At 62.2% G+C, this 54,225-nt stretch carries 60 protein-coding genes, 1 CRISPR repeat array and 1 riboswitch (1 of these 62 running past the window's edge); of the genes, 28 read left to right on the forward strand and 32 right to left on the reverse strand.

The genetic code is table 11. From position 1 onward, the window contains the following. A CRISPR array of direct repeats spans positions 1–225; the repeat unit is 32 nt; unit sequence TCTATCAGGGGTAATGAGAACTGAACCCCAGC. Between the two features lie 128 nt (positions 226–353). From HMPREF2932_RS09745 to menE, 5 genes are all read left to right on the forward strand, one after another. Beyond that, entirely contained in the window at positions 354–815 is a 462-nt protein-coding gene (locus tag HMPREF2932_RS09745) for a DIP1984 family protein (RefSeq protein ID WP_046647777.1), read from the forward strand. 364 nt (positions 816–1,179) lie between these two features. Beyond that, the gene (locus tag HMPREF2932_RS09750; protein ID WP_071410076.1) at positions 1,180–2,160 is read left to right on the forward strand and encodes a 1,4-dihydroxy-2-naphthoyl-CoA synthase; all 981 of its coding nucleotides are present in this window, start codon (positions 1,180–1,182) and stop codon (positions 2,158–2,160) included. Between the two features lie 103 nt (positions 2,161–2,263). Beyond that, positions 2,264–2,482, forward strand: coding sequence for a hypothetical protein (locus HMPREF2932_RS09755; RefSeq protein ID WP_046647779.1), 219 nt, complete (start codon positions 2,264–2,266; stop codon positions 2,480–2,482). A gap of 84 nt (positions 2,483–2,566) precedes the next feature. Beyond that, the gene (locus HMPREF2932_RS13605; RefSeq protein WP_010189743.1) at positions 2,567–2,728 is read left to right on the forward strand and encodes a hypothetical protein; all 162 of its coding nucleotides are present in this window, start codon (positions 2,567–2,569) and stop codon (positions 2,726–2,728) included. A gap of 11 nt (positions 2,729–2,739) precedes the next feature. Further along, positions 2,740–3,882: an o-succinylbenzoate--CoA ligase gene (gene menE, locus HMPREF2932_RS09760; protein WP_071410077.1), complete on the forward strand. Its 1,143-nt coding sequence runs from the start codon at positions 2,740–2,742 to the stop codon at positions 3,880–3,882. Here the strand turns inward: menE and HMPREF2932_RS09765 are convergent. Further along, positions 3,879–4,568, reverse strand: a complete 690-nt coding sequence (locus HMPREF2932_RS09765) for a metal-dependent transcriptional regulator (RefSeq protein ID WP_071410078.1) — start codon at positions 4,566–4,568, stop codon at positions 3,879–3,881. The two genes, menE and HMPREF2932_RS09765, sit on opposite strands and share 4 nt — an antisense overlap. Before the next feature lie 107 nt (positions 4,569–4,675). Here HMPREF2932_RS09765 and HMPREF2932_RS09770 point away from each other — a divergent pair, with 107 nt between their 5' ends. The 5 genes from HMPREF2932_RS09770 to HMPREF2932_RS09790 are packed head-to-tail and all read left to right on the forward strand — an operon-like array spanning position 4,676 to position 8,904. Then, positions 4,676–5,602, forward strand: a complete 927-nt coding sequence (locus tag HMPREF2932_RS09770) for a metal ABC transporter substrate-binding protein (RefSeq protein WP_071410079.1) — start codon at positions 4,676–4,678, stop codon at positions 5,600–5,602. Continuing rightward, positions 5,602–6,312, forward strand: coding sequence for a metal ABC transporter ATP-binding protein (locus tag HMPREF2932_RS09775; RefSeq protein WP_046647782.1), 711 nt, complete (start codon positions 5,602–5,604; stop codon positions 6,310–6,312). The genes HMPREF2932_RS09770 and HMPREF2932_RS09775 overlap by 1 nt, the downstream gene beginning before the upstream one ends. Beyond that, a complete protein-coding gene (locus HMPREF2932_RS09780) occupies positions 6,309–7,163 on the forward strand; it encodes a metal ABC transporter permease (RefSeq protein WP_010189752.1) in 855 nt (284 codons plus the stop codon). Before HMPREF2932_RS09775 ends, HMPREF2932_RS09780 begins: the two co-directional genes overlap by 4 nt. Continuing rightward, positions 7,160–8,014, forward strand: coding sequence for a metal ABC transporter permease (locus HMPREF2932_RS09785; protein ID WP_010189755.1), 855 nt, complete (start codon positions 7,160–7,162; stop codon positions 8,012–8,014). Before HMPREF2932_RS09780 ends, HMPREF2932_RS09785 begins: the two co-directional genes overlap by 4 nt. A 5-nt stretch (positions 8,015–8,019) precedes the next feature. Continuing rightward, positions 8,020–8,904: a 1,4-dihydroxy-2-naphthoate polyprenyltransferase gene (locus HMPREF2932_RS09790; RefSeq protein WP_046647783.1), complete on the forward strand. Its 885-nt coding sequence runs from the start codon at positions 8,020–8,022 to the stop codon at positions 8,902–8,904. A gap of 8 nt (positions 8,905–8,912) precedes the next feature. On the opposite strand, the gene HMPREF2932_RS09795 is transcribed toward HMPREF2932_RS09790, so the two are convergent. Next, positions 8,913–9,254, reverse strand: a complete 342-nt coding sequence (locus HMPREF2932_RS09795) for a DUF4229 domain-containing protein (RefSeq protein WP_046647785.1) — start codon at positions 9,252–9,254, stop codon at positions 8,913–8,915. Between the two features lie 43 nt (positions 9,255–9,297). Between HMPREF2932_RS09795 and HMPREF2932_RS09800 the strand changes: the two genes are divergently transcribed. Next, positions 9,298–9,606 carry a hypothetical protein gene (locus HMPREF2932_RS09800; protein ID WP_049154847.1) on the forward strand — a complete coding sequence of 103 codons (309 nt, stop codon included), beginning with the start codon at positions 9,298–9,300 and terminating at the stop codon, positions 9,604–9,606. On the opposite strand, the gene HMPREF2932_RS09805 is transcribed toward HMPREF2932_RS09800, so the two are convergent. The 7 genes from HMPREF2932_RS09805 to hemL all read right to left on the reverse strand — a co-directional run bounded on the left by HMPREF2932_RS09805 (position 9,603) and on the right by hemL (position 16,061). Further along, entirely contained in the window at positions 9,603–9,860 is a 258-nt protein-coding gene (locus HMPREF2932_RS09805) for a helix-turn-helix domain-containing protein (protein ID WP_046647787.1), read from the reverse strand. The two genes, HMPREF2932_RS09800 and HMPREF2932_RS09805, sit on opposite strands and share 4 nt — an antisense overlap. Continuing rightward, positions 9,861–10,892 (reverse strand): c-type cytochrome biogenesis protein CcsB, encoded by a 1,032-nt coding sequence (gene ccsB / locus HMPREF2932_RS09810; RefSeq protein WP_049154848.1) that lies wholly within the window; start codon positions 10,890–10,892, stop codon positions 9,861–9,863. A gap of 141 nt (positions 10,893–11,033) precedes the next feature. Next, complete coding sequence (locus tag HMPREF2932_RS09815) at positions 11,034–12,665, reverse strand: cytochrome c biogenesis protein ResB (RefSeq protein ID WP_046647788.1); 1,632 nt, start codon at positions 12,663–12,665, stop codon at positions 11,034–11,036. Positions 12,666–12,677: 12 nt separating this feature from the next. Continuing rightward, positions 12,678–13,463, reverse strand: coding sequence for a cytochrome c biogenesis CcdA family protein (locus tag HMPREF2932_RS09820; protein ID WP_046647905.1), 786 nt, complete (start codon positions 13,461–13,463; stop codon positions 12,678–12,680). A gap of 17 nt (positions 13,464–13,480) precedes the next feature. Beyond that, entirely contained in the window at positions 13,481–14,086 is a 606-nt protein-coding gene (locus HMPREF2932_RS09825) for a TlpA disulfide reductase family protein (RefSeq protein WP_046647790.1), read from the reverse strand. Beyond that, positions 14,086–14,694, reverse strand: a complete 609-nt coding sequence (locus tag HMPREF2932_RS09830; protein WP_070547311.1) for a histidine phosphatase family protein — start codon at positions 14,692–14,694, stop codon at positions 14,086–14,088. The genes HMPREF2932_RS09825 and HMPREF2932_RS09830 overlap by 1 nt, the downstream gene beginning before the upstream one ends. A 32-nt stretch (positions 14,695–14,726) precedes the next feature. Further along, positions 14,727–16,061, reverse strand: coding sequence for a glutamate-1-semialdehyde 2,1-aminomutase (gene hemL, locus HMPREF2932_RS09835; protein ID WP_071410080.1), 1,335 nt, complete (start codon positions 16,059–16,061; stop codon positions 14,727–14,729). 202 nt (positions 16,062–16,263) lie between these two features. Between hemL and HMPREF2932_RS09840 the strand changes: the two genes are divergently transcribed. From HMPREF2932_RS09840 to HMPREF2932_RS09860, 5 genes are all read left to right on the forward strand, one after another. Continuing rightward, the gene (locus tag HMPREF2932_RS09840; RefSeq protein ID WP_010189769.1) at positions 16,264–16,737 is read left to right on the forward strand and encodes a hypothetical protein; all 474 of its coding nucleotides are present in this window, start codon (positions 16,264–16,266) and stop codon (positions 16,735–16,737) included. 222 nt (positions 16,738–16,959) lie between these two features. Then, positions 16,960–18,570: a permuted SH3 domain-containing protein gene (locus HMPREF2932_RS09845; RefSeq protein WP_071410081.1), complete on the forward strand. Its 1,611-nt coding sequence runs from the start codon at positions 16,960–16,962 to the stop codon at positions 18,568–18,570. After that, positions 18,567–19,241, forward strand: a complete 675-nt coding sequence (locus HMPREF2932_RS09850) for an ABC transporter ATP-binding protein (protein WP_070513416.1) — start codon at positions 18,567–18,569, stop codon at positions 19,239–19,241. The genes HMPREF2932_RS09845 and HMPREF2932_RS09850 overlap by 4 nt, the downstream gene beginning before the upstream one ends. Further along, positions 19,238–20,533 carry an ABC transporter permease gene (locus tag HMPREF2932_RS09855; protein ID WP_071410082.1) on the forward strand — a complete coding sequence of 432 codons (1,296 nt, stop codon included), beginning with the start codon at positions 19,238–19,240 and terminating at the stop codon, positions 20,531–20,533. The genes HMPREF2932_RS09850 and HMPREF2932_RS09855 overlap by 4 nt, the downstream gene beginning before the upstream one ends. A 138-nt stretch (positions 20,534–20,671) precedes the next feature. Continuing rightward, positions 20,672–21,397, forward strand: a complete 726-nt coding sequence (locus HMPREF2932_RS09860) for a hypothetical protein (protein WP_239663595.1) — start codon at positions 20,672–20,674, stop codon at positions 21,395–21,397. Positions 21,398–21,536: 139 nt separating this feature from the next. On the opposite strand, the gene HMPREF2932_RS09865 is transcribed toward HMPREF2932_RS09860, so the two are convergent. Continuing rightward, positions 21,537–21,851, reverse strand: coding sequence for a DMT family transporter (locus HMPREF2932_RS09865; RefSeq protein ID WP_049154854.1), 315 nt, complete (start codon positions 21,849–21,851; stop codon positions 21,537–21,539). Between the two features lie 11 nt (positions 21,852–21,862). Beyond that, a riboswitch (guanidine-III (ykkC-III) riboswitch) is annotated at positions 21,863–21,933 on the reverse strand. 25 nt (positions 21,934–21,958) lie between these two features. Here HMPREF2932_RS09865 and HMPREF2932_RS09870 point away from each other — a divergent pair. Then, positions 21,959–22,798, forward strand: coding sequence for an NAD(P)-dependent oxidoreductase (locus HMPREF2932_RS09870; protein WP_049154878.1), 840 nt, complete (start codon positions 21,959–21,961; stop codon positions 22,796–22,798). Between the two features lie 40 nt (positions 22,799–22,838). Here the strand turns inward: HMPREF2932_RS09870 and HMPREF2932_RS13470 are convergent, their stop codons facing one another. Then, positions 22,839–23,030, reverse strand: a complete 192-nt coding sequence (locus HMPREF2932_RS13470; protein WP_012714808.1) for a hypothetical protein — start codon at positions 23,028–23,030, stop codon at positions 22,839–22,841. A gap of 56 nt (positions 23,031–23,086) precedes the next feature. Further along, on the reverse strand, positions 23,087–23,224 hold the full coding sequence (locus HMPREF2932_RS13610; RefSeq protein WP_010189784.1) for a hypothetical protein: 138 nt from the start codon (positions 23,222–23,224) through the stop codon (positions 23,087–23,089). A gap of 218 nt (positions 23,225–23,442) precedes the next feature. Between HMPREF2932_RS13610 and HMPREF2932_RS09875 the strand changes: the two genes are divergently transcribed. From HMPREF2932_RS09875 to HMPREF2932_RS09895, 5 genes are all read left to right on the forward strand, one after another. After that, entirely contained in the window at positions 23,443–24,021 is a 579-nt protein-coding gene (locus HMPREF2932_RS09875) for an ABC transporter ATP-binding protein (protein ID WP_049154855.1), read from the forward strand. Next, a complete protein-coding gene (locus HMPREF2932_RS09880; protein WP_049154856.1) occupies positions 24,021–25,037 on the forward strand; it encodes a hypothetical protein in 1,017 nt (338 codons plus the stop codon). The genes HMPREF2932_RS09875 and HMPREF2932_RS09880 overlap by 1 nt, the downstream gene beginning before the upstream one ends. Positions 25,038–25,121: 84 nt before the next feature. Next, the gene (locus HMPREF2932_RS09885; protein WP_049154857.1) at positions 25,122–26,633 is read left to right on the forward strand and encodes an ABC-F family ATP-binding cassette domain-containing protein; all 1,512 of its coding nucleotides are present in this window, start codon (positions 25,122–25,124) and stop codon (positions 26,631–26,633) included. A 68-nt stretch (positions 26,634–26,701) separates the two neighbouring features. Continuing rightward, positions 26,702–26,959 carry a type II toxin-antitoxin system Phd/YefM family antitoxin gene (locus HMPREF2932_RS09890; protein WP_046647800.1) on the forward strand — a complete coding sequence of 86 codons (258 nt, stop codon included), beginning with the start codon at positions 26,702–26,704 and terminating at the stop codon, positions 26,957–26,959. A gap of 5 nt (positions 26,960–26,964) precedes the next feature. Continuing rightward, the gene (locus HMPREF2932_RS09895; protein WP_046647801.1) at positions 26,965–27,219 is read left to right on the forward strand and encodes a Txe/YoeB family addiction module toxin; all 255 of its coding nucleotides are present in this window, start codon (positions 26,965–26,967) and stop codon (positions 27,217–27,219) included. On the opposite strand, the gene HMPREF2932_RS09900 is transcribed toward HMPREF2932_RS09895, so the two are convergent. The 9 genes from HMPREF2932_RS09900 to HMPREF2932_RS09940 all read right to left on the reverse strand — a co-directional run bounded on the left by HMPREF2932_RS09900 (position 27,220) and on the right by HMPREF2932_RS09940 (position 36,437). Further along, positions 27,220–28,602 carry a protoporphyrinogen oxidase gene (locus tag HMPREF2932_RS09900; RefSeq protein WP_070547306.1) on the reverse strand — a complete coding sequence of 461 codons (1,383 nt, stop codon included), beginning with the start codon at positions 28,600–28,602 and terminating at the stop codon, positions 27,220–27,222. Further along, complete coding sequence (hemE, locus tag HMPREF2932_RS09905) at positions 28,603–29,643, reverse strand: uroporphyrinogen decarboxylase (protein WP_049154861.1); 1,041 nt, start codon at positions 29,641–29,643, stop codon at positions 28,603–28,605. It abuts the gene before it with no gap. 38 nt (positions 29,644–29,681) lie between these two features. After that, the gene (locus tag HMPREF2932_RS09910; protein ID WP_046647804.1) at positions 29,682–30,179 is read right to left on the reverse strand and encodes a hypothetical protein; all 498 of its coding nucleotides are present in this window, start codon (positions 30,177–30,179) and stop codon (positions 29,682–29,684) included. Continuing rightward, on the reverse strand, positions 30,176–30,889 hold the full coding sequence (locus HMPREF2932_RS09915) for a hypothetical protein (RefSeq protein ID WP_046647805.1): 714 nt from the start codon (positions 30,887–30,889) through the stop codon (positions 30,176–30,178). The genes HMPREF2932_RS09910 and HMPREF2932_RS09915 overlap by 4 nt, the downstream gene beginning before the upstream one ends. 10 nt (positions 30,890–30,899) lie before the next feature. After that, on the reverse strand, positions 30,900–31,877 hold the full coding sequence (gene hemB, locus HMPREF2932_RS09920) for a porphobilinogen synthase (RefSeq protein WP_049154862.1): 978 nt from the start codon (positions 31,875–31,877) through the stop codon (positions 30,900–30,902). A gap of 85 nt (positions 31,878–31,962) precedes the next feature. Next, complete coding sequence (locus HMPREF2932_RS09925; protein WP_070754840.1) at positions 31,963–33,645, reverse strand: bifunctional uroporphyrinogen-III C-methyltransferase/uroporphyrinogen-III synthase; 1,683 nt, start codon at positions 33,643–33,645, stop codon at positions 31,963–31,965. 179 nt (positions 33,646–33,824) lie between these two features. Next, positions 33,825–34,715 carry a hydroxymethylbilane synthase gene (gene hemC, locus HMPREF2932_RS09930; protein WP_070754838.1) on the reverse strand — a complete coding sequence of 297 codons (891 nt, stop codon included), beginning with the start codon at positions 34,713–34,715 and terminating at the stop codon, positions 33,825–33,827. Then, on the reverse strand, positions 34,716–36,092 hold the full coding sequence (locus HMPREF2932_RS09935) for a glutamyl-tRNA reductase (RefSeq protein WP_071410083.1): 1,377 nt from the start codon (positions 36,090–36,092) through the stop codon (positions 34,716–34,718). A gap of 105 nt (positions 36,093–36,197) precedes the next feature. Continuing rightward, a complete protein-coding gene (locus tag HMPREF2932_RS09940; protein WP_070513456.1) occupies positions 36,198–36,437 on the reverse strand; it encodes a glutaredoxin family protein in 240 nt (79 codons plus the stop codon). A gap of 106 nt (positions 36,438–36,543) precedes the next feature. Between HMPREF2932_RS09940 and HMPREF2932_RS09945 the strand changes: the two genes are divergently transcribed. Continuing rightward, complete coding sequence (locus HMPREF2932_RS09945; RefSeq protein WP_070513459.1) at positions 36,544–37,560, forward strand: HAD-IB family hydrolase; 1,017 nt, start codon at positions 36,544–36,546, stop codon at positions 37,558–37,560. Here the strand turns inward: HMPREF2932_RS09945 and HMPREF2932_RS09950 are convergent. Next, the gene (locus HMPREF2932_RS09950) at positions 37,557–38,135 is read right to left on the reverse strand and encodes an LURP-one-related/scramblase family protein (RefSeq protein ID WP_070681434.1); all 579 of its coding nucleotides are present in this window, start codon (positions 38,133–38,135) and stop codon (positions 37,557–37,559) included. The genes HMPREF2932_RS09945 and HMPREF2932_RS09950 overlap by 4 nt on opposite strands. A gap of 152 nt (positions 38,136–38,287) precedes the next feature. Here HMPREF2932_RS09950 and HMPREF2932_RS09955 point away from each other — a divergent pair, with 152 nt between their 5' ends. Further along, positions 38,288–39,562, forward strand: coding sequence for an HNH endonuclease signature motif containing protein (locus tag HMPREF2932_RS09955; RefSeq protein WP_246818658.1), 1,275 nt, complete (start codon positions 38,288–38,290; stop codon positions 39,560–39,562). A 119-nt stretch (positions 39,563–39,681) separates the two neighbouring features. On the opposite strand, the gene HMPREF2932_RS13250 is transcribed toward HMPREF2932_RS09955, so the two are convergent. The 5 genes from HMPREF2932_RS13250 to HMPREF2932_RS09975 all read right to left on the reverse strand — a co-directional run bounded on the left by HMPREF2932_RS13250 (position 39,682) and on the right by HMPREF2932_RS09975 (position 43,232). Next, complete coding sequence (locus HMPREF2932_RS13250; protein ID WP_003855542.1) at positions 39,682–39,783, reverse strand: 30S ribosomal protein bS22; 102 nt, start codon at positions 39,781–39,783, stop codon at positions 39,682–39,684. Between the two features lie 243 nt (positions 39,784–40,026). Continuing rightward, positions 40,027–40,215 carry a helix-turn-helix domain-containing protein gene (locus HMPREF2932_RS09960; protein WP_010189818.1) on the reverse strand — a complete coding sequence of 63 codons (189 nt, stop codon included), beginning with the start codon at positions 40,213–40,215 and terminating at the stop codon, positions 40,027–40,029. 200 nt (positions 40,216–40,415) lie between these two features. Continuing rightward, entirely contained in the window at positions 40,416–41,207 is a 792-nt protein-coding gene (proC, locus tag HMPREF2932_RS09965) for a pyrroline-5-carboxylate reductase (protein ID WP_070701452.1), read from the reverse strand. Between the two features lie 216 nt (positions 41,208–41,423). Next, positions 41,424–42,293 (reverse strand): hypothetical protein, encoded by an 870-nt coding sequence (locus HMPREF2932_RS09970; RefSeq protein ID WP_070754834.1) that lies wholly within the window; start codon positions 42,291–42,293, stop codon positions 41,424–41,426. A gap of 9 nt (positions 42,294–42,302) precedes the next feature. Beyond that, complete coding sequence (locus tag HMPREF2932_RS09975) at positions 42,303–43,232, reverse strand: Ppx/GppA family phosphatase (RefSeq protein WP_012714802.1); 930 nt, start codon at positions 43,230–43,232, stop codon at positions 42,303–42,305. Positions 43,233–43,265: 33 nt separating this feature from the next. On the opposite strand from HMPREF2932_RS09975, the gene HMPREF2932_RS09980 reads away from it, so the two are divergent. Continuing rightward, positions 43,266–44,147: a DUF3109 family protein gene (locus HMPREF2932_RS09980; protein ID WP_049154643.1), complete on the forward strand. Its 882-nt coding sequence runs from the start codon at positions 43,266–43,268 to the stop codon at positions 44,145–44,147. On the opposite strand, the gene HMPREF2932_RS09985 is transcribed toward HMPREF2932_RS09980, so the two are convergent. The 4 genes from HMPREF2932_RS09985 to mshA all read right to left on the reverse strand — a co-directional run bounded on the left by HMPREF2932_RS09985 (position 44,144) and on the right by mshA (position 48,238). Then, entirely contained in the window at positions 44,144–44,842 is a 699-nt protein-coding gene (locus tag HMPREF2932_RS09985) for a response regulator transcription factor (protein WP_070701446.1), read from the reverse strand. The genes HMPREF2932_RS09980 and HMPREF2932_RS09985 overlap by 4 nt on opposite strands. Then, complete coding sequence (locus HMPREF2932_RS09990) at positions 44,839–46,098, reverse strand: sensor histidine kinase (protein WP_210397780.1); 1,260 nt, start codon at positions 46,096–46,098, stop codon at positions 44,839–44,841. The genes HMPREF2932_RS09985 and HMPREF2932_RS09990 overlap by 4 nt, the downstream gene beginning before the upstream one ends. Before the next feature lie 81 nt (positions 46,099–46,179). Then, complete coding sequence (locus tag HMPREF2932_RS09995; protein ID WP_049154647.1) at positions 46,180–46,929, reverse strand: phosphoglyceromutase; 750 nt, start codon at positions 46,927–46,929, stop codon at positions 46,180–46,182. A gap of 43 nt (positions 46,930–46,972) precedes the next feature. Continuing rightward, on the reverse strand, positions 46,973–48,238 hold the full coding sequence (gene mshA / locus HMPREF2932_RS10000) for a D-inositol-3-phosphate glycosyltransferase (protein WP_070513482.1): 1,266 nt from the start codon (positions 48,236–48,238) through the stop codon (positions 46,973–46,975). Between the two features lie 76 nt (positions 48,239–48,314). Between mshA and HMPREF2932_RS10005 the strand changes: the two genes are divergently transcribed. Continuing rightward, on the forward strand, positions 48,315–50,027 hold the full coding sequence (locus HMPREF2932_RS10005) for a long-chain-fatty-acid--CoA ligase (protein ID WP_071410085.1): 1,713 nt from the start codon (positions 48,315–48,317) through the stop codon (positions 50,025–50,027). 165 nt (positions 50,028–50,192) lie between these two features. Next, positions 50,193–51,932, forward strand: a complete 1,740-nt coding sequence (locus HMPREF2932_RS10010; protein ID WP_071410086.1) for a long-chain-fatty-acid--CoA ligase — start codon at positions 50,193–50,195, stop codon at positions 51,930–51,932. Here the strand turns inward: HMPREF2932_RS10010 and HMPREF2932_RS10015 are convergent. Further along, on the reverse strand, positions 51,929–52,855 hold the full coding sequence (locus tag HMPREF2932_RS10015) for a hypothetical protein (RefSeq protein ID WP_070681410.1): 927 nt from the start codon (positions 52,853–52,855) through the stop codon (positions 51,929–51,931). The two genes, HMPREF2932_RS10010 and HMPREF2932_RS10015, sit on opposite strands and share 4 nt — an antisense overlap. A 373-nt stretch (positions 52,856–53,228) precedes the next feature. On the opposite strand from HMPREF2932_RS10015, the gene HMPREF2932_RS10020 reads away from it, so the two are divergent. Beyond that, a protein-coding gene (locus HMPREF2932_RS10020) for a type I polyketide synthase (RefSeq protein ID WP_071410087.1) crosses the window boundary here: on the forward strand, positions 53,229–54,225 show its 5' end (the start). It continues 7,961 nt past the right edge of the window; only the first 997 of its 8,958 coding nucleotides appear in the window; its start codon is at positions 53,229–53,231; its stop codon lies off the right edge, out of view.

A 54,225-nucleotide genomic window follows, 5' to 3' on the forward strand; every position in this document is an offset into this window, starting at 1 on the left:
TCTATCAGGGGTAATGAGAACTGAACCCCAGCCTGTCCCAGGCTGCTTCGTACTCTTTTTGGAAGTCTATCAGGGGTAATGAGAACTGAACCCCAGCACAGCTGGCCACCATCATCGTCGCCATCGAAGTCTATCAGGGGTAATGAGAACTGAACCCCAGCAGTCGTCGGTATCCAAGGGCGCGGCTCCGAAGTCTATCAGGGGTAATGAGAACTGAACCCCAGCCGATGATGCTGATTCCCTTGACCATGGAGTCCAAGCTGTCACGACGATTTTGAAATTCTTTCCATCTCCTATTGACAGCGGAGCGTCGTAGCCTTAACTTGATTGCTCTAACTTCTTAAGGAGGAACCATGCTACTTGCTGAAGCCTTGGCCGAGCGCGCCCAGGCGCAGGAGCGCCTCAACTCGCTGAGTGACCGACTCGCGGCAACCGTCCGCATCCAGGAAGGCGATGAACCGGATGAGAACCCGACGGATCTCCTCCGTGAGCTGGAGGGCGTAACCAAGCGCATCGATGAGCTCGTCATCGCGATCAACGCCACAAACACGGCCACCCCGTTCGACGAAGAGATCACGCTGATGGAGGCGCTCGCACTTCGTGATGGACTGCTGCGCAAGCGCCGCATCTACCAGGGATTGGCAGAGCGCGCGGGTGCGCGCCACGACCGCTACTCCCGCTCCGAGATCAAGTTCGTGGCCACCGTGCCCGTGCCGAAGTTGCGCGAGCGCGCCGACGATCTGGCCCGCCAGTACCGCGAACTGGATACCCGCATCCAGCAGCTGAACTGGAATACGGAACTGATAACTAAATAGCGACTGCCGCTAGTTGTGCCGCATTCTTGCGGCACGTAGTCATGTCGTTCGACATGTAGTCACGTCGCGCGCCTCATGCGCGCGACGGTAGCCCACACCCTTCGCAGCGAGCGCAACCCTTACTGGGCAGGGAAGAGCCCAGTGCTTCTCAGGCGCCTTCGTAGCGCAAGAAGGCAGGGAGGTTCGATTCCGTCCCACTGTATGGTGTACCGCGCTGGTACGGAGTACACGTGCACATTGACGGGGATAATCCCGCAGTATTGTTTATTGTTTATCACCGCCGCGCTGGGCGGAGAGTGTGGGTGAGGGTTGGGAATGGGGACTATACTTCCGGCGCACTGCTTTCCAATTAAGCTGGTGTGCCATGAGCGAGCAGAAGAACTACAGCACCGATAATCCTTTCAAGCCGGAACTCTGGCGCCCCGTCGAGGGCTTTGAGGACCTCACGGACATCACCTACCACCGTCTCATCAGTGACGGTCCGAAGCCACAGCGTAAGGACGGCATCGTCCGCATCGCCTTCGACCGCCCAGAGGTGCGCAACGCGTTTCGCCCGCACACCGTGGATGAGCTCTACCGCGCGCTGGACCACGCGCGCCGCACGCCGGATGTCGGCACGGTGTTGCTAACCGGCAACGGGCCTTCCCAGAAAGACGGCGGCTGGGCGTTTTGCTCCGGCGGCGACCAGCGCATCCGCGGCCGCTCCGGGTACCGCTACGCCACCGAGCACGAGCACGATGACGCGACTGCCGACGAATCCACTGTCGACACCGCCCGCGAAAAAGTTGAGGGCGGCCGCCTGCACATCCTGGAGGTCCAGCGCCTCGTCCGCACCATGCCCAAAGTGGTCATCGCCGTGGTTAACGGCTGGGCCGCCGGCGGCGGGCACTCCCTGCACGTGGTGTGCGATATGACCATCGCCTCCCGCCAGGAAGCACGCTTCAAGCAAACCGACGCCGACGTCGGCTCCTTCGACGCCGGCTATGGCTCGGCCTACTTGGCCAAGATGGTGGGCCAAAAGTACGCCCGCGAGATCTTCTTCTTGGGCCGCACCTATGACGCGCAGCGCATGTACGAAATGGGTGCCGTCAACGAGGTAGTTGACCACGCCGACTTGGAGGATGCCGCCATCCAGATGGGGCGCGAAATCAACATGAAGTCCCCCACCGCCCAGCGCATGCTCAAGTTCGCTTTCAACCTCACCGATGATGGCCTCATGGGCCAGCAGGTCTTCGCTGGAGAAGCCACGCGCCTGGCCTACATGACCGACGAGGCCGTCGAAGGCAAGGAATCCTTCCTGGAAAAGCGCGAGCCCAACTGGGATGACTTCCCGTATTACTACTAGGCCTCCATCGAGGGCTAGTGCCTTCTCTTCCACCCGAAAGATAAAAAACGGGTAATATCCGGGACAGTTAACGCCAGTAACTATAGCTCCCACGGAGGCAACCTTGACCACGGAGAAAATCAATCAGATAACCCGCCCAATCGGACTTGTCCTCTGCCTAATCCTTTTGGTTTCCCTGCGGCACTTTACCGAATGGTCATGGCTGCTACGGGCGGGCGTCGCCGTTGGCGCAACCATCGCCGCCATGCTGGTGCTGGTTTTTATCCTAGGTTGCTTCTCCACAGAAGAAAACACCCCCGAGACACACGAGGCCACTTCTTAAGGCTCAAGCCAGTAGGGAGGGCAGGTAGGGACCTGCCAGCTATCCTAATTACCACCAATCACCTTCACCCAGGGAGAGCCTGAAGTGCTGTATTTCGCCATTGCCCTCGCTGCCATCGCGCTCATTGCCGTCATTGCGTCTCGAGTGTGGATGTTGCGCCGCATCCAGCAGGCTCAGAGGGACGGTGAGCGCCCCTTCGATCAGGAGGATGAGCTCATCAACCCTTACGAACACCGCGGGCGGTAACCTAGCTAACCGTGACCATCCTCTCTCCTCTGCCTGTCAATCCACATGACCCCGCCGCCATCCTCCCTGATCTGGAAGCGGCCATCGCAGGACAAGCCACCTTCCTGCCCGTCCCGGCGGAGGACTGCACCCGCGCGCAGCTGCTGCGCAACCACATGCGCGCAGGAGAACCCATTGATTCCCCCATCGCGCTGGTCGTGGCCACCTCTGGGTCCACGGGCACGCCGAAGGGCGCGCAACTCACGGCCGCCAACTTGGTCTCCAGCGCCGATGCCACGCACCGCGCTCTCGGCGGCACCGGCCAGTGGCTGCTGGCCATGCCCGCCTCCCACATCGCGGGCATCCAGGTGCTGGTCCGCTCGCTCGTCGCGGGCGTGGAGCCGCTCTGCCTTGACCTGTCAGAAGGGTTTTCCGTCCCCGATTTCGCCCGCGCCGCGCACGAGCTGGCCGCCACTGGGGATCGCTCCTACACGGGCCTGACCCCAATGCAGCTGGCCAAGGCCATGGATTCGCTCGAGGGCATCGAGGCCCTGCGCACCTTTGATGCCATCCTCGTCGGGGGCGCTGCCACCCACCCGCAACTGCTGGACTCGGCGAAGAAGCTGCGCATCAACATCGTCACCACGTACGGTTCCTCAGAGACTTCCGGCGGCTGCGTCTACAACGGCCAGACACTGGATAGCGCGCGCGTGCGCATCGGCGAGGAGAACCGCATCTACCTCGGCGGGCCCATGATTGCGCAGGGCTACCGCAACGTGGACTCAGAGGCCTTTATGGTCGATGAATCCGGCACCTCCTGGTTTGCTACCTCTGACGCCGGCGCGCTTCACGACGGCCACCTCACCATCACCGGGCGCCTCGACAACATCCTGAACACCGGCGGGCTCAAGCTCCACCCGGAGCAGCTCGAACAACACATCCTGCGCGTGCCGGGCGTGGACGGCGTGTGCGTCGTCGGCATCCCGGATCCGCGCTTGGGTCAGATGGTCGTTGCCGCCTATAGCGGTTGGGCCTCCCGCGCGGATATCCTCGAAGCCCTCGATGAGCTTCCGCGGTGGCAGGTACCGAAGGATCTGGTGCGCGTCGACAAGCTGCCCACCACCGGCCCCGGCAAGGTGGACCGCCTCGCCGTCGCCCGCCTGTGGAGCGCCTAATTCTCCACTTCGCTAATGCTGCGTACGGCGATACCGCGCGCAGCGGATTCCCCGAGGGGGAAGTGCGCACCGCCGTCGACGGCAACCTCGAGCACACCCGCGACCGAGGGGGCAACGACGGACAATTCCACTCCCGGCCGCACTCCATTTTTATCCAGGTAGCGCAGAAATTCGCCATCCGCGTCAGTGACCTGCTCCACGGTGACGGGGGTCTGCGCGGGGACGTCGATAAGCGTAATGCGCGAGACCGGCTCGGCAGTGCCATCCGGGGCAGGTATGGGATCACCATGCGGATCGCGGGCGGGGTTGCCCAGGAAAGAATCGAGGCGTTCAACGAGCCTGTCGGACGTCGCATGCTCTAGCATTTCCGCCTCATCGTGCACCTCATCCCAGGTATAGCCCAGAGTGCGCACGAGGAAGGTTTCCAGGAGTCGATGCCGGCGCACCATTGCCACAGCCAGCCGCCGGCCTTCCTCAACAAGCCGGACTCCAAAGTAGCGTTCATGTTCCACCAGCCCCTTCGCGGCCAGGCGCTTGACCGCCTCCGACGTGGTGGGCAGCTTCTGCCCCGCCGCTTTAGCTAGGTCCCCCAGCGGCATCGCGGTATTAGCGCCCTCTTTCTCCTCATAGGTCCAGAGGATCTTGAGGTAATCCTGGGTACGTTCGGGCAGCTCGCTGATGTGCATACCCCCATCGTAGTTCAGCCTATTGCTTCCAACGGTTTCAGCACTTATGCTCTTTCAAGTTCAATCTGTTGAACATCGACATTCACTTTTAATAAGAGAGGTTTCCCGTGAAGAAAATTATTGCCCTTCCCCTCGCTTCCCTCGTGGTCGCAAGCACGCTGAGCGCCTGCACCAGCAGCGACTCCACCGAAGCCCAGAACGATAACCTGACGATCTTCGCCACGACTGGTTACTTGGCTGATGCGGCCGCCAATATCGCCCCGGACGCCGACATCACCACCATGGTCGGTCCCGGCGGCGATCCGCACACCTACCAGCCCACCACGCGCGATATTGAAAAGATGCAGGACGCCGACCTCGTCCTCTGGAATGGCCTTCACCTCGAGGCGCAAATGGTGGACCAGCTCTCCTCCCTCGGTGAGAAGCAGCTAGCTGTCGGCGAACAGCTCGATACTGCTGACCTTCTGCCGTGGCCCGAGCAAGGTGACAAGGGCGAAAAACTCTACGACCCGCACATCTGGAATAGCCCCGAGCTGTGGAGCCAGGTCGTCGATCACATCGGCACCAAACTCGGCGAAATCGACTCTGACAATGCCGAAGACTATGCCGCGGCCGCCGATGAATATGAAGACAAGATTGCAGCCGCGCATGACAAAGCGGCTAAGGAACTCGAAAACGCCTCCCCGCGCGTCCTCATCACCGGCCATGACGCCTTCAACTACTTCGGCAAGACCTTCGACTTTGAAGTCCAAGCCACCGACTTCGTGACCACCGAAGCCACCAAGTCCGCCACTGAGATCTCCGAGCTCGCGGATACGATCGCGGAGAAGAAGGTCCCCGTTATCTTCCAAGATAACCAGGCGAACCCACAGGCCATCACTTCTCTCAAGGAAGCCGTAGAAACCCGCAACTGGACAGTCACCATCTCGGATGAAGAGCTCTTTGCCGATACCCTCGGCCCGGAAGCCCCCACCGATACCTACCTCGGAGCCTTCGAACATAACGCTAGCGCCGTGGCGAAAGCACTAAGCTAATGCTCAGCGTAGGAAACCTCACCGCCGGCTATCCCCGCACGCCGGTGCTTCACGACGCCTCCTTCACCCTCACCCCCGCGACTATCACCGGGCTGGTAGGCGCGAATGGGTCGGGAAAGTCCACTCTGGTCCGCACGCTGGTGGGGCTCCTTCCGCCTCTAGCCTGCGGGTCGATGACCTTCGATGGCGTCGATCTGGCACATTTTCGGCAGCGGCTCGGATATATGCCACAACATGCGGATATCGACTGGAATTACCCTGCCACCGCCTTCGACATCGCCCTGATGGGCCGCACCGCCGGGCTGCGCTGGTGGCAGTGGCCCAGCCGCGCTGACAAAGACGCCGCCCACGCAGCACTTGCGCGCACCGGAATGCAGGCACACGCGCAGCTGCCGATTTCCGCCCTGTCTGGTGGTCAGCGCCAGCGCGTGTTGTTGGCGCGCACGCTCGTTAGCGAGCCGGAATTCATCATCCTCGACGAGCCCTTCGCTGGTGTCGATGCCGCGAGTCAGCGCGCCATCATGGATGTACTCAAGGAACTGCGCGAGAACGGCGTGACCATCCTGCTGGTGCATCACAACCTGGCGGAGGTCGCCGACTTTTGCGATGAGGTCCTCATGGTCGGCCACGGCCGGCTCATTGCTGCTGGCCCCACCGAGCAGGTACTTACCGAGTCCGCCATTGCCGACATGTTTTCCCTGCCATCATGAACCCACTCGAGCTTCTTCAGAACTACACCTATACCCAGGCACTCCTGGGCACCGTGCTCATCGGTGGCTGCGCTGGCGCGCTAGGCCCACTGGTATATGTTCGCCGCACCAGCCTGCTGGCCGATGCCATCTCGCATTCTTCCCTGCCTGGACTGCTCACCGCCTTCCTCGTGGCCACCGCCATTGGCTGGGACGGGCGAAATGTCTGGCTTCTTTCTTGCGGCGCCCTGCTCACCGGAACCCTCGCGGTGGGGTGCATTCACCTCATCCCGCGGTTAACTCCCCTGGGGCAAACCACTGCGATGGCGGCCACGCTAACCACATTTTTCTCGGTGGGCATGCTGCTCATGCAGTATATTTCCCGCCGACCATTGCCTGGCAAGGCCGGAATCCAGGATTATTTGCTGGGAAATGCCTCCACGCTCACTCGCGCGGATGTACGGTCCACACTCATCATCGGTGGCTGCGTGCTGCTTTTTCTTTTCCTCATTCACACCCGGCAGGCCGCAGTCACTTTTGATTCAAGTTTTGCCCAGGTAGCCGGCATCCGCACCTCGTTCCTCAACGCGGCTAGTTTCTTCGCCCTCACCGCCATCACGGTGCTCGGCGTCAAAGTCGTCGGCGTAGTGCTCATGGTCGCCGTGGTCATCAGCCCTGCCGCCGCTGCCCGCCCCTGGACCACGCGCTTGCTACCTTTCATCGCGCTCTCCGGGTTCTTCGGCGCGGCCACCGCTGCTCTCGGCTGCTATGTCTCCATTGCGCACGGCCCGCTGCCCACCGGTCCGGTCATCGTCCTGGCTCAGGCGGCGCTCGTCACTATCAGCCTCACCAGTAGAAAGCTAGCCTCATGACCCTCGCCGCGACCGCTTGTCTCCTTGCCGTTCTGACGGCCTTGGCCTGTGCTATCCCCGGCACCTTTGTTGTCCTCAAAGGCCAGGCCATGCTGATCGACGGCATCGGCCATGCCGTCCTTCCCGGAATTGCCGTCGGCTACCTCTTTACCGCAGATCTAGATTCACCCATCTTGCTCGTTACCGCGGCCGCTGGCGCCTTGGTGGTGGCGTTGGGAACTGACGCACTACAGCGCAGCCCGCTGGTGACTGCTGATTCCGCCCTCGGATTGGTCTTTCCCGCCCTGTTTGCCGCCGGAGTCATCCTGATTTCTACGCACATGAGCCACGTGCACCTTGATGTCCACGCCGTTCTCGTCGGCGATCTCAACCTCGCGGCCTTCTCCAATCCCAACTATTGCTACATCATGGCCGCAGTGCTGGGTATCAATGCTCTCTTCCTCGCCCTTACACTGCCGCGTTTATCCGCCACGACTTTTGACGCCGATTTTTGTGCCGCACGCGGGGTGCCCACGCGCGTTCTTCACATCATATTTATGACCGTGGTTGCCTGCACCGCCACCGCCGCCTTTCACGCTGCCGGTGCCATGCTGGTCATCGCTCTCATGGTATTCCCGACGATGACCGCGCGGCTGCTTACTCAGCGCGTGCCCACGCTGGTGTTGACCGCCTGTGGCGTTGCCGCTATCAGCGCGGTCGTGGGATTTTGGGTTGCCTATGTCCTTGACGCGGCTACCTCTGCCGCAATGACAGTCACCAATGCCGTTATTTTCGTTGCAGTGCTCATCATCTACCGCTTTCGCCAACGCACCAGCTCATTGCCGCAGCACACCACACCAGTGGCACAATAGTGAGCATGTCTGCCTATTCCGCCACTCCTGCCGATTGGCTCCAGGGTGCTCGCCCGCACACCTGGGCCAATGCTTTTGCTCCTGTTATCGCTGGTACCGGTGCCGCCGCCGCGGCCCACGGTCTGCACTGGGGACGCGCATTGCTGGCACTCATCGTGGCCTGGGCTCTTATCATCGGCGTGAACTACGCCAACGACTACTCCGATGGCATCCGCGGCACCGATGATGACCGCACCGGCCCCCAGCGGCTTACCGGCGGCGGGCTGGCCAAACCGCAACACGTCAAGTTCGCCGCCTTCGCCTCCTTCGGCGTGGCGGCTATCGCGGGCATCTCACTCTCCCTAGCTGCCAACGCCGCCTCGTTCATCCTCGTCGGCGCCGTGTGTATCGCCGGTGCCTGGTTCTACACCGGTGGCAAGAACCCCTACGGCTACCGCGGGTTCGGGGAAATCGCCGTTTTCGTGTTCTTCGGACTCGTCGCGGTCCTAGGTACCGAGTACACACAGGCCGGCCGCATCACGTGGACAGGCCTTGCCTTAGCCGTGGGTATCGGCGGTATGAGTGCGGCGGTAAACCTGGCCAATAACATCCGGGACATCCCCTCCGATAAGGCCACCGGCAAGATCACTTTGGCGGTGCGCCTGGGTGATAAAAAGTCCCGCACGCTATTCATGACCCTCTTGCTGCTGCCGGTACTACTCACCATCGGCCTAGCCTTCGATTCCTGGGCCGCGCTCGCTTCGCTGCTCTACTTCCCTCTCGCGCTGGGTGCTATCCGCACCGTCAACCGCGGCGCACGCGGCCCGAAACTCATCCCAGTACTTGGCATGGCCGGCCGCGCGATGCTGGTGTGGGCGGTTATCAACGCTGTAGCGCTGGCTCTGGTTTAACCACCGATTTAGCGGCCAGCCAGCTCCTCTTGGACCCACTTCTTGTGGGCCTTGCGCTGCGCGGAGTACTCCGCCAGCGTCTGAGTGGCTTCCATGCGCCACGTGGAGAAGATCAGCATGGACAGCGGCAGCGCCACAAACAACGCCAACAGGGCGGAGACCAGCAGCGGAAAGGTCCCGAGAACCGCCATGGCCAGCAGCTGAATCACCGCGGTGAGCACAATGAACAGCACCACGCGGGCAGCCCCGTACTTCCACAAAGCGACGCGGGAGCGGCGCTTGAGCGCCGGGTCCGGCTGGGGCGGTTCGGAGTTCTGGGAGGCGTTGGTGGTGTTTTCTGTCTGACTCATAATTCTCACTTTTGCTTTGCGGGCATTCCGTAGAATACAACGCATGGGTCGATTGATACTACTACTCTTGTTTGTCCTCGCGGCGGTCCTCGTATGGAAGGCCTTTGGTCCGTCGAGTTGGAATAAGAAGGTGCAGCAGACACAGCAGCCGCAGCGCCCCGCAATCAAGGGCCCAGACGATGACGAAGAGTTCCTGTGGAACCTAGAGAAGCAGCGCTTCAAAGAGCGCCGCGCCAGGGAGCGGGAGGCAGAGCGCCAAGAAGAAGAGCGCCGCCGTCGCTCACAGGGTTCACAAGGTTCCCAGAAACCCAAGGCCCCCGAGGACAAAGACAATAAAGCCGACGAAGCCTAAGCCTTCGGCTCGAAGGTCATCTCAAGGCCGAGGGCCTCAGCCACCGCAATCACCTTTTCCCAGCGCACGCCAGAGCCGCCGTGCTCGATGGTGTGCAGCGTGGAGCGCGAAATCCCGGCCTTCTCAGCCAGCTCCTGCTGCAAGATACCGAGTTCTCGGCGGCGCTGCGCAAAGCCCTCACCGAGAGCGATGAGCTGCGGGTTATCGCCCGCCGGCTTGCCCTGTTTGTGCCGCGGCTTAGGGGTATCCGCCATTTAGTTCAGCCCCGCATAGGAGTGCAGGCCGGAGACAACCATGTTGATGAAGAACAGGTTGAAGATCATGAGCAGCATCGCCGCGATGTTGATATACGGCGCGGCCTTGCGGAAGGCCGGCGTCGCGCGGGCGTGCAGGTAGGCGGCGTAGAGGATCCAGGTGGCGAAGGATACGGTCTCCTTCGGGTCCCAGCCCCAGTAGCGTCCCCATGTGGACTCGGCCCAAATAGCGCCCAGTACAATACCCAGGCCCAGAGTCGGCAGCGTCACCACGCCCAAGCGGTAGGCCAAGCGGTCCAACTTCTTAGCAGAAGGAAGCGGGCGGGCAAGCGCACCAAAGAAACCGGACTCACTGCCCTTCGGCTGGAACTCACGCAGCACGCTGAGCAAAGAAGCGATACCGGAGACCACGCCGATGGACGCACCCAATGAGACCACAGTGACGTGGATGGGCAGCCAGTGAGACTGGAGTGCCGGAACCACCGGAGCGGATTCCGCATAGAGCTTGGTGGAGCCGTAGAACATCAGCGCCAGAATCGGCGTGAGCAGCCACGGCCACAGAGTGCGCCATTCCTTGCGCTGCATGGCGATGGTCGCCACCACCATGGCGCCGGCGGTCACCATGAGCACGTACTCGTAGAGGTTGCCAAACGGGAAACGCCCCGTGGCCAGGCCGCGCAGCACAATGGCCGCCAAGTGTAAGGCGATACCCAACCACAGGAGCATCTGCGTCATGCCGCCGAGCTTGTCGGCGTTCTCCCGCTTCTTCGACAGATCCGCGTCTAGGTCAGCATCGGGGCCAGTGCTGGCTGTCGGGGGGACGTCGCCAAGCGCGGCACTGTCTGCCGAGGCCCCCACGCTAGCGAGTTCGCGCTGCTGCGCCACAGCAGTCGTGCGGGAGCGCATCGCCTCGATGATGCTGTGCATCCGGCCGTAGTAGACCAGGGACAACACCAAGGCGAGAGCATAAACGACGAACGCGGTTTGCACCGCGATGTCGGAAAAGTTGGACAGATTTTGATCAACCTGCATGAGTGGGAAACCTTGCCTTCACAATCGTGCCTACACCGTGCTTCACGCACGAGGCTGCATGAGCGGAGAGATTTATGGTGCTCATCAGAGTACCCCCCTTCAGCGGGAGTATCCAACTTTTGACGGATAGCTTTCTCACCTTTAGTCGGCGGAGTAGAGTTCGTCCTCCTCCACCTCATCGGGATCCGGCAGTTCCAGGAGCTCGCGGTGAAGCTCATGGAATTCCTCAGACCAGCCCGCGCGGTCGGTGCGGGCAAGACCGCCCATCTCAATATCGGTGCCACCATTGGCCCCCGGCCGGATGCGCACCCACACGCGGCGGCGCTTGATCACCAGCGAGCCAACCAGGGATACCAGCATGACCAGCGCGGACACGAGAACCCAGCTCTGGAAGGGGTCATAGGAAACCTGGTAGTTCGCAAACTCGGAGGCACCGTCGAAGGTGATCTTCGTGCCGTCGTCCAGCGTGACCGATTCACCCTGGTTCAGGTTGACGCGGTCGATCTTCTGCAGCTGGCCCGTGTGGACCAGGTTGGAATCGAGGGAGAAGAGGGACTGCGGGGTACCCGTGTCCAGGCCGGCATCGCCGCGGTAGATATCGATAGCCACGGCCGGATCCAGCATCGCCGGGTAGGAAGACTGCAACAGCTTGCCGCTCTCGCCGGACCACTCGGCGGTCGGGGCAAACAGGCCCTGGATGGCGATCTGGTTCTGGCGGCGCTCAAACAGGTCCGGGTACATGCCCGCCGGCGGGTCGAAGCGCATCACTCCCGACGAGAGGAAGAACGTGGTGTCAGTGGGCTGAAATTGGATGGTCTGCGTGCGCTTCTCACCGTTAGGCCACTCCACCGTCATGGTCGGCGCAAAACCGTGGCCCTGCAGGTAAACGCGGTTTTTGTCAATGCGCAGCGGGTGATTGACCTGCAGCTGGTAGTCCTCCCAGGTCTCCGGGTCCGTGAAGATGTCGTCGCCGGCGGCATAGGACACGTTCGAGGTGAACATCTCCGCCTGGCCATTGGGCAGGTAGTCCGCGGTGAAGTCGTGGGCCAAGAAGCAGAAGGGGTGCAGGCCGGTGCCGTCGAATAGCGGGCCGGCGCGGAAGGAGTCATAGACGGAGGTGGAGGTGTTGCAGAACTCCGTGGATTGCGCCTGCTCTTGGGTCTGCCCCTGGGAGTTCTTCTCCGTGACCACGATGACCTGTCCCTCGTAGTGCACCAGGCGCCCGGCTGCCATGGTGAGCAAGATTGCCACCAACGCGATGTGGAAGATGAGGTTGCACAGCTCGCGGGCATAGCCGCGCTCCGCGGAGAAGGATTGCGCACCCGCGCGGTCCTTCTCGGGCGAGACCTCGGAGACCCGCCACTTCTTCAGCATGGTTGTGGTGGCCGCTGCGATCTCCTCCGGGGACTTTTCCGAATGCCCGGTGGCGTTGAGCGGCATCTTTTCCAGATACTTCGGCGCGCGCGTCGGCGGTGTGCGGTAGGCCTTGTAGTGATCCCAGGAGCGCGGGATGATGCAGCCCACCAGAGAAATCATGAGCAGGACGTAGATGGCCTGGAACCAGACGGAGGAGAAGACGTCGAAAAGCTGCAGCTTGTCGTAGATCTCCGCCACCTTGCCGTTGGTCTCAATGAAGTCGTTGACGTTAGATTCATTGAGCGAGCGCTGCGGCAGGAGCGATCCGGGAATGGCGGCGATGGCCAGCAAGAAGAGCAGCGCCAGCGCGGTGCGCATGCTGGTCAGCCAGTGCCAGGCCTTGCGGATATATCTCACGAAAAATCTCCTTTACAGCAGCGTCGCGCCATAGGACACGGTCCACTGGCGGATGGCGTTGATGAAATCTCCCCACAGCCCGGTCAGCAGCGCCAGGCCGACGAGGATCATGGCGATGCCCCCGAGAATCTGGATGGTCCGGGAGTGCTCCCGCATCCAGGTCACGGTGCGCATGGCCTTAGCGGAGCCCAGTGCCACGAGCAAGAAGGGCAGGCCCAGGCCCAGGCAGTAGCCAATAATGAGGATGGTGCCGCGCAGCGCGGTGGTTCCCTCGGTGCCGGCGGAGACAGACAGGATGGCAGCCAGCGTGGGGCCCAAGCACGGGGTCCAGCCCAGGGCGAAAACCCCGCCGAGCAGCGGCGCGCCCAGCCACGTGGTCCAGCGCCGCGGCGCCATGCGCGTGTCCTTCTGTAGTACCGGCACCACGCCCATGAACACCACACCCATGAGGATGGTGATGACACCGCCGGCGCGCATGAGGGTATCCGCGTTGAGCGTCAGCGCCGAAATGGCGCCGAAGACTGACACGGTGGCTAGGACGAAAACGACGGTAAAGCCCAGCACGAAGAGTGCTGCGGCACCGACGACGGCCCAACGCCGGCGCTTGCCGACGCCCACCCCCAACTCCTCGTCATAGCTCACCTCACCGCCGACCACGGAGGCGAGGTAAGAGATATAGCCAGGAACCAGTGGAACCACACAGGGTGAGGCGAAGGAGACCAATCCGGCCACGGCCGCGGCGAGCACTCCGATCAGGAGCGGGCCGGACACGGCGGCATCGGCGAAGCTTTGCCCCATACCGTCAGCGGCAAGGATCACTGTTCTTTCTCCAGTTCGTCGACGACCTCGAGGACATCCTTTTCCGTGATCTCGGTCAGGAAGACCGCGGCGGGGCGGTGCTGCTTATCCAGAACAATGGTGGTGGGCACCACGGAGGTGGGCACGCCGCCGAGGGCCGCAGCCGTCTTGAAGGGCGGGTCGTAGATGGAGGGGTACTCTAGGCCGTTATCGGCCATAAAGTCCCGGGAGATCTCCGGGTTGAAGTCCTTGACGTTAATACCCAGTACGGTGCCGACCTTGCGCTTTTGCAGCTCCGCGTGGATGGCCTGGAGGTCATCCGATTCGGAGCGGCACGGCGCGCACCACTGACCCCAGGAGTTGAGGACGACGATCTGGTCTTTGAAATCCGAAAGCTTGATCGTCGTGGACTCATCCCGCAGGTCCTCACCGGAGAAATCCTTGAGCGGCTTGCGGTCTTCCTCCGCATAGCGGATGGTGGTCTGCCCGCCGGGCGAGATGAACTCGAAGGTGCCGCCGGAAGCCACGGCGTTCTGCGCGTTTTCCTCGCTTTGCGCACAGCCTGCCAAGGCAAACACAGCAAGGACACCGGCCGCGGCGGCGCGGATAGTTCTGCGTCCCATTAGATGTCCTGCGCCGGTTCGGAGTAGAAGATATCGATGATCTCGCGGTCGCGGTAGACCAGCGAGGTCACCGAGGCCAGGTCGCATTCGCGGTCCCACGGCGCGTGGGCCAGGCGCTTGCCCAGCACGGTGCGCTGCACCATGACGATGGGCAGCTGGTGGGAGACCACAATGGCCTCGTGTCCCTCAGCCTTGGAACGGGCACGCTCGGCGGCATCCATCATGCGCGCGGCGATCTCCTCGAAAGGCTCGCCCCACGAGGGCTCAAGCGGGTTGACCATGAGCGGCCAGCGCTGCGGGTTCCACAGCTGCGAGTTCCAGCCCTTGGTGCGCAGGCCCTCGAAGCGGTTACCGGACTCGATGACGCCCTTGTCGACGTCCACCTCCAAGCCCGTCACCTTCGCAATCGGCATCGCGGTTTCCTGCGCGCGCTGCAACGGCGAGGCCGCCAGGTAGGTCACGTCATGGCCTTCGAAGGCTTTCGCCGTGCGTGCGGCCATGGAATGCCCACGGGAGGACAAGTGATAGCCCGGGATGCGCCCGTAGAGGATCTTATCCGGGTTATAAACCTCGCCGTGGCGGACGAAGTGGACGATGGTGGTGGACATATGCCTGTGTCTATCCCCTCAACATGGTTGGTTTATTGCGGGCGCTGCGCGCTGGCAGCGGCCTGGGCGGCAGGCTTGAGAGCTGCCTCGATTACCTCAAAATCATTGTCCGTGAGCGCGTCAGAGACAAACCAGGTCTCGAAGGCTGACGGCGGAACGTACACGCCGCCTTCCAGCAGTGCGTGGAAGAAGGGAGCGAAACGCCAGGTATCGGCTGCCTGCATATCGGCGAAGTTACGGCCCTGGCCCTCGGCGAAGCGGATGGAGAACATCGTCTCCGCGCGCTGGATGTGGTGTGCCACTCCGGCGGCGCTCAGTGCCTCGGTGATGAGGCCGGTCAGGCGGTCCGCGTTGGCCTGCAGGCGCGGGTACAGCTCTTCGTTGGCCAGTTCCAGGGAAGCCAGACCGGAGGCCATCGCCACCGGGTTACCGGACAGCGTGCCCGCCTGGTAGACAGGACCGGACGGTGCCAGCGAGGCCATGACGTCGGCGCGACCGCCGAAGGCAGCTGCGGGCAGACCACCGGAGACCACCTTGCCGAAGGTCACCAGGTCACCCGCTACCCCATCGACGCCAAACCAACCCTTGTAGGAGGTACGGAAGCCGGTCATGACCTCGTCGAGGATGAGCAGGGCGCCGTCGGCATGCGCGATCTCCTTGAGCGCGGCGTTGAAGCCCTCCTCCGGGGCCACGGTGCCCATGTTGCCGGCGGCTGCTTCCGCGATAATGCAGGCGATCTCTCCCGGGTGCGCGGCAAAGGCCTCGCGGACGGCGTCGAGATCGTTGTAAGGGACAACGATGGTATCTGCGGCCGAAGCGCCGGTTACGCCCGGGGAATCCGGGAGCGCGAAGGTGGCCACGCCGGAGCCAGCCGACGCCAACAGCGCATCCACGTGGCCGTGGTAGCAGCCTTCAAACTTCAGGACCTTGGCGCGGCCGGTAAAACCGCGGGCCAGGCGCACGGCGGACATGGTGGCCTCGGTACCGGAGTTGACCAGGCGCACCTGCTCCACGGCGGTGCGCTTGACGATGTGCTCCGCCAACAGCGTCTCGCCCTCGGTCGGGGCACCGAAGGAGAGGCCGTCGGCAGCCGCCTTCTGCACTGCCTCCACGATGGCCGGGTGGGCATTGCCGTGGATCATCGGGCCATAGGAGCTGACCAGGTCGACGTACTCGTTGCCGTCGATATCCCAAAGGCGGGAGCCCTCACCGCGAGCGATAACGCGGGCTTGGCCGCCCACGGATCCGAAGGCGCGGACCGGGGAATTCACACCGCCCGGGGTGACCTTGGTGGCGCGCTCGAACCACTCGGCGGACTGGGACGTATTCTGCTGGTTTAGCTGGCTGGAGTTAGGCATAGCCCACATTGTATCGGTTTTAGCCCTATACAAAAGTTGGAGTCCCCTCGTGTCTTGCAGCCTCCTCTCCACCACCTCGCGAGCACCCTGAGCGCGCTCGCGCTGCGCACCCGCCATGGGAACGCTATGCTGGCAGCACACTGTTGATTCTGCCTTTCTTTAATTAAGCGCTGGGGTGCGCTGTGGGAGGCACTACTTAAGGGGGATTCCCATGGCATCGCGCCGTATTCTTGTCATTTTTGCTTGCCTTCCGCTTTCTGCCTGCGCTGCCACGCAGGCAGAACCTGCTCCGCGAGCCGAGCCCAACCCCACCACCTCGGCCCAGCTGCCTTCCTGGAAGCCTGATGCGGTACCCCAGCCGGTCAACCGCTTGGGTGACACCACCTCCATCGCGCCAGCTCCGGCTGAACCGGAACCTACGGCCGAAGCACCAGCTCCCGCACCCGTAGTAGCCGAAACACCCACGCCACGCGTCGAAGTAGAAACCGTCACCGTCCGCGCGCCAGCGCCCGCACCAGCACCGGCGCCACGCCCGGCCCCACCGCAGCGGCCCAAACCCAAGCTAGAACTGCCCGAGCCTCCGCAGATTCCCCTCCCGCCGGAAGTCCAGGAGGGTCTCGATCAGCTACCCAAACTGCCGCCTTTGCCGAAGGCGGAGGAGATCTACATCGATGTGCCCTTCTAAAAGTCAGATGCCACATACGTTTCGATCAAATAGTGGCAGAAAATCACCCATTTTCGGGACCTTAATTGATCGAAACGTCACCAGACCTCATAGCCTCGCACCATCTAAGGGTAGACCCTGATCTACCTCCTATATTCCCCCACTGCGCATGACAAGACACATGCCCGAGAGTTAATCTGAACCCGATTTCAATGACGGCGTTAACCTGACAGTAAGGGATTCATGAATAAGAAAGCTCTCGGCATCACTGCTGGCGCTATCGCTGCGGTTCTCCTCGCAGGCGGCGGTGGAATGTACGCACTAACCAGTGGGTCTTCCGATATTCAGCTCACCGCAACCGATGTCACGAAAACCACCAAAGAAGACCTGATCAGTTCCGTCTCCGCCTCCGGAACGGTTTCTGCCGAGCGCGAACTCTCACTGACCACCTCGCTGACCGGCCCCATCCAGTCCTTGGACGCGAAGGTGGGCGACCGCGTCGAGGCCCAGCAGCTGCTCGGCCGCATGGACACCACCGAAACCGAGCGCGAGCTCGAGGCCCAGCGCACCTCCCAGGAGGCCAGCAAGCTCGAGGCCGTCCACCAAATCGAGGATGCCCAGCTCCAGCTGCGCCAGCTTCAGGATTCCCTCGACCAAGGCCTCAACCCCGAGGTCAACAGCGCCCAGTCCGCCGTGAACTCGGCGCAGACCGAGTACGCCGAGGCGCAGCGCAAGCTCGACGATGCCCTCGCCGCCAAGGGCGACCGCCCCGAAATTGCCGAGGCCCGCGCCGCCGTCGAACAAGCACGCTCCGGGGTGCGCGATGCCGAGTCCAAGTCTTTCCAGTCCGCACTGGCCTCCCTCGGCACCGCCACCGAGGATCCTTCCGGAATCAACACCGCCAGCGCTTTCTTGAGCTACCTCGATTCCGATGAGGCCGTGCAGGACTCCGAGCGCCAGCTCAAGCAGTCCGAGGAATCCTATGGTCGCGTCCTCCGCGGCATCGACCGCGAACTAGGCGAACAACAGCGCGCCACCGCCGCCTCCTACCAAGCGGTTGCCGATGCCGAACGCGCGCTGCAAGCCAGCAACCTCGCCATCGAACAGCAGATTTCCTCCCAGTCCCAGGCGGTGAACCACGCGGTGGAATCGGCGGCGTCGGCAAGCGCGAACAACGCCAAGGAAAATGGGCCACTGGAGTACCGGCTCTCCCAGGCCGACCTGCGCTCCCCGCTGGCGGGCGTTGTCACCGCCGTCAATGGCCAGGCCGGCGCCCCGGCCGAAGGCCCCATCCTCACCGTGGCGGATGACTCCTCCCTGTTGGTGAAATCCACGGTCAAGGAGGGCGATATCGCCCGCATCAAGGTCGGCGATGAAGTTTCGTTCACCTCGCCGTCGAGCCCCGGCAAGGAATACAAAGGCAAGGTCACCTTCATCTCCCCCACCGCTGAGCAGCCCGATGTCGAGGCTGGCGCAGGCGGCGGCTCCGGCAAACCAACTGGCTCCTCCAAGCCCGAATTCCCAGTGCACATCCGTGTCGATGGCAACCGCGAGGGGCTGCGCCTCGGTTCCACCACGAAAGTGAAGATCATTACGAAGAAGGATAAGAACGTCATCACCGTGCCGCTCTCCGCCATCTATGAAGAAAGCGGCAAGAAGAACGTCCTCGTCATCGACAACGGCACGATCCAGGCGCGCGAGGTCAAGGTCGCCAGCGAATCTGATTTCTCCGCCGCCATCTCCTCCGGTCTCAAGGAGGGCGAGACCGTCATCAGCCAGGCGGATACGCACAAGGACATGGTCGGCATGTCCGCCTCCGTCGATGGCTCCAATGCTGCGGAAGAGAACGCATGAGCCGCCTCATTGAGATGCGGGGAATCGTCAAACGCTTCAACGAGGGCCTCGACAGCGAGCTGACCGTCATCCCGGGCCTCGACTTCAGCGTGGAGGAGGGCGAGTTCGTGGCCGTCGTTGGCCAGTCCGGATCCGGCAAATCCACGCTGATGAACATCATCGGCTTGCTCGACCGTCCCACCTCCGGCGAATACCAGCTGGCAGGCGTGGATGCGCTGGCGCTTGGCGACGACAAACTAGCCTCCTTCCGCGGCCAAAAAATTGGTTTCATCTTCCAGAACTTCAACCTGATCGGCCGCATGTCCGCGCTGAAGAACGTGGAGATGCCCATGGTCTATGCGGGCGTTTCGGCCCACGAGCGCACCCAGCGCGCGGAAGAGCTTCTGGAGATGGTCGGTATGAGCGACCGCATGAACCACCTGCCCAATGAGCTCTCCGGTGGTCAGAAGCAGCGCGTGGCGGTGGCCCGCGCCTTGGCCAACCAGCCGGAGATTCTCCTAGCGGACGAGCCCACCGGCGCGCTGGATTCGCAGACCGGCCGCATGGTCATGGACCTCTTCCACGAACTGCACCGCACGCATGGAAAGACCATTTTGTTTATTACCCACAACCCGGAATTGGCTGATGAGTGCAGCCGCACCGTCACGATGAAGGACGGTGTGCTGTCATGAATTTCGCTGAATCCACCAAGATGGCGCTGACCAGCCTGCGCACCAACAAGATGCGCTCGGCGCTGACGCTCTTGGGCGTCATCATCGGCATCGCCGCGGTGATCGCCATCGTCACGCTCGGCCACTCCTTGCAGGCCTCGGTTCAAAAAGACTTGGACAAGGTCGGCGCTAATAACTTCACCGTTCAGGTCAAGGAGCGCCCTGAGGAGGGCGAAGAGGAAGAAGCCGATGATCCCTTCATGGGCGGCGGCTTTGTCGAGGACGAGTCCTCGATGCTCACCCCGGACATGCTGGACCGCGCCAAGGAGGTCTTGGGAGATCAGATCGCCGGCATCAATATCGGCGAATACAGCTCCTATTCCGGCACCCTCGTGGTCGAGGGCACGTCCGGGGAGGAGACTGCCAACCTCCTCGTCCGCCCGACCAACCCGGACTATGTCTCCGGCTCTTCCTATTCCATCGTGGCCGGGCGCTTCCTCAGCGAGGATGATATCGACTCCAGCCGGGCAGTAACGATGCTGGATAAGGAAACAGCCACCAAGCTTTTCGACGCCCCTGAAGACGCCATTGGCCAATACGTGAGCTTTGAAAGCCAGGAGGCCTCTCCTATTGAACTCGCCGTCATCGGTGTTTTTGAAGAACCGCAAACCGGCCCTCTTGTAGGCGGTGGCCCCAGCCAATCCGCCTTCGTTCCTTACCCGCTGGAGGCCGAGTTCTCCGATTCCCCCGGTGCCGGCACCGCGTTCAGCGAGGTCACCGTTCGCGGCAACCCGGACTTGGACAAGGCCGCGGTGGCCAGCAACTTGCAGCGCGTCTTCGATAGCTACTACGAGGACAACCCTGACTACATGGTGAAGGTGTCTGACTTCAGCGATGACCTCGCATCCTTGAACCAGATCTTCACCACGATGAGCTTGGTTCTCGCGGCCATCGGCGGCATCTCGCTGCTCGTCGGCGGCATCGGCGTGATGAACATTATGCTCATCACCGTCACGGAGCGCACCCGCGAGATTGGCATCCGTAAGGCGCTTGGCGCACGCCGCCGCGATATCCGTATCCAGTTCATCACGGAGGCCATCGTGGTCTGCCTCATCGGTGGACTCATCGGCATCGCCATCGGCACCGCAGCCGGCATGGCGGGTGCGGCCGCCATCGGCTCACTCGTGGCGCCGCCGCTGTGGGCGGTCATCCTCTCGCTGCTCTTCTCGCTGGCTATTGGCCTCTTCTTTGGCTACTACCCCGCGGGCAAGGCCGCGAAGCTGGACCCGATTGAGGCACTGCGCTACGAATGATCCCACTCATCCTCCCGACTTATCAGGTATTCTAAAGCCCAAAATTTCGGGGGGACTCCATCTTGGATAAGTGGTGCGTTTTGAGTTCTTCGCACCCCAATCCCCTCTTGCCGGTACTTCCACTATCAAGAGGCACTCATGAAACTCATACAGCAAGATCTAGGTCATTCTGAAGCAGAGACCATACTTAGCGCATTGCCGGTGCCTCGCCGAAACACCTACCTCCACTTGGCTAAACAACACGGAGGCACCGATGCCGACATCGATATACTCGCAGCTTATCTTTACGTTTGGAATGGTTTCATGGCATCTGTTGTTGACAGAACAACTGGTGAAGTTGAGGTTCTCTTGCGTAACTTTATCGATTCAAGATTTAGAGAGTGGAACTCCTCGCCTCCAAGAAATGGCTCGCCAGACTGGTTGGAACACCCAGAAGCACCGCTTACTCAACTTGTGCTACCGGAAGGCCGCAGTCGGCTTGCGGACCTAGCGCATTGCGATAGCTCCTTCAGCCCACCGAATCACGATGATTATGTTGCAGGTTTGACCTTCGGTATTTGGGTTCACCTACTACCTAAACCTCACGCTGGAAACAAAAACCCACGAGTGGTTCTCTGGAATGAGGCTCTCGGACCACATGTTCACAAACTAAACCGAGTTGAATTCCAGCAGTACGCAATGCTGGTAAAAGACATGCGCAACCGAGCGACGCACCGTCGCCCTCTCATAAAAGACATCCCCAAACTAGAGAAGACCCATCAGTTCTCTATCGAGCTAGCTAAGGCCATAAATCCCAAAATGGGTGTCTGGATGCGCTCGGAACGGTGGATCCCTGAAGCGCTAAAGCAATTCCCGGCGAAATAAAAGATGGCCCCAGCGATGCTGGGGCCAGAGCCTATTTGCCTTGCGGCTTGATATCCAGAAGCCTACTACGCAAGTACACAGGCGTCCACCCACCGATATAATGATTCTTCTTCGTCGTCGTTTCAAACGACGACGCGCCCTAGTGCACCACCTTCAGCCCCACAATCCCACCAATGATCATGGCGAGGAACAGCACCTTCCACACGGTTGCCGCCTCGTGCCCGGCGGCGAAGGAGTAAATGACGGTGACCACCGCGCCCACGCCGGCCCACACCGCGTAAGCGGTGCCCACGGGGATGGACTTCATGGCCCAGCCCAACCCGCCCATCGAAATGGCGCAGGCAACGAAAAAGACCACCGAGGGCCACAGCCGGCTGAAGCCCTCCGACCTATCCAGCGCCGCTGCCCACACAGCCTCAAAGGCACCGGAGAAAATCAACACGAACCACGACATAGCCAGCCCTTTCTGGCCGTCTTGTCGCGTCACCGGGTACGGCTCTCTCGTCCGGGGCTCGCATGAATCGCGGCGAGCCTGCCCACAATGATGGCACACTGGGCGGCATGAAGATTGCATTCCTTGGTACTGGCCGTATGGGCACCGAGCTCGCCCGACACCTCCTCAAGAACCATGAGCTCACCGTGTGGAACCGCACCGCCGAGCGCGCGCAGCCGCTGGTCGACGCCGGCGCGACCCTCGCCGATTCCCCCACCGCCGCCGTGGAGGGCGCAGAGGTCATCATCACCTCGCTCTTTGGGCCCGATGACATCCGTGAGCAAGTCATTGATACCAACCTCATCCCCGAGGGTGTGACCTGGATCGATACCACGACCGTTTCCCCCGAGGCCGCCCGCGAATTCGCCGCAGCGGTCGACTCTTATGTCCACGCGCCCGTCGTTGGCTCGCTTGGCCCGGCGCGCGAAGGCAAGCTCGGCGTCTATGTGGGCACGCCTGACGACGACCGCCGCGAGCTCGCCATGACCATTGCCGAGCTCTGGGCCGACGAGAACAAGCTCATCGGCGTAGAATCCGCCGCCACCGCGGCGATTGGCAAACTCCTGGCCAACCTAGCCCTCGCCGTTACTGCGGAGGGAGTGCTGGAGGCACTGCACCTCGGTGAGTCTGAGGGCCTCGATTCCGAGGTCATCCTCGAGATGCTCGACATCACCGGCCTGGCCTTCATGAAGAACATGAAGGGGCCGTTCATCACCGGCGAGCGCAACACCACTCCGGGTGACTTCACCGTGGATGCCCTGTGCAAGGACGCCAAGCTCATGGAGATGACCGCCAACAAGCCGCTGCCTGCGGTGGCCGCCGCCATCGAACGCTTTGAGGAGCAGCAGGCCATGGGCCACGGCGACCAGGACTTCTCCTCCATCTTCGTCTTCCGCAACAAGGGCTAGCCCCGCACCTAGGTGCTGCGCTTTCCGACGAACTCTCGCTCTACTTCAGCGAAGCAGGCCGAACACGAGCGATAGCTTCGCCGGCGGATAGTGCCCCTGCGGCCACCTCGCGACCCAGCTGGCGCACATGCTCATCAGTAACATCGTGGCCTGCCAAACGTAGTGCAGCATCACTCAGCGCTAGCGGATCCCGCTCAGGGTCTTCATTTTGTACTTGATTCGAATTCAACACACGACTCCTAACGCGACGAAATAGCATTTCTGGCGGCACGATAATTGAAGCAATCCCTATTTAACTTGCGCCTTAGCGATAGCAATTGCTTCCTCGACCGTCATCTCACCTGAAACGACGGCACGGACAAGCGCTTCCTGCTCCGCAGTCATTTCGTGGCCAGCCAACAGAGAAACCCCCTTCGCAAAAGTCACGCTTTCCTCAACGCTCTTCTGTTGACTTGCTGCCCTTGCCAACTACGCCCTCCCCGAATTACCAGCTTTAGTTGCTCTCATTTTAGCAGCTCATAGCACCAATCCCAAGGGTGTTTCCCGCCTCTAGAAGAACGTTCAGGGCGTGCATTTTGCTACACTCAATCAATAAGTTTTAACTATTTTCTAGCCGCACAGTGTAAGGAGATCGCTGCCCAGCAATGCTTTCCATCGACGCCGATTATGGGCATTCCACGCCCCTTGGACATCTTGAGAAGGACTTCGCCCCAGGCCACATTTATGGCCTCGCTGGGCCCAATGGTTCAGGTAAGTCCACGTTGCTCGCAACGCTCGGCGGGGAGCTTGCCCCTCTCGATGGAGCAGTGGAGTGGGACGGACATCCTATCGGCACGAAGGAACAGCCGGGTGCTGTGATTACGGTTGCTGAGCCGGTTTTCCTCCCCGACCTCACCGTGGGCGAGCACCTGGACTTGATGGGAAAGGCGGCAGGGGTGGACGTCGCCAAGCTCTGCGAACTCTGGGCGCTTGAGCCTCTCCTTCCGCACCCCGCCTCGCGCCTGTCCTCGGGCCAGCGCCAGCGGGTGTTCTTGGCCGCACAGCTATACCAGCCAGCGCGCGCAGTGCTTATCGACGAGCCCGAGCGCCACCTCGACGCCACCTGGACCGAGTTCCTCGCAAGCGAATTGCGCTACCTAGCTGACGAGGAGAATCGCTGCATTGTCGTGGCCTCGCATTCCGACACGATCACCCAGGCCTGCGACGAGGTGGTGCAGCTGTGATGCGCACGCTGTCCCGGCTAGGTGATGGCATATGGTATCTCATCCTCGCCGGCATCGTCTTCGGCTTCGGTTACACAGTCTGGCAAGAAGTCGGCGCAGTCCTGCCTATCATCCCGGCGCGCATCACTCTGACTGGTATCGCTCCTATTGCCGGCATCGTGGGACTGCTCGCGCTTATGGTACTCACCGAGGCTCTCTATCCCCTGCGCGCGCTATCCCGGGAGCGTTGGGTGTACGTCGATCGCCCGCGCGGCAGGCTCCGTGGCACGGACTGGATCACGTGGGCGCAGCTGATTGGCTTCGGGGTGTTGGGGCTCGGCATCTGCGTGTCCACCGGGCTATCCCCGTGGTTCGCGCTGGCAGTCCCAGCCCTGCGTTTCGTCGTGGGGTGGCGCTCGTTCACGCTGGCTTCGCTTCTCAGCGCTGGGCGCACGCGCCTGGTCGGTGGATCTGGCCTTGGCCTGCTTGATTCGGAGGTCACCTCCGATGCCATTGCGAGCCAGTCCGCCTGGATTCCTCGTCGCGCCCATGCGCCCTCCACGTTGACGGGTCTCTTCTTCCGTCGTCTGGGACGACGGTGGTACATCGGCGTCGGTGCGCTCGCGGCCCTCGGCTTGACATTGGGGTTCGCCCCACAGCTCGGGGCGCTGGCTATCGTCGGATTCATGTCCGCGTGGAGCATCGTCGGCGCGGCGGTTGGGCGCGCCGCCTCCTTCGGCCGCGTCAGCGACGATGCATGGCCCGACTGGGGCCTTCCCCTTATCGCTTCTGTGGGCACGGCGCTTCTTGGTGCCGGTGTCCTCCTCTTGGTGTGGAAGCTCTCCGCCATCGCAGTGGTGCTCATCATCGCCGGTCTTAGCTGGGCGTCGTTTAAGCGTTCCCGCCCAGCACGGGTAGACAGCATGTCCATGCTGGATAGCGGCGGCTTCGGTGTCTCCTTCTCCCCCGAGGTGCTGCACTACATCACCCGCGGCGCCCTCGGCCTTGGCGTGGCGGCCCTTGCGCTGGGGTATTAGTCGGGGCTAGTCTTTCGGGCATGAAGATTTTTTCCTAATTCGACGTCACACTTTTACGCGACTTACTCGAAGGTGGATTTCTTCATGCCTATTTCTTTTTCTCATCTCACCGTCACCTGGCCCGACGGCACCCCTTGTTTCACGGACCTCAGCGGCACGTTTTCCTCCCACTTCACGGGCTTAGTTGGGGCGAATGGTTCCGGAAAATCAACGCTAGCCAAGGTACTTGCTGGTCTCATTGCCCCGACTTCGGGAACGGTATCCGCGGGCTCAGTCCTCTATGTCGACCAGGATTTAGGTCTCCATACGTCTGACACCATCGCCGAAGTCTTTGGCGCAACAGAGATCCTCAGTGCCATTGCCCGCATTGAGGCTGGCGAATACTCGGAAGAGCTCGCTGCCGCTGTTGGTGAGCAGTGGGATCTAGCAGAACGCATCGAGGCGGCTCTCGACGCTGCGGGTATCCCCTTCCCGCTGGATCGCACTATCGGCACATTGTCGGGTGGTGAAGCCGTGACTGTGGCGCTGACCGCCGCCTTCTTCCGCAAACCGGATTTCCTGATCCTCGACGAGCCCACCAACAACCTGGACTCCGAATCGCGCCAGCGCCTACTCGAGCTCATTCGCACCGCGCCGATGCCGGTTCTCGTCGTCTCACACGACCGCGAGCTCCTCGAGCACGCGGAAAGCATCGCGGAACTCTACCACGGAACACTTCGCGAGTTCGAGGGAAACTACTCCTCCTACCGCGCAGCGATTGATGCTGAGCAGGATTCCGCGCAGGCCAAGGTCAGGGAGACCAAGGCCGAACACCGCAAACAGATCCGCGAGCGCGCCGCTATGCAGACCCGCATCGCCCGCGATGCCCGCCGCGGCAAGAACTTCGCCGCCTCGAAGCGCAAACCCGGCATGGCCATGGGCTTGGACAAGAACCGTTCCGAGCGCTCCGCCGCTGGGCGTTCTCAACAGGCCAACGATGCAGTGTCTGCCGCCCAGTCGGCGCACGACAAGGCACAGCGCGCGCTTCGTGACGACACCCATGTCCACATCGACCTCCCCGGCACAGAGCTGCCCGCGGGCACCCGAGTGCTCGTCAGCGATCTGCTCAGCATCACTGGCCCCGAACGCGTTCGCCTCGCCGGGCCCAACGGCAGCGGCAAGACCACCTTCCTCAACCGCATTGTCCGCGGCGACGTCGAATACGCGCTGCCCTGTGGATACATCCGCCAGCGCATCGTCTTGCCTGAAGAGAAATCGGTGTTCGACATCGTGCGAGAGGCCAACCCCAGCGCCGACCCCCAGTTCCTGCGCGACCAGCTGGCCCAGATGCTCTTCATCAACGACAAGATCCACCAGCCCGTGGGACAGCTTTCTGGTGGCGAGCGCTTCCGCGTCGAAATCGCCCGCGTCCTGCTCAGCGATCCAGCCCCGCGCTTCCTGCTTCTCGACGAACCGACAAACAACCTCGATATCCCCACCACCGACTGGCTGATTGAGGTGCTCACGAGCTACCGCGGGGCATTCATCCTGGTCAGCCACGACGAGCACGTATGCGAGCGGCTAAACCTAACGCGCACTGTTCACGTGGCCTCATAAACTGAAACCTCTCTAGCGCTCATCCCCTTTTCGTTGTACAGTTTCTTGTACAAGAAGGGAGATAGCTTATGAAAACCATGTCTTACTCGGAATCGCGAGCAAGATACGCCGAGGTCCTACAGTCGGTCGTTGATGACCGTGAGGAAGTCATCATCACTCGCAATGGTCATGAGTCTGCAGTCATCGTTTCCTTAGATGACTACAACTCTCTTCGCGAAACCGCATACCTTCTGCGTTCCCCTCGCAATGCCCAGCGCCTGCTTGACTCCATCGAGAGTCTCAACGCCGGGGAAGCAACGGAGCACGAGCTCGTTGAGGAAGATTAAGCTTCATGATTCTTTCGTGGACAGAGGAAGCATGGGAGGACTACCTCTGGTGGCAAGCTCACAACAAGAAGATCCTCAAGAGAATCAATAGCCTCATTAAAGACATTGCACGAAACGGCAATGAAGGGATAGGAAAGCCCGAACCACTCAAGTTCGAGTTGGCCGGGTTCTGGTCTCGGCGAATTACCGAAGAGCACCGACTGATCTATCGCATTAAGGGCGCGACCATCGAGATTGCTGGGTGCAGATACCACTACTAGCTAGTTGACGAGCGCCTGCGCGGCAGCGCGGGCACCCGCGATGACGGCGGGCACGCCGACTCCATCAGCCCAGGCGCCGGCGGTGGCGATACCGGGGACGTCGGCAAGCTTGGCGCGGACCGCGGCAACGGTGGCCAGATGCTTTTCGTCATAGCGGGGGATGCCGCCGAACCAGCGCTGCGTGTAGATCTCCTCCACGCCGGCGGCGCGGCCGTCGAAGCCTGTGATCTTCTGCAGGTCATCGAGGGCGTAGTCCACCAGGTCATCCTCCTCCGCGCGCACGAGGGCGTCATCGCCGAAGCGGCCGAAGGAGGCGCGCACGAGGAAGCCCTCGCGCTCGTTCAGGTGCGGCCACTTATTAGAGGAGAGAGTGAAGGCCTTGGCGCGCAGGTCAGGCTCATCGGAGGCGACGAGGATGCCGGTGGCCTCCGGAAGGGAGTTGCCCTCCGGATCCGTGGCGGAGGCGAAATTGAAGCCGACAACCACAGAGGAAGCCAGCTGGACGGTGGACAGCTCCTGGGCGGCCTCGGGGGCTACGGCCTTGAGCAGGCGCGCGGTGGTCGGTGCCGGGGTGGCAAAGAGCACGCGGTCGAAGGGGCCGATAGCCCCCGGCGCGCCCTTGACCTCGAAGGCATCGCCCTTGCGCGTCACGCCGGAGACGAAGGTGTCCAGGTGGATCTGCGCACCGGACTTGTCAGCCAGGGCCTCGTAAAGCTCGGCGTAGCCGCCCTTGAAGGTTCCAAAGACGGAGCCTTCGGCCGGGCTGCGGCCGGACTCGATCTGCTTGATTGCGGCCGACAGCGTGACGGGGCCGTCCTTCGCCAGTGTGTCCAGCGTGGCCGCCAGGTGCGGAACCGTGGCGCGCAGGCCTAGGTCGTCGGCCGTACAGGAGTACACACCGCCGAGCAGCGCGGAGACCACGTGGTCCACCACGTCATCGCCGTACTGCTGGCGAACGAGCTGACCCACAGAGACATCCCCGCCGATCTCCCACTCGAAGGGCTGCTCGTTGGTGATGCGCTCGTTGGTCGCCTCGGAGAAGAAGTCCTGCGGCTCGGAAGGAATACCCATGACCCCGCCCTGCGGCAGGAAGTGCAGCTCGCCGCCGGTGTACACGCGCGGGCGCAACTCCGGATTGGGCTCCACAAAGGAATCCTGCAGGCCGAGCTCCGTGAAGAAGTCCACGGCGTCCTGGCGGCGGCGGATGAAGGCCTCCGCGCCCATGTCCGTCGGACCGCCGTTGAAGGCCACGGTGTGCAGCTTGCCGCCGATGCGATCCGCTGCTTCAAAGACGAAGATGTCGTGGGAGCCCTCAGTGTTCTGCTTGATTTCCCATGCCGCGGTGAGGCCCGCGAGGCCCGCACCGATGATCGCGATCTTCATTTAGCCCTCCTCGTGGATGATGGCGACGGCACGGGTAATGGCCTCCGCCTCCGTGGTCGGCAGCACGCCGTGGCCAAGGTTCCAGATGTGTCCACGCAGGTTGCCTGCCGCGCGGGCGGCATCTATTTCTGCCTTGATGGCGCGTACTTCCTTGCGCACCGCATCCTCGCCGGCGAACAGCAGGGCTGGGTCGAGGTTGCCCTGGAGAATGTCCGCGTTGACGCGGGCCGCGGCGGCATCCATGCTCACGCGGTAGTCCACGCCCATGACCTCAGAACCGGCCTCCGACATCGCGCCGAGCAGCTCGCCAGTCCCCACGCCGAAGTGAATGCGCGGCACGCGGCCTTCTGCGACCTTAAGGATCTGCTCCGAATAAGGCAGCACGAACTCGCGGTAATCGCGCTCATTGAGGTAACCCGCCCAGGAATCGAAGAGCTGCATGGCGTCGATGCCGGCATCCAGCTGGAGCTCCAAGAAAGAAATGATCGTCGGGGTCAGGCGCTCCATGAGCTGGTGCCAGGTCTCCGGATCGGAATGCATGAGTGCCTTGGTACGCTCGTGGTTCTTCGAGGGGCCGCCCTCAATGAGGTAGCTGGCCAAGGTGAAGGGTGCGCCGACGAAGCCGATGAGGGCCTGCTTGTCGGTGAGCTCGCTCAGAATGATCTCAATGCCTTGGCGGACCTCGGGCACATCCACGTCGAGGATAGGCAGGTTGTCCACGTCCTCCGTGGTGCGCACGGGTGCATCCATGACGGGGCCGCGGCCGGGGACGATCTCCACGCCAACGCCCGCGGCTTTGAGCGGGACGACGATATCGCTGAACAAGATGGCGCCGTCGACATCGTGGCGGCGCACCGGCTGCAGGGTGATCTCCGCGAGGAGCTCCGGCATGAAACAGGAATCCAGCATGCTGATTCCCTCGCGCACCTTGCGGTACTCCGGCAAAGAGCGCCCCGCCTGGCGCATGAACCAGACGGGCGGGCGGGAGGGCGTGTGGCCAGTAGCGGCAGCAATTAGCGGCGCATCAGACAGTCGAGACATACCGTCCATTATGAATCAAAAGTTGGAGTAGGCGCCAATCAGGAGTTTTGGGCGCGACGGGCCTTGATGAAAGCCGTTGAATCCGGGTGAAAGAGGAAGTAGATGGCCACCATGAGCGCCATCGGGATAAGCAGCAAGAGCAGCCCGCCCACGCCCGCGATCAGCGCCGCAATGCTGACGAACATGGTGTAGGCAGACACCGCGGTGATGATGCGGCGCGCCCATACTGAGCCGCTTGCCAGCTGCGCGGAGCAGGCCGCGATGATGACGGCACCCACCACGTTGGAGATGGCCGCAAAACGCGTGTTGAAGCGGATATAGTCCACCTGCTCCGGGCTGAGCTGGGTGTTCGTCACCGATGTATAGGAACCAAAGATCCCCACCATTCCGGCGGTGAGCATGACAATTGCGGCAATCACGCAGACCCAGTAGGCAATGCGCAGCTGCGAAGGCCAGGTGGAAAAGTCTTGCTCACCCTGCTTCTTAGGGCGGCGTGGGCGGCGGTTATAGTCCGCGGGACCGGGGCGCTCGCTCATCGCTTGCCGTCCTTGTTGTCTTCTTTCTCCCTGTCCTTTTCTTTATTGTCCTTGTTCTTCTTCTCGCGCTCCTCCAGGTTTTCCTGGCGGCGCTGCTCCTCCATCTCCTTGCGCATCTGGCGCAGCTGCTCCATCTCGCCGGTGTACTCGAGCACCTCTTCCTTGGTGGAGAACATCAAGCCCATCACGGCCGCCACGCCGACGAGGATCTGCACGGCACCATCGAGTAAGAAGAGCCAATCCGGCGCGCTCGCCCCGGCGGGGCTGCTGATGAAGACGATGAGCACGCGGAGGCCAAAGTAGAGGGAGAAGGCGAACCACAGGCGCCGGCCAGTACCGGCTGCCTTGGAGTTCTTGTGGATAAAGCCCAGCATGATGCCCAACAGCACCACGATGGCGAGTGAAATCAGCGAGCTAAACGCCACCGAGCCATAGCCCACGAGCTGTACGAGGGCATCGCTGACGTCCTGCCCGGACTTCTCCGCTGCGGACTCCGCCGTAGTGCGGGCCTGGGCAAAGAGCTCCTCCCTATTCAGCAGGGTCAGCACGATGCTCAAGACCAGGTGCACCACCTCGAGCACCAAGGCAACGGTCCACACCTTGAGCATGAGGGAGACGGCTTCGGTGCGCTTGGCCTGCTCCTTATCCGGCTCCGTATCCTGCTTCGCCGGCTTGTGTGCCGACGGCGTAGTGTTCGGGCTGAACGTCACGATTCTCCTTTTACTTGAGCAAGCGGGCGGCGTCCGTGGCGAAGTAGGTCAGGATCTGATCCGCGCCCGCGCGCTTGAACGCGGTCAAGGACTCCAGCATAACGGCCTCGCCATCGATCCACCCGTTCTGGGAAGCGGCCTGAATCATCGCGTACTCGCCGGAGACCTGGTATACAGCTACCGGCACGGAGGAGCGCTCGACAGCACCGGCCAGCACATCGAGGTACGGCAGGCCAGGCTTAACCATGACGATGTCCGCGCCTTCCTCGATGTCCAGGTCCACTTCCAGCATGGACTCGCGGAAATTACGCGGGTCCTGCTGGTAGGTGCGGCGGTCGCCCTCCAGGGAGGAGCCCACGGCATCGCGGAAGGGGCCGAAGAAGGCCGAAGCGTACTTGGCCGAGTAGGCCATGATGGCAACATCCTCGTGGCCGGCCTCATCGAGGGCCTCGCGGATCGCGGCAATCTGACCATCCATCATGCCGGAAGGGCTGACCATGTGCGCGCCAGCACGGGCCTGGGAGCGGGCCATATCCTGGTAGAGCTCCACGGTTTCATCGTTGAGCACGCGGCCCTGGTCATCGACCACGCCGCAGTGGCCGTGGGAGGTGAACTCGTCGAGGCAGGTATCCGCCATGACGATGAGGTCATCGCCGAATTCCTGACGCAGCTCCGCAATCGCCACGTTGAGGATGCCCTGCGGGTCCCAGGCCACGGAGCCGGTCGCGTCCTTATCCTCTTCGCGCGGCACGCCGAAGAGGTCAACGCAGGTCACGCCCGCATCGAGGGCCTCGTGCGCGGCACGCTTGAGGGAATCCAGGCTGTGCTGCTGCACGCCCGGCATGGAGGGGATATCACGGGGTTCGTTCAGACCGTCGACCACGAACATCGGGAGGATGAGGTCGGAGGGGCGCAGCGAGGTTTCCGCAACCAAATCCCTAAAAGCCGGGTTCTGACGTAGGCGGCGGGGGCGGCGAGCAATGCTCATGAGTAAAAACTCTCCTTTGAGCTACGAGAAAATTGAACTACCTTCTCGACTCTAGTCGCCCCTCTCCTGCCCGCCCAGAAGCGGTCTACGCCGTCTTCTTGCGCGAGCGGCGCTTCTTGCGCGGAGCAGGAAGGTTGCCGGCAGCGCGCAGGGCCGCGACGTGGTCAGCGAGGGCGTCGACAAGCATCGGCACGTCCGCGACCTCCGGGACCACGTCCACGCGCAGGCCCACCTCCTCGGCCGCCGCCTTGGTGGAGGGGCCAATGCAGGCGATGATGGTGCGGGTATGCGGCTTGCCCGCAATGCCGACGAGGTTGCGCACCGTCGACGGCGAGGTAAAGGCCACGGCGTCGAAGCCGCCGGTCTTGATCATGTCGCGGATCTCCGCGGCCGGCGGGGCCGCACGCACCGTGCGGTAGGCTACGACATCATCGACTTCCCAGCCCAAGTCCAGCAGGCCAGTCACCAGCGCCTCGCCGGCGATATCGGCGCGCGGCAGCAGTACACGCCCCACGGCGTCGATATCCTCAACGTAGTTGGGGAAGACCTCCACGAGGCCCTCGGCGTTCTGCTTCGTCGCCGGCGGCAACAGCTCCGGGACCATGCCTTTGGCGCGAATAGCATCGGCGGTCTTCTGCCCCACCGCAGCTAGGTGCACGCCGGCAAAGTCGCGAGCGTCGAGGCCGAGTTCCGCGATCTTCTTCCACACTGCGCTCACCGCATTGACGGAGGTGAACACGACCCACTTGTAGCGGCCCTCGACAATGCCCTTGATGGCGCGATCCATCTGCGCCGGGTTGCGCGGCGGCTCCACGGAAATAGTGGGCACCGACTGCGGAATGGCGCCGTGGCCGGCCAGGCGAGCGCTCATCGCCGCGGCCTGCTCCTTCGTGCGCGGCACCAGCACGCGCCAACCATAGAGCGAACGATTCTCCCACCAGGAGTACTTCGAGCGGTCATCAAAGCTGCGCCCCAGCGTGACCACGAGCTCGCCCGGCAACTCAGCATCGAGCTTGCCGAGTGTTCCCAGCGTGGTTTCGTGGGTGCGCTGCAGACGCGTGGTGCCGTGCACGGTGACGTACGCTTCCGTCTCCGCCGGCATCCCGCGCTCCACCAGCTCGGCGGAAATAACCGGCAGGTCATCTGCCGTGGCCTGCAAAACCAGCGGCTGCGTCGCGGTGGCCAGTGCGTCCCAGTCCGCGCCTTCCGTGATATCGGCCTCGGTATAGGTCGCACCAAGAGCAATGCCCGCGAAGGACGGAACCGTCGAGGGCAGAGACATGCCCGGGACCACCTGGAATTCCATGCCAGCGGCGGCCACGGCGGTGATCTCCGCCTTGATGGACTCACGGTTGAGCGGGTTACCGGTAACCAGACGGATCACGTCGTGCCCCTCGGCGCGCTCGAGCGCGTTACGCAGTTGCTTGACGACGTCCCCCTCGACCTCCTCAAACACCGCCGCCGTCGGCGGTGCCGGGCGTGGCGGCTTGCGGCGCGCACCCGCTTCCTTGGCAGCGGCGCAGATGCGCTCGTACTCTTCCTCGGCGGCGTCGAGAAGCTCCTGCGGAACCGGCACCTGCTGCGCCACCATGTCACGCACGCCCTGCGAGACCCCCGGGTCGGTGACGACGTTGGCGGTCGTCTCCAGAACCTCGCGGGCGCGGACGGTCAGCAGGTCGGGATTACCTGGGCCGGCACCGACGAAGACGACTTTGCCCAGATCAGACTTACCCAGCTCAGGCTGGGTATCCGGCACGGCATTGCTCATAAGGTTCTTTTCTAGTTTGTAGATTCCGAGTGCCCCAGCGCCGAAGCGTGGCAGGCGCGGGAGTGGAGACAAGAAAGCCCCTCACTCGCGAGTTAAGGGGCCCTTAATCATTGCTCTCAATGATCGTGTGCTAGATACACACTAAAGGAAAAGGCCCGAAACCAAAAATCTACGTGCGATTACTCCGCTGCCAGTACGTCTGCAGCTCCCTGCGCGAAGAGCTCCTTGGAGACCGCGCGCCCCAATTCTTCAGCCTCGTCCGCTGCTCCTTGAGCCTGAGCGATGAGCTGGCGGGAGCCGTCGAGGGCGAAGACACCGCCACGAACGACCAGCTGCTCGCCTTCCCAGTGGGAAGTGGCAGCGACCGGCGCGGTGCAACCGGCCTCCAGTTGGGAAAGCACGGTGCGCTCGGCGCGGGTGGCGGCGGTGGCGGGGCCGTCGGCAAGCAAGGCGATGGCCTTCGCTGCCTCGGTTCCCTTGACGGCCTCGATAGCCAGCGCGCCCTGCGCAGGCGCAGGCATGAAGACCTCCGGATCGAAGACCTCGGTGGCGCGGTTCGCGTAACCCGCGCGCACGAGGCCGGCGTAGGCCAGAAGGACGGCGTCGAGCTCGCCGCTGGTGACCTTGCCCATGCGGGTATCGATGTTGCCGCGCAGCGGACGGATATCCAGGTCCGGGCGCATAGCGCGCAGCTGACTGATGCGCCGCGGCGCGGAGGTCCCCACACGTGCGCCCTCCGGCAGCTCCTTGAGGGTCAGGCCATCGCGGGCAATGAGCGCCTCACGGACGTCCTGGCGCTGCGGAACCACGAGGTCGAAACGGTCATCGGCAGCCGTGGGCAGGTCCTTAAAAGAGTGCACTGCGATCTCGCACTCGCCGCGGGCGACGGCCTCACGCAGGGCCTGGGTAAACACGCCCACGCCGATGCGCTCCACGGGAGCCATATTGACGTCACCCTGCGTGGTGACGATGTGCAGCTCAGCCTCATAGCCTTCCTCTTGCAGCCACTCTTGCACGTGGCCCGACTGAGTCGTGGCCAGGAGGGATCCTCGGGTACCGATCTTCAACATCTATGCGTCCTTTTCTTCCTTAGTGCTTTCCGCGGCTTCCATCTGCGCGGCGTCCGGCAGCTCCGCCACGTCCACGGCGACGCCGCTGCCCTCCAGGTGGAGTCCAAAAAGCTCCTGCAGTGCGGTCTCGTGGCTCACGGTGCCAGAGTTCGCCGCGAGCTGCTTCGCGCGGACCGTGGGCTCGTGCAGCAGCTTATCCGCAACGCGCTTGAGGGCGCGATTGATATCTCCCATCTGGCGCTCATCCAGCTCCGGGTGCTTCTGCTCCAGCCGCGCTACCTCGCACTGGACCAGGTTCGCGGCCCGCTTGCGCAGAGCTGAGACCGCCGGGACGACGTCGCGGACGCGTTGCTCAGAGGCATAGGCTTCCAGCTCTTCGCTGACGATGCGCCGCGCCTGCGCGTGCGGGCTGGTACCGGCGGCCAGGTCGGTATCGGCTGCCTGCAGGGAGTTGCTGAGCCTCTCGATGTTGACCAGATCGACTCCCTCGACCTCTGCCACAGCGTCATCAATATCGCGCGGCAGAGAGAGATCCACGAGCATCAGCTCGCGGTCGGCTACGTGATAGCGCTCGACGTCGGCCGCCGTAATAGTGAAGCCCTGGGCTCCCGTGGCGGAAATTGCCACGTCCACATCGCGCAGGGCCTGGGCGCGCACCGAGAAGTCGATAACGTCCGCGTACACGCCCGCCTCATGGGCATGCTGTGCCACGCGCTCCGCACGGGCAATGGTGCGGTTCGCGATAATTAGCTGCGCACCCAGGCGCCCCGCGTGCGTTGCCGCGAGCGAGGCCATCGCGCCTGCGCCCAAGATGAGCACGCGCTTGCCCGCGAGATCTTCCCTGCCCATGCGGCTCAGCGCCTGATCAAAAGCAAAGGAGACCATGGAGGAGCCCGCCTCATCGATCTCGGTTTCGGAATGCACCCGCTTGCCGGTGCGCAGCGCGGACTGCGCCAGCGCATGGATGCGCGGGCCGACGGTTCCTTGCTCCGAAGCAAACTGGTAGGCGGTGCGCACCTGGCCGATGATCTGCTGCTCCCCTACCACCATCGAGTCCAAGCCTGAGGCCACCATCATGAGGTGCTCAGCGACGGCGTCGGCATAGCGCACATAGAGATAGGAGCGCAGCTTCTCCTCCTCCACCCCGGAAACGTCAGCGAGGTTGCGCACGACATCCTGGACCCCGGTGTGGAAAGAGTTGGTGACGGTGTATACCTCGAGGCGGTTGCAGGTGGAGATAATCATCGCCTCGCTCAGCGAGCCCGCCGACACCATGGCCCGGCAAGTGTCATTCTGCACGGTCTCGTCCATGCTCAGCTTTTCCAGCAGCGCCACCGGCGCCGACTGATGCGACATGCCCACGACGAGCACACTCATGCACAACCCTCCAGTTTTGCATCATCCCTTTGGATGACATAGATCATCCAAAAGACTACTAGTTGTCATCTCGTTTCCGAAACTCACGGAAGTGCCCACAGAAAGCTAGTCCGCCAGCGCCTGCGCTAGCTCCTCATTGTCCACTTCCCAGCAGGAGAATTCCTCTCCATCAATAACCACAACAGGAACGCGATCGCCGTATTCCATGGCCAGCTCCGCATCCTCATCGACGTTGCACACTTTAAGCTCTGCCCCAGCGTGACGGACCACCGGGGTAATCTGCTCCAGAACGCGCGCGCAGGAGCCGCACGTGGTACGCACCATCAGTTCGACGACGTGGGACATAAAGCTCTCCTCGGTAGGACGTAGAACGTTTCGCGGTTTACTATGGACACGTTAGTCCGCCCACCCTATGAAAGCTGAACGCGTGCCCCTCCCGCTCCCTCCTGGTATGCCCGATTCTCCCCGCGAGTTCCTTGCCAATTGGACCGCTAGCAGGGGAAACTTGCGCAATTTCCTGGAGCAACAGGCTTTCGCCCCGCTCGGCGAAGAGCACCAGCGTACGGCCGGTGAGGCGTCGGCAGCCGCCGCCGTGGAGCACCTCTTCGGCATCGACCTGGATGCCTTCTCCTCTGGCATCGATTCCGTCCAGGGTTCCTTCGAATCGGCGGGGTCGCGCTCCATAACCGAGCCCGACCCAGACATCCCCCAAGACGCCGGCGCTGCAGCCTTCTTTGATGTGGACAACACCTTGGTCCAAGGGTCCTCGCTCGTGTCCTTTGCCTTGGGCCTCGCGCGGCGTCGCTACTTCAAGCTCTCAGAAATTCTGCCCATTGCCTGGAAGCAGCTCAAGTTCCGCATTTCCGGATCGGAGAATGCCGCCGACGTGGCTGCTGGGCGCGTGCAGGCGCTCGAGTTCGTCAAGGGCCGCTCGGTAGATGAGATGGTGGCCTTGTGCGAGAGCATCGTGGACCAATCGATGGCCCGGAAGGCCTACCCGGGCACGAAGCAGCTGGCGCAGATGCACCTCGACGCCGGCCAGCAGGTGTGGCTGGTCACCGCCACCCCCGTGCAGCTGGCGCAGATTCTGGCGCAGCGCTTCGGTTTCACGGGCGCGCTCGGCACCGTGGCGGAGGTGAAAGATGGTCGCTTCACCGGCCGCCTCGTCGGCGATATCCTCCACGGCCCAGGTAAAAAGCACGCCGTGGCAGCGCTGGCCACCTTGGAGAACCTCGACCTTGAGCGTTGCACTGCCTACTCCGACAGCGCCAACGATGTCCCGATGCTCTCCATGGTGGGGACCCCCGTGGCCATTAACCCGGATTCCAAGTTGCGCGATATCGCCGAAGAAAAAGGCTGGCTCATCCGCGACTACCGCTCGGTACGCAAGGCCGTGCGCACCTACGGCCTCCCGGCACTCGCCACCGCGCTCTTCTCCTATGGCAGCTGGCGGTTCGTGCGCCGCTAACTGCTGTTTTGAGCCTTAGTGCGCAGCATGTCCATGCACATGACCGCACCAATCAACCCTGCATGCTGCTGCGGGTCGAGCCCCGGCGCGATGCTGAGGCGGTAGGTATTCTTACCGGCTAGGAACCTGCCCACGCCTCCCCACTCGTTGCGCACCTCTGCCAGCGGCTGCCCCTGGCTGGTAATCGTGATATTCCAATCCCAGACATCGCCTTCAATCTCGATCTCCGGAAAGCCCTCCATTTCTAGGCTCAGCCGCGTCTTGAACATGGCAAACCGCTTGGTCACGATCGCCATGGGCTTCTCGACGCCCGGCAGATACACCTCATAGGTATCCTGCACGAAGTTGGGCGGATCCTTGATCACCATGAGCGGCTGTTGCGGGTTTCCCTGCTCATCCGTGAAGGCAACTTGAAGGCTGCGGGAGGCGTTGAAGAACATGTCCTTCAGGCTCGTCGACTGCAGAATCGTCCCGACGGGCACGCCCTCGTCATCGGCGATCAGGAATTCATCCTGCATGAAGGACTTGGTCTGCGAAATAACCAGGCTGTTAAGAGTGAGGAGTCGAGGCAACATAGTTCGCTATTTTACGTACGCGATGAGCTCCTGTGGGGTGAGAAGGATGGCACTCCCCACTCGGTGTATAGCGACAAATACAGGCTCCATAACCCCCTCCCAGATATCCCAATAATGCCAGGTAGAGATAGATGTCCGGGGCATATTTTATAGTGCGTTTAGAACATATCATCGACACGTCAATCTCGGGGGATACCGTGAATACCGCCACCCAAACCGCCTACTTTTCCCATATGAACCCTGACTGCGCCCTCGCCGTGGAGCGCAGCGCCGCTCGCCGTGCAGACTACCGCTCGTGGGTAGCCGCCATGCCAGACCTCGATGAGGATTTCGGGGTCGCGTGCCAGAGGCTCGTCGCCAAGCTTGGCGTCGGGGACTACACCGTTAGTGAATGCTGTCTAGCCGTGCACCGCCTCACGGAGCTACCGCAGGTCAAGGCCCTGCAAGACAGTCAGTTCTTGCTCGATATGAAAGCGCTCATCACCATCGACCGCACCTTGACCAAACTGGGCGCGCTGCCTGCGGAAACACTCGCGCTTATCGACGACGCCCTTGCCACCTTCTTCACCCCTACCTCACCGAACCAGGTCTTTCCTACCCCGGCGCAGATTGGGCGCAAGGTGCGCGATATCTGCAAGAGCATCAACAAGTCCTTTTCCTTCCGCGATTCCCCGAAGAAGGACTCATATACTTTTACCGATACTGGCGAGCGCGGCATCCTCGAGCTCAATACCGATAGCGCCACGGGCATGATTTTGGATGGCTACATCAAGCAGGCAGCAAAGGAAAACGGCCTTTCACAGGCCGATGCCCTGAAGAAGCTCATCGCCGGCAGTATCTCTCCGCCCGCGACCGTCATTCTGCACACCTATCAAGCCAGCGATATCGACAACGCTCCCACCTTCGTCCAAGGGCATGGTTGGACGTCACAGGACATTCCCGCAACACGCACGCGCGACCTTTCCTCGCAGCCGCCGGAGTCAGCCAGCTACGTTTGTTCAGAGCTCATCCGCAAATACGTGGAGGGCCGGGACGGCACCTGCCGCGCTCCGGGATGCAACCGGCCGGCCTACCTGTGCCAAATGGACCACCGCATTAACTACGCCGATGGTGGCGCCACGCACCCGCGCAACTTGGCCAGCCTGTGCCAGCACCACCACAACATGAAGACTGATGGGCGCGCGCACTACATCATGGATCCGCATACTGGGGACATCGTGTGGCTCTACGAGGACGGAACGTGGGCCATGACGGAGCCGACTGGCCCGCTGGCAAAGAAGACGAAGCGTTGGGCCCAGACGGTAGCCCAAAAGATCACGGCCACCCGCGAGCGCGCCTACGAGGAAGCACAAGAGGCTCACAACGCGCACGACGCTGCCGAGGAACCCCGCACCCCCAGCACCCCGCAGGAAGATATTCCGTTCTAAGCGGTGTCGTCGTTTGAAACGACGGCGCGGTCATCTGAAATGACGGGAAGGAGAAAAGATAACAGAAACTCCCCGCCACGATCCCAAAAGGACCATGCGGGGAGTTTGCAGGCGAAGCTTTACTTGCCCAGCTTACGGCGCTGAACGCGGGTGCGGCGAAGCATCTTGCGGTGCTTCTTCTTGGACATGCGCTTGCGGCGCTTCTTGATGACAGAACCCATAGCAGGTTTCCTCACTTTCGGTATCAGTACGTACGTAACCCGGCCGGCAACGCCTGGAATAAAACCACCCACGGTGCACTCGAGGCGGCCCCCGCGAAACGGGGAGACACAGGCATACCAGTGCCGAAACGAATGTTCACTATCTTACCTAGTGGCCTACCCAGCACCAAAACTAACGGCAGCGCCCACCGCCGTGGACCGCGAGGGTCCGCAGTGGTGGGCGCTGTCAGAGAGAGGTGCGCGCTAGGCTCCGTACACGGAAGCCTCAAGGTATTCCTTGACGGCGGATTCGTGAACGCGGAACGAGCGTCCCACGCGCACTGCCGGCATGTCACCTGCATGAACCAACCTGTACACCGTCATCTTGGAGACACGCATGATCTCCGCAACTTCGGCGATGGTCAGGAAGGTTCCCTTATCTTCATTCGTCATAGTTTATTTAACCCTTCAGCACGTGACGCGCTGTAGGCTTCCCCTCCCACAGGACTATCACGCACGCGCTCCTGCCAGCTTAGCGTGAAACCTGTGACTAATGCGACCCAAGTGCTAATTTTTTCCTCTTTCGCACCGTTGTTCCCCATCAAGCCCGAATGACAACAGGTGTCACATCGCTCCCAGGGCGGTGGAGAACTCTAGGCAAGTTCCTGCGCACGCTGGGAACATGCCTCAGCGGCGCGGAAAAAGGCGCCTCGAAGTCCGGACTCCTCGAGCTCGCGAAGGGCAGCGGCAGTGGTTCCCCCCGGGGAGGTTACCCCTGCGCGCAAAGCGACCGGATCCTTACCGGATTCAGCCAACATTTCACCCGCGCCCTGTGCAGTGCGGGTGGCCAGCTTCTCGGCAACGTCGCGGGTGAGGCCGAGTTGGACGCCGGCATCAATGAGCGCTTCGGTGACCAGGAAGTAGTAGGCAGGCGCAGAACCCGCCAGGGCGGTAGCGGCATCAATGTGCTTTTCTTCGATGACGGCGACCTCACCGACGGCCTCCAGCAGCTTGACCACGCCGTCGAGCTGCTCCTTCGTGACGTGGGCACCACCCGCGCAGGTGCACATGCCCTTGCCCACCAGCATGGGAGTGTTCGGCATGACGCGGACGACGGGAACGCCCTCACCGGCGGCCTTCTCCAGGGTGTCGAGGGTCAGACCAGCCGCCATGGAGGCGACCACAGCTGTCTTGGGGATGTCGAGGCCCTCGAGAAGCTCGACGATGGCATAGGGCTTCACACACGCAAAGATGTAGTCGGCGCCGTCGATCGCCGCGGCGTTATCGCTGGTAACACTCACACCGTAAGCGTTCTTCAGCTCCTCACCGCGCTCGGAGCGGCGGTTAGTCACCACAATGTCTGCGGCCTCGTAGCCTGCATTCACCAGCCCGGAAACTAGGGCCTCGCCGATTTGTCCTCCACCAAGTACTGCAATTTTTGTCATGCATCCCAGGGTGCCAGAAAGGCTGGAACGCGGCCACCAGGTCAAGGCTTTGCCCGCAGGTTGACCCCGCGCATGCAAAAGGCATCTGCCAGAAGGCGTTTTCTGCTCTAAAAACGCCCTTTGCAAGGGATAAAAGGCGTTTGCAGGGGCAAAGATACCTTTTAACAGATGCCTTGTGACAGATGCCTTATAGAAAGTGTCTTGTGGAACAGGTGATTACATCACAACGAGCAGCGGGCCGAAGGTAAGCACGAGGCCAGCGACGGCTGCGAGGAACATCGACAAACCATCGCGGCTGGTGCGCAGTGCGTGGACGATTCCGACGATGACGCCGGTGACAACGACGCCGAGCACGACGACGACGAGGCGGTCGAAGCGGTCCCAGAGAATCTCAAAGCCCTTGAACACGATGGCACCGAGCACGATACCCACGAGGGCGAGCAGGACGACGGCAAAGGGGTTGAGCTTGCCCTCCTCCTCGTCGTCGTAGTCCTCGTCGTACTCTTCAAGGTCCTGATCGACTGCTTCGAGCTCACCGGTGGTGACGGTGTCATCCTCGGTTGCTACCAGAGCCTGTGGTGCGGGCTTGTCTGCGACCTTTGTTTCGGCCTTATCGTCGGTCTTTTCTTCGACCTTCGGCTCGGCCTTAGCCTCAGTCTTCTTTGCCTCAGCCTTCTTCTTAGGCTCGTCCTTGATCTTTTGGATAACGCGCGTGTCCTCGTCAGAGGGCTGGGAGCGCTTGGTCTCCGACTCAGCTGGCTTCTCTACGGGGACAGCGGCGGCCTGAGGCTTGTCAGCCTTCTTCTTGGATTCCTCCTGCTGAGGAGTCTCCTGCTTAGGCTGTTCCTTCTGCTCCTTTTTCGGCGCGGGAATGACCGGGGCCGTTTCATCGATGGAGACGTTCGAGTGCTTTGCCTCAGCCGGGGTTGCCTTGACCTTTTCGAGATTGCCGGTCAGCTCCGCAACTGAGATGCCGCCTTCATCGAGGCTCCGGCGACGGCGGCGGGGGCTCTTCTCCTCGCCGGGTCGGTCCTTCGCGTTACGGGCCAGCAGCTCCGCAACTGTCAACTGTTTCTTGTCAGCCACGTTTCTTTCCTATTCCAGTCCCTTATCGGTACGGCGCAAAATGACACCTTCTCGGAGAGCCCAGGGGCAGATCTCCAGCTTTTCGATTCCCAGGGCACGCATGCTCGCCTCCGCCACTAAAGCACCGGCGACGATTTGATGCGATCGGGTAGAACTTACACCCTCAAGGTCCGCCCTGTCAGCTGCAGTCATACGGGAGATGAAGGAAATCAGCTGACGCAAACCCGGCGCCGTGAGGGTGCGCTTGACGTAGGGACCCGCCGAAGACGGTGCAGCACCGGTCAAACGGGCCAGCGTGCGGAATGTTTTCGAGGTGCCCACGGCCAAACCCGCGGGGCCCAGCGCACGCATCTTATCGGCCACGCCGACCAGTTCCGCATCAATGTAATCCCGCAGCAAATTCACCTTGGATTTCTGCGGCGGATCAGTATCGAACCAGTTATGGGTCAGGCGGCCAGCTCCCAAGTCCAGGGAGAAAGCCATTTCCGGATGCTCGTCGGTACCAGTGGACAGCTCCAGCGAACCGCCACCGATATCGAGGTTGGTGATGCGGCCAGCGGACCAGCCATACCAACGGCGGGCGGCAAGGAAGGTCAAGCGCGCTTCCTCCTCACCCGACAAAATCTCTAGGCGGACGCCGGTTTGCTTCTCAACTTCATCGAGGACCTTGGCCGAGTTCGTGGCCGAGCGCACGGCAGAGGTAGCAAAGGCGATGAATTCATCACAGCCCAGCTTCTGGCCCAGCTCAGCGGCCTCACCCACGGCGGAGATGAGCTTCTTCATGCCCTTCTCGTGGATGTTGCCGTCCTTGTCTAGCTGTTCCACCAGACGCAGCGGGGTCTTCCAATCGCTCATCGGCGAAGGCCGCCCACCGGTTGCGGCATCGACCGCAACGAGGTGGACGGTATTACTTCCGACGTCTAATACACCTAATCGCACGCCTCTAGAGTAGTAGGTCTACCGTGGGTAGGTGTGAATCGCCCGAAATCAAATGAAGTTTACCTGGGTTTTCCCGCCTCCTCCCCAGCGGCGGCTTCCATCTTGGCCGGCCGCGAAAAGGCCCCCGATTTTCCCAGAGAGTGGTTTGAATTTACGGATCCAAACGATCCACTCCACGTCTTTTCCATCGACCTGACCTGGCTCGAATCGCACTATGCCTGCCAGTTTGGAACCGAGAGGTGCCACGGCATCGATAAGCAACAGCCCGACGTCGGCTGCTGCGTCCACGGCGCCTACATGGCTGATGAGACAGACAGGGAGCAGCTTCACGACGCCGTCTCCCGCATGCCCGCCCGCTTCTGGCAGCACCGCCCTGAGGGGGTAGATGAGTTCCTTCAACACGGTGAGCCCGAGGAGCTGGAACCGTGGCTGGAGTGGGATGAGCTCGACGGCGATGACGGCGAGCCGGAACCCGCGCTAAAGACGCCGCTTGTCGACGGCGCCTGCATCTTCGCTAACCGTGCCGGCTGGCCCACGGGCGCGGGCTGCGCTATCCACCAATGGGCGCTCGAGGCGGGCGAGGAGCTTACCGTGGTCAAGCCCGAAGTATGCTGGCAACTGCCGATTCGCCGGCACGAAGACTATGAGGAGCGCCCCGACGGGGAGGAAATCCTGCGGACCACTATCGGCGAATATGATCGCCGCGGGTGGGGCAACGGCGGCGAGGACTTCGATTGGTATTGCTCGGCGGATCCCTCCTGCCACATAGCGGATGAGCCGCTGTGGAAGTCACAGAAGACCGAGCTCATCGCGCTACTTGGCGAGGAGAGCTACGAGATTCTGGCCAAGCACTGCGAGGCCCGGGCGCGCTCCGGGGTCGACTTCCCGCGGCACCCGGCGGATCCTCGCGCTTAAGCCTCGAACTTGTAGCCGAGGCCGCGCACCGTCACGAGCTGCTGCGGGTGGGAAGGCTCGGCTTCGATCTTGGAGCGCAGGCGCTTGACATGAACGTCGAGAGTCTTGGTGTCACCCACGTAGTCGGCGCCCCAGATGCGGTCGATGAGCTGTCCGCGGGTCAACACGCGCCCAGCGTTGCGCAGCAAGTACTCGAGAAGGTCGAATTCCTTGAGCGGCATGGAGACCGGTTCACCGGCGACGAGCACGGTGTGTCGCTCGACATCCATGCGCACACGGCCGCCTTCTAGAATCTGATCGTCCGGTTCCTCCTCGGCGTTGTCAGAGGAAACGTCGTGGCCGCGGCGCAGCACCGCGCGGATGCGGGCGATGAGCTCGCGGGAGGAATAAGGCTTGGTCACATAATCATCCGCGCCGAGCTCCAGGCCCACGACCTTGTCAATCTCTGAGTCGCGCGCGGTCACCATAATCACCGGAACGGAGGACGTCGTGCGCAATTGCTTGCAGACGTCGGTTCCAGACATTCCCGGCAGCATAAGGTCCAGCAGGACGATGTCTACTTTATTTGCCGCAAACTGTTCGAGCGCGCTGGGCCCATCCGGGGCGAGGAGTACGTCGAATCCCTCCTTTCGGAGGAGGAAGGCGAGGGGATCGGCCAGCGACTCTTCATCTTCAACGATGAGGATGGTGGTCATTGCGCTTTATCCTTTCGACGAGCTGCTACACGCGCCACGGCGCGCTGCAAACCAGGGGCGGCAGAGCTGACGGCTCCGTCTTCTATATTATCCCGGTTAATAAGATTATCTGCTGGCTTCTCTTCGGCGTATATAGGGAGCTCGATAGTGAACGTCGAGCCAGTTCCGGGGCGCGACCACAGCTTGATGTTGCCGCCGTGATTAGCCACGACGTGCTTCACAATGGCCAGGCCCAGGCCCGTTCCGCCGGTCTGCCGGGAGCGCGCCTTGTCCACGCGGAAGAAGCGTTCAAACACGCGCTTTTGATCCTCTGGGGCGATGCCAATGCCGCGATCCGTGACGCGAATGTGAACGACCTTCCCGCCGACCACCTTCTGCGTTACCGACACCGGTAGTTCATCTGGCGAATAGTGGATGGCGTTGGAGATCAGGTTGGAAATCGCCGTCACCAGGAGGGACTTATCTCCCATCACCTTGACGCCTGCGGATTCGCCGCGGGTGAGCTGGTTGTGGTGGGAATCGGCAGCGAGTTGGTTGCGGGTGATGGCTTCATCAATGACCTCATCGAGGTCGAGCGGCTCCATCTCCGGGAGGGCCTCCGCCCCCTGCAACTTGGACAGGGAGATGAGCTCGCTGACCATGTCCGCCATGCGCGCCGCTTCCTTCTGCACCTTGCTACCGAAGTACTCGACGTGCTCGGGGTCCCCGGTGTCCTGGAGGAGCGCCTCGGCTAGCAGGGCGATGCCGCCCACCGGGGTCTTCAGCTCGTGCGACACGTTGGCCACGAAGTCACGACGAGCGGATTCCATGCGCACCGATTCGGATTCGTCGGTGCCGTAGACGATGACGAAGCGATCATCGTTGAGCGTCAGCGGCTGGACCACTGCGCGCACCTGAATCACGCGGTTGCCGGTGCGCCGTTTGGGGATAGCAAGGTCCAGCGTGCGGGTCTCTTTGTCTTCGAAGACCTCTTCCGCGACCTTCCAAATGTCGGGGTTCACCGCGCGGTCGTGCACCATCGACATTTCATGGGCAGCGGGGTTAGAGAAGATGACCTCTTTCGTGCGCGAAAGCACAGTCATTCCAGATGGGGAACCACCCACGGCTAGGTGCAGAACCTGGCTAACACTGGTGACCTGGTTAGCGTCTGCATCGCGGACGCGGCGGCGCTCCATCCGTTCACGGATCCGGGTGATCACCGGTATGGCCAGGCCGCAGGCCACCACACCGGCGAGGAAAGCGAGTACCAGTTCCACAATCAATCACACCCCTACAAAGAATCCCCAAGGAGTATAAGCTCCCTGGGGATCGTGCGCAGCACGCAGCTTCCTGGGCGGTTACTTCTTTCCGCCCTGGGCAGCCACGGCAGCGGCGCCGGCAGCAGCAGCTTCCGGATCCAGGTACGTGCCGCCCGGGTTCACAACCGAACCGTCCTCGGTGATCTCGTAAACCAGCGGGATACCGGTCGGAATATTGAGCCCGGCAATCTCCTCATCGGAGATCTGATCCAGATGCTTGACCAGCGCGCGCAGGGAGTTGCCGTGCGCGGCGATGAGAACGGTCTCACCCTTCTTGGCGCGCGGCAGAATCTCTTCCTCGAAATAAGGAACGAAGCGCTCGACGACGTCCTTCAGGCACTCGGTGCGCGGAACCTGATCCAGGCTGGCGTAGCGCGGGTCACCGGCCTGGGAGTACTCGGCGCCATCCTCCAGCTCAGGCGGCGGGGTGCCGTAAGAACGACGCCATGCCATGAACTGCTCCTCGCCGTACTTATCCTTGGTCTCTGCCTTATTAAGGCCCTGCAGGGCGCCGTAGTGGCGCTCGTTGAGGCGCCAGTCGCGCACAACCGGGATCCAGTGGCGGTCCGCAGCGTTGAGCGCAATATTGGCGGTGCGGATGGCACGGCGCAGCAGGGAGGTGTAGACGATATTCGGCAAGATGCCCTGTTCCTTGAGCAGCTCGCCGCCACGCTTGGCCTCGCCCTCACCCTTGGCGGTGAGGTTGACGTCAACCCAACCGGTGAACTGGTTGGACTCGTTCCATTCGGACTGTCCGTGTCGAAGTAGAATCAGCTTTCCGTTACTCATAAACACCAGCATGCCACGTTTTTCGACAGCGCGTCAGGTGGTTTTAATATCCGATTGCCCGGCGCGCGTGACAATCCGGAATCTCGACACTCATCGCATCGGCGTAAATATTCTCCAGCTGGGTGGCCGCCGCTGCCCAGCTGAACTGTTGGGCGTGATCGACGGCGGCTTCGCCCATGGCGATGCGGCGGGGATCGTCGTCAAGCAGCTGCTCCAATGCGTCCGCCCAGTCCTGCGCTGAGTGTGAGTGGACGAGCAAGCCCGTGTCACCGTCCGCGACGGCGATGGGCAGCCCGCCGACGGCCGCTGCCACCACGGGCGTTCCGGAGGCCTGCGCCTCCATGGCCACCAGCCCGAAGGACTCGTTATAGCTGGGAACCGCGACGATGTCCGCGGCCTGGTAGATGGCCACGAGCTCCTGCGGCGGGCGCGGGCTGAGGAAACGCACCACACGCTCCACCCCCAGCTCACGGGCCAGATTGTGATAGGTATCCGGAGAGGAATTCGCCCCGGAGGCCCCACCACAGATTACGACGCGCAAGCTGCGATCCGGATCGCGCTCCATGAGCTCCGCGGTAGCGCGAATCAGAACCTCGGGGCCTTTGAACTTTTGCAGGCGGCCCACGAACGCCACCACCTTGGTGTGCAGCGGGATGCCCAGCTGGCGGCGGGCGCGCTCCGTCATGCGGTCCGTTCCCGGGGTATACAGCTCGGTGTCCGCACCCGGGGAGACCACGACGATCCTTTCCGGGGAGGCGTCGTAATGCTCGATCAGATCGCGGGTTTCCTGGGCGGTGTTGACCACGAGGATGTCAGCGTTATCCACCAGTTGCTGCTCGCAAATGCGACGCGCCTCGGTTTCCGGGGTGTCATCGAGCGTGCGGTGCACGTTCTTCACAGCAGCCAAGGTGTGCGCGGTGTGGACGAGAGGAATATCCCACAGATCGCGCAGCAACCAGCCCACTTGGCCGGAGAGCCAGTAATGGGAGTGGATGACGTCATACTCCACCTCAAAACAGCGCGCGAAGTTGAAGATGCCGCCCGTGAACGCGGCCAGCTGGGTGGGCAGTTCCTCTTTGCTGAGACCTTCATAGGGCCCCGCCACAATGTTGATGACGCGCAGGCGTTCCTCGACGTCCACCACTTCCCCCTGACTGGGGCGCGTGGCGCGAGTGAAAATATCGACCTCTACGCCGAGGCGTGCGAGCTGGCGGGCAGTGTTGAGAACATAGACGTTCATGCCGCCCGCGTCCCCGGAACCGGGCTGTTCAAGGGGTGAGGTGTGCATGGAAATCATCGCGATGCGCATAATTTTCCAGTGTATCCCGAAACGAGCCGCGTTATACTGGCCCGTACCTCAACCTACGCGACCGAAAGGTGAATCGATGTCGGCATACGAGTCCAAGGCGTGGCTCCAGTACTACCCGGAGTGGGCCCCGCACAGCTTGGAGTACGGGGACACCACGCTTCTCGACGTTTACGACAACAACCTCGCGCTCCACCCCGACAAGCCGGCAACCTACTTCTTCGGCCGCACGCAGACCTATGCCGAGCTGGACAAGCAGGTCCGCCGCGCAGCCGCCGGCCTCCGCGCCTTCGGCGTGCGCCCGGGAGACCGCGTAGCCATCGTCGCCCCCAACTGCCCGCAGTTCATCTCCGCGTTTTGGGCCGTGCTCAAGCTGGGCGCTATCGCGGTGCTGCACAACCCGCTTTACACCGCCCACGAGCTGGAGGGGCTGTTCAAGAACCACGGCGCACGCATTGCCATCGCCTGGGATAAGACGGCGTCCACCTTGGAGAAGCTGCGCCCGACCACGTCCCTGGAGACCGTCGTCTCCATCAACATGATCAACGCGATGCCAACTCCGCAGCGCCTAGCCCTGCGCCTGCCGATTCCGCCGCTGAAGTCCAAGCGCGATCAGCTCACCGCCCCGGCCCCGAATACGGTGCCGTGGGAATCCCTCGTGGGCAACGCGATTGGCGGCGATGGTTCTGACGTCATCACCCCAGAGGAAGTCACCAAGGACACCACCGCGCTCATCCTCTACACCTCCGGCACCACCGGCAGCCCCAAGGGCGCGGAGCTGACCCACGGTAACCTCTTCTCCAACCTCTTGATGGGCAAGCACTGGGTACCGGGCCTGGGTGATTCCCCCGAGCGCATGCTCGCAGCGCTCCCCTTCTTCCATGCCTATGGCCTGACCATGAACGCCACCTTGGCGCCGCTCATCGCCAGCGAGCTGGTTCTGCTTCCGAGCCCGCAGATGCCGCTCATCATGGATCTGATGAAGAAGCACACCCCGACGTGGGTGCCGGGTGTGCCGACCTTGTACGAGCGCATCGTGGCGAAGGCGGAAGAAAACGACGTCTCCCTCGACGGCGTGCGCGCGGCCTTCTCCGGCGCTTCGACCCTGCCGGTCAATACCGTGGAGAAGTGGGAAAAGTACACCGGCGGCATGCTCGTGGAAGGCTATGGCCTCACGGAGTGTTCGCCGATCATCGTGGGTAACCCCATGAGCGATGATCGCCGCCCCGGCTACGTGGGCATCCCCTTCCCGGACACGGAGATTCGCATCGCTAACCCGGACAACCTGGATGAAACCATGCCCGATGGCCAGGAGGGCGAAGTTCTCGCCCGCGGCCCACAGGTTTTCAAGGGTTACTTCGGCGATGAGGAAGCCACTAAGAAGGCATTCCACCATGGCTGGTTCCGCACGGGTGATATGGGCGTGATGGAAGAAGACGGCTTCATCCGCCTAGTCAGCCGCATCAAGGAAATCATCATCACCGGTGGTTTCAACGTCTACCCGGGCGAGGTTGAGGAAACGCTGCTGGACCACCCGGACGTCGCGGAGGCCGCCGTCGTGGGCCGCCCGCGTTCGGACGGCTCGGAGGACGTCGTGGCCTGCATCGTGCTGAACGACGGCGCCGCGCTCGACCCCGAAGGCCTCAAGGACTACTGCCGCGAGCGCCTGACTCGCTACAAGGTGCCGCGCACCTTCTACCACTTTGAGAAGCTGGCCACGGACCAGCTGGGCAAGATTCGCCGCCGCGAGGTTCAGCAGGATCTGCTCGAGCGCCTCAAGGCGGAGAAGTAGCACTCCATAGCCCCCGGAGGATCCCTGCGTGATAGACGCACATCACCGGGGTTATTGCATGTTCACTGCTTTAAGCAACTTTGCTAAGTTTTGCGAGACTTCTGTCACAGATTGGTTATACTGTTCCAAACATAACAAGTTTGACCACCTAAGGAGTTCGTGAACATGACCGAATCCCCTGCCCAGGCCTCCTCCGCTTTTGAGTCGAAAGCCTGGCTCCAGTATTACCCTGAGTGGACTAAGCCCAATCTGGATTACGGCACCGAAACGCTCTTGGACTCCTACCGAGAAACCATGGAAGAGTTCGGCGAAAGGCCCGCCACGTGGTTCTTTGGCCACCAAATGACCTACCGCGAACTCGATACCCACGTGCGCGCCGCCGCGGCGGGCCTCAAGGCCTTCGGTATTCGCCCCGGCGATCGCGTCGCCGTAGCGCTCCCCAACTGCCCCCAGCACGTGGCGGTCTTCTATGCCATCTTGAAGCTCGGGGCGACCGTCGTGGAGCATAACCCGCTCTACACCGCGGCTGAGCTCGAGCCCCTCTTCCAAGATCACGCTGCCCGCGTGGCCGTGGTCTGGGATAAGGCGAGCCCGGTCTTTGAGGAGCTGCGTGATACCACGCCGCTAGAAACGATCGTTACGGTCAACATGATTGAGGCCATGCCGCGCCCCAAGCAGCTGCTACTGCGCTTGCCACTTCCCATCATTAAGGACAAGCGCGCCGAACTTTCAGTTCCCGCCCCTAACACCGTTCCGTGGAGCACGCTCACTGGGCGCGCCATCGGTGGACAAGGCCAGAAGCTACAGGATGCCAAGGTCAACCGCGACGATACCGCGCTAATCCTTTACACCTCCGGAACCACCGGCAGACCCAAGGGAGCGGAGCTAACCCACTCCAACCTGTACTGCAACATGAAGATGGCAGAAGCGTGGGTGCCCGAAATAGGCAAGAAGCCCGAGCGCATGCTCGCTGCCCTCCCCCTCTTCCACGTCTATGGCCTCACCCTCATCGCAGCCCTCGGCGTACACATTGGCGGCGAGCTGGTCCTCACCCCGGCGCCAAAGATTCCGCTGCTCTTAGACATCATGAAGAAGCGCCGCCCCACGTGGATGCCGGGTGTGCCCACGATCTACTCCAAGGTCATGGAGGCAGCCAAGGAACAGAACATCGATCTCCACGGCATCGAAAACAGTCTATCGGGTGCAGCGGCGTTGCCAGCGGACATCGTTGAGGAATGGGAAACACTCACCGGTGGCCTACTCGTGGAAGGCTACGGGCTCACGGAAACCTCGCCGATCGTGGCCGCAAACCCGCTCAATAAGAACCGCCGCCCCGGCTATATCGGCATCCCCTTCCCGGATACCGAGGTGCGCATCGGCAACCCAGACAACCTCAGCGAGACCCAGCCGGATGGCACCGCGGGCGAGCTCCTCGTGCGCGGGCCGCAGGTATTCAAGGGTTACTTCAACATGCCAGAGGCCACCGAGCAGTCCTTCCACGATGGTTGGTACCGCACGGGCGACATGGCAATTATGGAGCCCGATGGCTTCATCAAGATCGTCTCCCGCATCAAGGAGATGATCATTACCGGCGGCTTCAATGTGTACCCGGCCGAGGTGGAAGACGTTATCCGCCAGCACCCGGACGTCACCAACGTGGCCATCGTCGGCCGCCCGCGCGCGGACGGTTCCGAGGATGTCGTGGCCTGCATCGTGCTGGAGGATGGCGCGGTGCTTGATCCCGAGGGGCTCAAGGACTACTGCCGCGAGCGCCTCACCCGCTACAAAGTTCCACGCACCTTCTACCACTTCGAGCAGCTCGCCTCCGACCAGCTAGGCAAGGTCCGCCGCCGCGAAGTGCAGAAGGACCTCCTGAAACTGCTCGGAGAAGAGGCTCCCGCCTAGGCCGCGCGGTCGATATAGCGCATCACGCGCGTGGGGTTGAAGGTTCGGTAGAACGCTTCACCAGCCCGGACAAGCTGGCTCACCAACGTGCTGAGCTGCCAATCTAGCTGTTCGTCGGTGTAGCCCCACTTCGTGGGAATGCGGGCCGTGGTCACCAAAACGAGGTCCTGCTCTTGGCCGCCATCGAGGTTTACCGCCTCGATGCGCGCGGAGTAAACGTATTGATCATCGTTCATAAACTCAGCCCAGCGCACGAGCGCATCCAGGTCACACGCGCAGCGGCCGGAGGGGGTGACGAGGCTGAGCTCAATATCCCCGGAGCCATCGAGGGCGGATTCAATGGTGATCGTGTGTTCATTGATGAGGATGCTCACGGCCCCGTTCTTGTTATCCACCACGTGGATGGGCGTGCCGATCATCGCCAAGCGTGTGGCGCGTTCATGTACCCGCCACATCCCCACTACTGACACCCCATAGGCCTCACTGAAATAGTGAGGCGACACCGGCTTGAGCCCAGAGCCTTTCCGCGGCTTTGAGCGATCTTCCGGAAATTGCTCATCCAAGCGCGCGAAGACCGCTGACATCTCGGCCGCATAGCCCGCGATAATGCTCTTGAGCTGAGCATTCGTGGCCGTCGACGGCAGATAGGGCGGCGCGAAGACCCGCAGGTGGGTATGCATAGCGGAGCTTCCACAGGGCTCGGCCACGAGGCTGCCGGATATTGCACCGCCGTTGAGATCGTTGACTTCCATACGCAACGGCTGCCGGTCCGGGTCGAAGCACACCGCGCCGCCCCAATACCCAAGGACGCAGAGGCCGCCCATCTCTTCGTTGACGTCGATGCTTAAGAATCCGCCCGCAATCTTGATGGTGGGCATGCCGGTCGAGGAATCCTCCTCAAGCTTTCCGGCCAGCTTGGTCATGGTTTTGATAACTCGGCTTTTGCTGAGCCGAGCTGGTGTCTTAGTCGTTTTCTCTGGTGTTGATTGAGGCATAGCCCCCCCTAGTTTTTCTTTTCTTTCACGCTGCGCGAGCCGATGCTGAGCCACCCCTGCTCCTCCCCGAGCCGCTGCAGTGAGCCCGAGGATACAAAAGGTTGGGCAACTTCGCGCGGCAAGCGCTGAGAAAGAGTGCCCCCATCACCAAACGTGAGAAAAACCTCACATTTTCCGCGCGGGAGGCCGCTTTGCGCGAAGGCTTCGACTACGGTGGCACATCATGATTGTTCTGTAGGGCTAACTAATCTTGCCCACAGCTCTTCATAAAACCGTTCCCCATCAGCTCAAAAGAGGAAAGATGCCTGTTACTATGCTGCATTCCATGCCCCGCCCGGCCGTGCTTTTCGCCGGACAAGGCTCCGATTGGCAGGGTTTCATCACCACCGCCGCGCAGACTGCCGCCACCGCTGACTCCCTGCGCGAGGCCCTCGCCCAGGCCCGCAGCCTCACCGGCCCCGCCGCACGCACCATTGCCTCCACGTGCCCTGGCGCACTTGAGCGCCTCGAGCAGCTCATTGATGGTTCCGTCGAGCCCAATTCCCTCGACTCTCTGCCGGCAGTGTCCATCCCCGGCATCGTCCTTGGCCAGATTGCTGCCATCGAGCAGCTGCGTGATCTCGGCGTCGACATCGACGAGCGCGCTGGGCATTCGCAGGGAAGCTTGGGCGAGATGGCCGTCGACAAGCCAGTAGAAGCCCTGGCTCTGGCCATCCTGATGGGCACCGCAGCCAGCGCGGTCAACGGCTCCGACCCGCGCCCCCAGATGCTGTCCATCCGGGGCCTGGAGCGCAGCTTCGTCACTGAGCACCTACACGGCACCGCAGCCATCGCCGTGGTCAACGGCCGCCGCCACTTCGCGCTGTCCGGCAACCCGGAGGACCTGGCTGCCACCCGCACCGCCATCGAAGAGGCCGTGAAGAGCTTCAACGCCGAGCTGGAGAAGCGCACCATCGGTGGCGATGAGCTCAGCCCGCGCTTCGATGAGCTGCCCGTGGCCCTTCCCTTCCACAACGCGGTTCTCGCGCCGGCGGCTGAGCGCACCGTGGCGCTGGCTCAGAAGTGCGGCCTCGACGTGGATGAGGCCCGCACCCAGGCCGAGGCCATCCTGGTCAACGAACACGACTGGCCGGCCACGCTGGCCGCGCTCAACTCCGAGCATCTCATCGTTCTCGACCGCGCCTTGGCGAACATCACCCGCCGCGTGGTGCAGGGAACCGGGGTGACGGTGGTCTCCGCCGCCACCCCGCAGGAGCTCGATGCGCTGGCGACGCCGGGCAATGAACTGCCCAAGGCCC

The sequence above is a fragment of the Corynebacterium sp. HMSC074H12 genome (assembly GCF_001813755.1).
In the GTDB taxonomy this organism is placed as follows: Bacteria; Actinomycetota; Actinomycetes; order Mycobacteriales; family Mycobacteriaceae; genus Corynebacterium; species Corynebacterium hiratae.

What these genes read in the sequence shown, in the direction of transcription:
- HMPREF2932_RS09745 (WP_046647777.1), top strand. Translation starts at nt 354, where the DNA reads ATGCTACTTGCTGAAGCCTTGGCCGAGCGCGCCCAGGCGCAGGAGCGC.
- HMPREF2932_RS09750 (WP_071410076.1), top strand. Translation starts at nt 1,180, where the DNA reads ATGAGCGAGCAGAAGAACTACAGCACCGATAATCCTTTCAAGCCGGAA.
- HMPREF2932_RS09765 (WP_071410078.1), bottom strand. Translation starts at nt 4,568, where the DNA reads ATGCACATCAGCGAGCTGCCCGAACGTACCCAGGATTACCTCAAGATC.
- HMPREF2932_RS09775 (WP_046647782.1), top strand. Translation starts at nt 5,602, where the DNA reads ATGCTCAGCGTAGGAAACCTCACCGCCGGCTATCCCCGCACGCCGGTG.
- HMPREF2932_RS09780 (WP_010189752.1), top strand. Translation starts at nt 6,309, where the DNA reads ATGAACCCACTCGAGCTTCTTCAGAACTACACCTATACCCAGGCACTC.
- HMPREF2932_RS09785 (WP_010189755.1), top strand. Translation starts at nt 7,160, where the DNA reads ATGACCCTCGCCGCGACCGCTTGTCTCCTTGCCGTTCTGACGGCCTTG.
- HMPREF2932_RS09790 (WP_046647783.1), top strand. Translation starts at nt 8,020, where the DNA reads ATGTCTGCCTATTCCGCCACTCCTGCCGATTGGCTCCAGGGTGCTCGC.
- HMPREF2932_RS09795 (WP_046647785.1), bottom strand. Translation starts at nt 9,254, where the DNA reads ATGAGTCAGACAGAAAACACCACCAACGCCTCCCAGAACTCCGAACCG.
- HMPREF2932_RS09800 (WP_049154847.1), top strand. Translation starts at nt 9,298, where the DNA reads ATGGGTCGATTGATACTACTACTCTTGTTTGTCCTCGCGGCGGTCCTC.
- HMPREF2932_RS09805 (WP_046647787.1), bottom strand. Translation starts at nt 9,860, where the DNA reads ATGGCGGATACCCCTAAGCCGCGGCACAAACAGGGCAAGCCGGCGGGC.
- ccsB (WP_049154848.1), bottom strand. Translation starts at nt 10,892, where the DNA reads ATGCAGGTTGATCAAAATCTGTCCAACTTTTCCGACATCGCGGTGCAA.
- HMPREF2932_RS09820 (WP_046647905.1), bottom strand. Translation starts at nt 13,463, where the DNA reads ATGGGGCAAAGCTTCGCCGATGCCGCCGTGTCCGGCCCGCTCCTGATC.
- HMPREF2932_RS09825 (WP_046647790.1), bottom strand. Translation starts at nt 14,086, where the DNA reads ATGGGACGCAGAACTATCCGCGCCGCCGCGGCCGGTGTCCTTGCTGTG.
- HMPREF2932_RS09830 (WP_070547311.1), bottom strand. Translation starts at nt 14,694, where the DNA reads ATGTCCACCACCATCGTCCACTTCGTCCGCCACGGCGAGGTTTATAAC.
- hemL (WP_071410080.1), bottom strand. Translation starts at nt 16,061, where the DNA reads ATGTGGGCTATGCCTAACTCCAGCCAGCTAAACCAGCAGAATACGTCC.
- HMPREF2932_RS09840 (WP_010189769.1), top strand. Translation starts at nt 16,264, where the DNA reads ATGGCATCGCGCCGTATTCTTGTCATTTTTGCTTGCCTTCCGCTTTCT.
- HMPREF2932_RS09845 (WP_071410081.1), top strand. Translation starts at nt 16,960, where the DNA reads ATGAATAAGAAAGCTCTCGGCATCACTGCTGGCGCTATCGCTGCGGTT.
- HMPREF2932_RS09850 (WP_070513416.1), top strand. Translation starts at nt 18,567, where the DNA reads ATGAGCCGCCTCATTGAGATGCGGGGAATCGTCAAACGCTTCAACGAG.
- HMPREF2932_RS09855 (WP_071410082.1), top strand. Translation starts at nt 19,238, where the DNA reads ATGAATTTCGCTGAATCCACCAAGATGGCGCTGACCAGCCTGCGCACC.
- HMPREF2932_RS09860 (WP_239663595.1), top strand. Translation starts at nt 20,672, where the DNA reads ATGAAACTCATACAGCAAGATCTAGGTCATTCTGAAGCAGAGACCATA.
- HMPREF2932_RS09865 (WP_049154854.1), bottom strand. Translation starts at nt 21,851, where the DNA reads ATGTCGTGGTTCGTGTTGATTTTCTCCGGTGCCTTTGAGGCTGTGTGG.
- HMPREF2932_RS09870 (WP_049154878.1), top strand. Translation starts at nt 21,959, where the DNA reads ATGAAGATTGCATTCCTTGGTACTGGCCGTATGGGCACCGAGCTCGCC.
- HMPREF2932_RS09875 (WP_049154855.1), top strand. Translation starts at nt 23,443, where the DNA reads ATGCTTTCCATCGACGCCGATTATGGGCATTCCACGCCCCTTGGACAT.
- HMPREF2932_RS09880 (WP_049154856.1), top strand. Translation starts at nt 24,021, where the DNA reads ATGCGCACGCTGTCCCGGCTAGGTGATGGCATATGGTATCTCATCCTC.
- HMPREF2932_RS09885 (WP_049154857.1), top strand. Translation starts at nt 25,122, where the DNA reads ATGCCTATTTCTTTTTCTCATCTCACCGTCACCTGGCCCGACGGCACC.
- HMPREF2932_RS09890 (WP_046647800.1), top strand. Translation starts at nt 26,702, where the DNA reads ATGAAAACCATGTCTTACTCGGAATCGCGAGCAAGATACGCCGAGGTC.
- HMPREF2932_RS09895 (WP_046647801.1), top strand. Translation starts at nt 26,965, where the DNA reads ATGATTCTTTCGTGGACAGAGGAAGCATGGGAGGACTACCTCTGGTGG.
- HMPREF2932_RS09900 (WP_070547306.1), bottom strand. Translation starts at nt 28,602, where the DNA reads ATGAAGATCGCGATCATCGGTGCGGGCCTCGCGGGCCTCACCGCGGCA.
- hemE (WP_049154861.1), bottom strand. Translation starts at nt 29,643, where the DNA reads ATGTCTCGACTGTCTGATGCGCCGCTAATTGCTGCCGCTACTGGCCAC.
- HMPREF2932_RS09910 (WP_046647804.1), bottom strand. Translation starts at nt 30,179, where the DNA reads ATGAGCGAGCGCCCCGGTCCCGCGGACTATAACCGCCGCCCACGCCGC.
- hemB (WP_049154862.1), bottom strand. Translation starts at nt 31,877, where the DNA reads ATGAGCATTGCTCGCCGCCCCCGCCGCCTACGTCAGAACCCGGCTTTT.
- HMPREF2932_RS09925 (WP_070754840.1), bottom strand. Translation starts at nt 33,645, where the DNA reads ATGAGCAATGCCGTGCCGGATACCCAGCCTGAGCTGGGTAAGTCTGAT.
- hemC (WP_070754838.1), bottom strand. Translation starts at nt 34,715, where the DNA reads ATGTTGAAGATCGGTACCCGAGGATCCCTCCTGGCCACGACTCAGTCG.
- HMPREF2932_RS09935 (WP_071410083.1), bottom strand. Translation starts at nt 36,092, where the DNA reads ATGAGTGTGCTCGTCGTGGGCATGTCGCATCAGTCGGCGCCGGTGGCG.
- HMPREF2932_RS09940 (WP_070513456.1), bottom strand. Translation starts at nt 36,437, where the DNA reads ATGTCCCACGTCGTCGAACTGATGGTGCGTACCACGTGCGGCTCCTGC.
- HMPREF2932_RS09945 (WP_070513459.1), top strand. Translation starts at nt 36,544, where the DNA reads ATGCCCGATTCTCCCCGCGAGTTCCTTGCCAATTGGACCGCTAGCAGG.
- HMPREF2932_RS09950 (WP_070681434.1), bottom strand. Translation starts at nt 38,135, where the DNA reads ATGTTGCCTCGACTCCTCACTCTTAACAGCCTGGTTATTTCGCAGACC.
- HMPREF2932_RS13250 (WP_003855542.1), bottom strand. Translation starts at nt 39,783, where the DNA reads ATGGGTTCTGTCATCAAGAAGCGCCGCAAGCGCATGTCCAAGAAGAAG.
- HMPREF2932_RS09960 (WP_010189818.1), bottom strand. Translation starts at nt 40,215, where the DNA reads ATGACGAATGAAGATAAGGGAACCTTCCTGACCATCGCCGAAGTTGCG.
- proC (WP_070701452.1), bottom strand. Translation starts at nt 41,207, where the DNA reads ATGACAAAAATTGCAGTACTTGGTGGAGGACAAATCGGCGAGGCCCTA.
- HMPREF2932_RS09985 (WP_070701446.1), bottom strand. Translation starts at nt 44,842, where the DNA reads ATGACCACCATCCTCATCGTTGAAGATGAAGAGTCGCTGGCCGATCCC.
- HMPREF2932_RS09995 (WP_049154647.1), bottom strand. Translation starts at nt 46,929, where the DNA reads ATGAGTAACGGAAAGCTGATTCTACTTCGACACGGACAGTCCGAATGG.
- mshA (WP_070513482.1), bottom strand. Translation starts at nt 48,238, where the DNA reads ATGCGCATCGCGATGATTTCCATGCACACCTCACCCCTTGAACAGCCC.
- HMPREF2932_RS10005 (WP_071410085.1), top strand. Translation starts at nt 48,315, where the DNA reads ATGTCGGCATACGAGTCCAAGGCGTGGCTCCAGTACTACCCGGAGTGG.
- HMPREF2932_RS10010 (WP_071410086.1), top strand. Translation starts at nt 50,193, where the DNA reads ATGACCGAATCCCCTGCCCAGGCCTCCTCCGCTTTTGAGTCGAAAGCC.
- HMPREF2932_RS10015 (WP_070681410.1), bottom strand. Translation starts at nt 52,855, where the DNA reads ATGACCAAGCTGGCCGGAAAGCTTGAGGAGGATTCCTCGACCGGCATG.